We start from the raw sequence: 57,064 nt of genomic DNA, 5'->3' as shown, positions 1-57,064 counted from the left end.
ACGTGGTGCAGCAAGGCGTTCAGCAGGGTGCCATCGGCATGACCGGCCGCCGGGTGCACCACCAGGCCCGCGGGCTTGTTGATCACCAGGATGTCGTCATCTTCATAGACGATGTCGAGGGCGATGTCTTGGGCGACCCATTCTCCCTGGGCCTCCTGCTCGGCGGTCAGCTCGAGGATGGCGCCGCCATGGACGATGTCGCGCGGACGGATGACCGCCCCGTCCACCGTCAGGCGGCCGTCCTTGATCCAGGCGGAAAGGCGCGAGCGCGAGTGCTCTGCGAAGAGTTGGGCGGCGACTTGATCGAGGCGTTGGCCGCCCAAATCGGACGGCACCTCTGCGCGAAGTTCTATTTTATCGGACATGCTCGGACTGGGCGTCGGCACAGCCTTTGGTTTCGGCTGCGCGCTTGTGGTTAAATACGGCGTCTTTTGCCCCGAGGCTTTTCAACGGGGCGCTCATCATAACAGGACGGCCCCGCCCAAGACAGCGGCCGTCATAGGGACGCAAGCCGCCATGCAAGTGAAACACCTGCTGCTGATCGCCATCCTCGCATTGACTGCTGCTTGCTCGTCGAAGGAAGTCGTAGACGAAAACCTGAGCGAAGTCGAACTGTACCAACAGGCGCAGAACGACCTGGACAACAACAGCTATACCAGCGCCACCGCCAAATTGAAGGCGCTGGAGTCGCGGTATCCGTTCGGTCGCTACGCCGACCAGGCGCAACTGGAGTTGATCTACGCCAACTACAAGAACGCCGAGCCGGAAGCGGCCAAGTCCGCCGCCGAGCGCTTCATTCGTCTGCACCCGCAGCACCCGAACGTCGATTACGCCTACTACCTCAAGGGCCTGACCTCCTTCGACCAGGACGTCGGCCTGCTGGCGCGCTTCCTGCCGCTGGACATGACCAAGCGTGACCCGGGCGCCGCGCGCGACTCCTACAACGAGTTCGCCCAGCTGACCAGCCGCTTCCCCAACAGCCGCTACTCGCCTGATGCCAAGCAGCGCATGATCTACCTGCGCAACCTGCTGGCTTCCTACGAAATCCACGTGGCCGACTACTACCTGACCCGCCAGGCCTACGTTGCCGCCGCCAACCGTGGCCGCTATGTGGTGGAAAACTTCCAGGAAACCCCATCGGTGGGCGACGGCCTGGCGGTGATGACCGAAGCCTACCAGCGCCTGCACCTGGATGAGCTCGCGGCCACCAGCCTGGAAACCCTGAAGCTGAACTATCCGGACCACCCTTCCCTGGTCGACGGCCAGTTCACGCCGCGCGTCGATGAGGCGGACAACCGTTCGTGGCTGAGCAAGGCGACCCTGGGCATGATCGAATCCCGTCCGCCGCTGCCGCCGGGCGAAACCCGCGCCAACCAGGACGTACAGCGCCAGTTCCAGGACGCCAAGGAAGCCATTCCGAACGAGCTCAAGCCAAAGGACGAAAACGGCGACGTGATCGAAGAACCGGAGCCTGAGAACGAGTCCGGCGACCGCTCCTGGTTCAGCTACATGACATTCGGCCTGTTCGACTGAGACTTGGCCTGACAAAAAAGGAGACCTGCGAGTCTCCTTTTTTGTGCCTGGGTTTTATTGCGCTGTGCGCCGTTCCAGTCCTTGGCTAAACTGCCTGATCTCTAGCCAAAAAGCCGCCCATCATGCTTCGTCTACTGTTCTGGATCGCCCTGATTGCCGCCGCGGTATGGTTCTGGCGCAAATTCAAGGCCAGCACTTCCGCGCCCAACGCAACCCGTGAACAGGACGCGCCGCCCATGGTTCGTTGCGCCCATTGCGGCGTGCACCTGCCACGGGATCGCGCATTGCCCCTCCAACAGCAATGGTATTGCAGCCAGGCTCACCTTGAGCAAGGCCCAGGCACTCGTGAGCGCTGAAGCCCCGCTCCCTCGCGTCAAACAGGCGCAGCGCCTGCTGCGTCTGTATCACCTGTACCGCCTCAGCATCGGCATCACCCTGGTGCTGCTGATTTCCAGCAACATGGATAACCGCCTGCTGGAGTTCGCCAACGACGATCTGCTGCGCAGCGGCAGCTGGTTATACCTGGTACTGAACATCCTGCTGGTGGTGTTCCTGGAAAACACCCGTCGTCCTGCCCAGTTGTTCGGCCTGGCCTTGACCGACGTCCTGTTGCTGTCGTGGCTGTTCTTCGTCGCGGGCGGCGCCCCCAGCGCCATTGGCAACCTGATCATCGTCTCGGTGGCGATCAGCAATACCTTGCTGCGCGGCCGGATCGGCCTGTTGATTGCCGCCGTCGCCACCCTGGGCATCGTTGGCTCGACGTTCGTGCTCGGTCTCAGCGATTCGAGCCGACCCAGCAGCTATCTGCAAGCAGGCACCCTGGGCGCCCTGTGCTTCGCCGCCGCGTTGCTGGTGCAACGCCTGACCCGACGACTGGAAGCCAGCGAAACCCTGGCCGAGCAAAAAGCCAGCGAAGTGCTCAGCCTCGAAGCCCTCAATGCGCTGATCCTGCAGCGCATGCGCACCGGCATCCTGGTCCTGGATCGCCAACGCAGAGTTCAGTTGGCCAACGAAAGCGCCTTGAACCTGCTGGGCATGCATGACCTGGTCGGCCAACGGATCGACGATTATTCCAGCGCCTTGGTCGAGCGATTGCAGGGGTGGTTGAACAACCCCAGCCTGCGCCCGCAAAGCCTGACCATCAGCAGCACGGGCCTGACCCTGCAACCCAGCTTCATCGCCCTCGGGGCAGAGGATCAGCAACAGATCCTGATATTTCTCGAAGACCTGGCCCAGGTGGCCCAACACGCCCAGCAATTGAAGCTGGCATCGTTGGGGCGTCTCACCGCCGGTATCGCCCATGAAATCCGCAATCCGCTGGGGGCAATCAGCCACGCCGCGCAATTGCTGCGCGAGTCCGAGGAACTGAACGACGCGGACCGGCGTCTGACGCAGATTATTCAAGATCACTCCCAACGAATGAATCGCGTCATCGAAAACGTCCTGCAACTGTCCCGTCGCCAGCAAACCGCCCCCCAACGCCTGGATCTGCGTAGCTGCCTCGAGCAATTCGTCCGGCAGGCCCGCGAAAGCGCGGAAGGACACCAACAACTGCACCTGAGCATCGACCCCGGCGACTACATCACGCTCATGGACCCCGACCAACTGACCCAAGTGCTCGACAACCTGTTGCGCAACGCCTGGCGCCACAGCGCGCTGGCCCATGACAAGGCCGAGGCCTGGTTGAAGCTGTTCATCGATCCCCATAGCCAACTGGCCACGCTGGACATCATCGACAACGGCCCTGGCGTAACGCCGGACCAGCAGGCGCACCTGTTCGAACCTTTTTTCACCACCAGCAGCCAAGGCACCGGCCTTGGGCTCTATCTGTCCCGTGAGCTGTGCGAAAGCAACCAGGCCCGCCTAGACTTCAAACCACGCCAAGGCGGCGGTTGCTTCCGCATCACCTTTGCTCACGGACGGAAACAGATTTGAATACACGCTCACGGCAACGAATCCTGATCGTCGATGACGAGCCGGACATCCGCGAACTCCTGGAGATCACCCTGGGCAGGATGAAACTCGACACCCGCAGCGCCAAGAATCTCAGCGAGGCCCAATCCCTGCTGGCGGCCGAAGCCTTCGACCTGTGCCTGACCGACATGCGCCTGCCCGATGGCACGGGCCTGGAGCTGGTCAAACATATCCAGCAACGGTATTCCCAACTGCCCGTGGCGATGATCACCGCCTATGGCAGCCTGGAAGTCGCCATCGATGCCCTCAAGGCAGGCGCCTTCGATTTCCTGACCAAGCCAGTCGATCTAGCTCGCCTGCGGGAATTGGTCGGCAGCGCCCTGCGCCTGTCACCGGGCACCACGCCCGGCGCGACCGTCGAACGCGTTCTACTGGGGGATTCGCCGCCGATGCGCGGCGTGCGCAAGCAAATCGAAAAACTGGCCCGAAGCCAGGCGCCGGTCTATATCAGCGGCGAGTCGGGCTGTGGCAAGGAATTGGTCGCCCGCCTGATCCATGAACAAGGGCCGCGCGCCAGCCAGCCTTTCGTGCCGGTCAACTGTGGGGCAATTCCCACTGAACTGATGGAAAGCGAGTTTTTCGGCCACCGCAAAGGCAGCTTCAGCGGCGCCATCGAAGACAAACCCGGGTTGTTCCAGGCCGCCCACGGCGGGACGCTGTTCCTCGACGAAGTGGCCGACCTGCCGCTGGCGATGCAGGTCAAGCTCTTGCGCGCCATCCAGGAAAAAGCCGTGCGCGCCGTCGGCGGCCAGCAGGAAGAAGTGATGGACGTGCGAATTCTCTGCGCCACTCACAAAGACCTCGACGCCGAAGTCGCGGCCGGGCGCTTTCGCCAGGATCTGTATTACCGACTGAACGTCATTGAACTGCGCGTCCCGCCCCTGCGCGAACGTCGTGAAGATATCGAGCCGCTGGCCAACTACATGCTCCAGCGCCTGGCCGCGAGCACCGGTAACCCGGCGGCGAAGCTGCATCCTGCGGCACTCGATGCCCTGCGCAATTACCGCTTCCCCGGCAACGTGCGGGAGCTGGAGAACATGCTGGAACGGGCCTATACCCTTTGCGAACACCATCAGATCGAGGCCGATGACCTGCGCCTTGCCGAGAGCAACGTGGCTGGCGATGTGGCTAACCCGGATCTGGTGCGGGTCGACAACCTGGAGGATTACCTGGAAGACGTCGAACGCAAGGTTATCCTCCAGGCGCTTGAAGAGACCCGCTGGAATCGCACGGCGGCGGCACAGCGGTTGAAGTTGTCGTTTCGGTCGATGCGGTATCGGTTGAAGAAGTTGGGGTTGGATTGAGTGATCATCGAGATTTAGCTCAATCAGAGCCGGAGCCGTACAAAACTTTGTGGCGAGGGGATTTATCCCCGCTGGGCTGCGAAGCGGCCCCCAAACTCACATATCGGTGCATCAGGTTGATCGAGTTGTTGCTTTTGGGGCTGCTGCGCAGCCCAGCGGGGATAAATCCCCTCGCCACGGAACAGTATTTCTACCCGACGATTTCTCTAGCCCACCGGCACCTGCTCATCCAGCACACGATTGGCGAGCAGTTCACCCAGTTCAATCAGTTGCTGTACGCCCAGGGCAATTTGTCGTCGTGAGCCTTCAAGGTCGAAGGCCAGGTCGCTGATGGTGGCGTTGGCTGAGGCCAGGGTTTCGCTGAGGTTGGTGAGGAGGGATTCGGTGTCAATGCCCTCCGCGACGGTGAATAGTTGGTTCGGAGCTGGTTTCTTTTGGGTTTCAGGTTTTGGATCAAGGTAAGAGTCAATGGTGCGTTTGGTGGCTTCATTGAGCTGGGGGTGGTCAGGATCGTTCTGTGTTGATGAATGATCTGTTTCGGGGGGATTGGGTGTAACTTTGACCATTTTGCATCTCCAAGTTTTTGGAGCTGTCACCGGTCGCCGCGACGCGATTGGAGGTGGCAGCTGTACGCAGGTTCGCGGACCGAGAACTTGAAAACCCGGCATACCCGAAGGTATCCCACGCACAGCCAGCCATGACACAACGACAGGTACCGGAGCACCGTCGTCGGCTGGAATTATGCACCAAGTTAGCGGGCCGCGACGCCCGGACGCTGAATTGGCAGCGACGGGGAAAGGTTAACGAGAGTTCTTCTCACACGGCAACCGCCAGAACTCGTCGGAAAATTCGGCTTGAGTCCGGGGGTTGTCCGACCATTCCCACAAAGGCTGGCTGGGAGGCGGTGTGTATATCCGTTTCTGCGGTAACGGCTGCTTAGGGTTCCGCTCTTACAGCGGGTCACTTTTGGAAGAGCGCCAAAAGTAACCAAAAGCGCTTTGCCCCACCACTCGGCACCTCGCCTAGGCTCGGTGTGCCCTCACTCCTGCATTGCTCCGTGGGCCCGCCGCGATGGGCCATCCATGGCCCTGCGCGGCTATCCCGGCATCCATGCCGGGATGCCCACTGCGCAATGCCTGCGTTCGGCCAGCGTGGTTTAACGGGGCGCCAAGATCAAGATCAAGATCAAGATCCAAAGCAAGAGCAAGAGCGCGGCGTCAGCCAGGATTTATTTAGCTGAACCACCGCTTTCGCGAGCAGGCTCGCTCCCACATGGTTTTGCAGATATTCACACATCTGCACACAACCCAAAAACCTGTGGGAGCGAGCTTGCTCGCGAAGAGGCCGGCACATTCAACATCTTCATCGATTGTGAGAATGCTTTCGCGAGCAAGCTCGCTCCCACAATTGGGTCTGAGTATAGGTGCAGTATCAAAACCGAACCTTACAACCGCCCCGCCGAGCGCATAAGGCACAGGGTCAATCACCGGCTCCCGCCCCAACATCACATCCACAAACAACCGACACGAAGCCGGCGCCAGCACCAGCCCATTGCGATAATGCCCACAGTTCAACCAAAGCCCCGCAAACCCCGGCACTTCGCCGATATAAGGAATCCCCTCCGGCGACCCGGGCCGCAACCCCGCCCAATGCCCTACCACCTCGGCATCGGCAAGCTCGGGAATAAGCGCCACCGCCGAAGCCTTGAGGCTTTCCAGCGCGACATCGGTCGGGGTCTTGTCAAAGCCCTCGCGCTCCAGCGTACTGCCGACCAGGATGTGCCCATCACGACGCGGGATCGCGTAGCGCCCCTTGGCCAGGACCATGCTCGACAGAAAATCCTCCGCGCATTTGTACAGGATCATCTGCCCTTTAACCGGCTCGACCGGCAGCTTCAAGCCCAGCGTCTTGAGCAGCTCGCCACTCCAGGCGCCAGCGGCCAATACCACTTGGTCGCCGCGAACCTCACCAGCAGAACTATTCACCCCCACCACACGCTCACCGTCGCGAATGAATCCGCTGACTTCACAGTGTTCGTGAAGCGTGACATTGGGCATCGCCAGCAAGGCCGCCTTGAGGGATTTCACCAGCCGGGGATTACGCACGTTAGCCACATCGGCCATGTAGATCGCCCGGGAAAATCCCGAACCCAGCACCGGGACCGCATCGTGGACCTCCGAGATATCCACAGCCCGCAGCGGGCGCCCTTCCCGTTTGGCCCAGGCCAGCGCTTCTTCCTGGTCGTCGAGGTCCAGCCAATACAGCCCGGTGACATGCACCTGCGGATCAATGCCCGTAGCGGCGAACAAGCGCTCGCCCAGTTGTGGATAAAAATCCTGCGACCAATGGGCCAACGCGGTAACCGCCGGGCTATAGCGCCAGGGATAAAGGGGCGAAACGATACCGCCACCCGCCCAGGAGGCCTCCTGACCGACGCCGGAGCGATCCAGCAGCACCACGCGCTGCCCTTCCGAAGCGAGGTTGAATGCGGTCAGCAGGCCAATGACTCCGCCGCCGACAATCACCATTTGCTGTTGCCTGGTCATGTTCTGTTTCGACTCATAAGACAATGGACGCAAACTACGTCCGGAAAAAATCAGCGGCCCCAGCAATCCTTGGCGGTCACGCCAGCGGCGGCGTTCTCCACATTTCGTACGCCGGTATTGGTGATCACGAAGTCACCACATTTGTCCGCCGCCATGGGCGAGCCGCCCTTGCGCACTGCCTTCAAGATGAAGCTCTGGTCCGTCAGCGTCGTCGGAGTAATGGTGTACGAATCATTACCGGCGCTCAGGCCAGTCGCGTTGGTGTAGGCGTTGTTCCTCGAGTAGTAGCGCTCGAGGATCTGCGCCTGCTCCGACAACAGCGAGGCGATCTCGGTGCGCCGGGCCTTTTTCATGTATTCGGTCAGGCTCGGATAGCCGACGGTGATCACAATACCGATGATCGCGATGACGATCATGATTTCGATCAAGGTGAAACCTCGGTTGGATTTGTGCATGCCTTACCTCACTGTATTTGCCGCCACATGATACGACGGCTGCCACCGACGGACTTGGTCAGCAGGTCTGTGATACCTCCACCGGAGTCATTCACGACCATGTTGGTTGCCCCATTGGCGCTGACGACGGCACTCAAGGTCGGTATCCCGCCCGTGAACACCACGCCAGCGGAAATCGTGTCGAGGGTATTGATCGAACCATCGTTATTGGTATCGAGCACCGCATAGTTGAGCATCTTACCGTTGAACGCATCCACTTCGATCAGCTTGCCGGTACCGAAGCTGGCGCACGGGTCGGTGGTATCAACGGCGGCGGTCGTGAAGACAACACGCCCGAGCACCAGGCTGGCTGGGTTGATGACCCGCTCCCCGGTCAAGGCGTTGTTGTACACCAGCGGCAAGTACCAGCCCTTCTTGGTGGGATAGGCGACATCGGTCTGACTGGTGGTCACGAACTGCCCCGTCGTCCCGGAAAAAATATTGGTGATCGATTGGGCCTGAAGGCTCGCCACGGTGATTTGCCCCCCGCCGCCGATCGCATCCCAGATCGAATAGAACCCTTGCAGGTCCTTGTTGAGCTTGTCGGCCGATTCGTTGAACTTGCCAGTGCCGAAAAATACCTGGATGCCGCCTTGGGGATTGTCCGCCAACAAAGGCTGCGCAGTGATCGGCTGGGTAGCCCCACCAGGGGCGGTAAACAATGGCTGGCCAGCAAACGCCAGGCCCCAGGTGGTCGGGGAGGTGCCACTGAGGTCGAACTTCCACATCCGCCCTTTCAAGTCACCGCCGTAGGCGGCTTGCACCACGTTCTGGGAATTGACCCGCAGCTTGACCGACGACAGGCCGTTATCGGTTTCGCTGCTGTTGACGACAATTTTGCGAATCAGCGAACCGTCGCGAATGTCCACCACGTACAACGCCGCCACGCCGCTATTGCTGCCATAGCCGTTGGAGATGAACGCGGCCCAGCGACCGTCCGCCAGGCGCGCCACTTCAGGCCGTGCGTAGGCGTAGCCCAGGTCGTTGAAGGGATGGCCCGTGTTGGCGATGGCTGGAGCGCTGACTTCCCAAAGTGCCCGGATCGCGTTACCCGCCGACGCATCGAACAATTGCACCGCATAAAACGCCCGGCCACCGGCACCGGTGCCGCCCAGGGCGAGGGTTTTCCAGACGCTGCCCAGTTGCGCATCGAATACACCGACCTGCCCGTCCACCAAAAACTTGTGGCTCACGCCATTGATATAGGTGGGATCAGCGATCATCTCCAGCGAAGGCAGCACGCTCGACGGCATGTAGGCGTAGCGCCGGGTTCCATTCGTGCTGTTGATCACGCTGAAGAAACCGTCATTGCCGTTCACCACCAGGCTGGCGCTCATGTTTGTCGCCTTGGTCGCCAGGTAGGTGCTGTAGCTGGTGTCGCCCACCAGGTCCGAGGCGGTCTGGTCGTTGGGTGAGGCCAGCACCAACGGTGAGTTGATGATGTCGCCGAGCAAGACGCTGCGTACTTTCAAGCCCGTCTTGTTGGTGCCCTTGCTCCACTCCACCAGGTCGTTGCCGGTGATACCGGTGGGCAAGCCTTGGCTCAGGCTGGTCTGCTGGGCCGGCGAGAAGTTGCCGTAGGCCAGCGTGATCGGCACGTTGGTGGCGGTGTTCCAGGACTGATAGATCGGCGCCGTGGCGCCGGGCACGATGGCCGTGTCGGTGGTCCATTGCATCGCCGCCGTGTTGACCGTACCGGTCGAGGTAAAGCCGAACGCCTTGATGGTGCCACGCCAATCCTTGGGGTCGTAGGTGGTCTGGTAGTAACTGGAGGTGCTGGACAGCGTCGCGCCATTGCTGGTGCCGCCGCCCCCCGAGCCGGCCTTGGAGGTGATGTCGCTCAAGGCGGATGACAACGCGGAGTTCAGGCCCTCGCTGTCGGTGGCCTGGTAATACTTGCCCGCACCGTAGCGGGCCGCGTCGGACAACATCTGGTTGGTGGCGGTGAATCCGACGGTGTAGGTGTTGAGGTATTGGCGTCGGAAGTCGGCCGATTCCCAGCTTTTTCCGGTGACGTCGGTGCCGGTGGTGCGCATGTCGATGTCGAAGGCGAATTTGGCGATGTCGTCCAGGTAAAGCGTGTCGCCTTCGCCGTCACCCGCAGGATCGGCACCATCGTTAGTGCTGATGCCATCCCAGTTCGGCAAACGACTACCGCCCAACGGGTCATTGGTGGGGAACGTTCGGTCGTAGGTGGGCAGGCCATCGGTAATGACCACACCGAAATTCTTCTGGCATCGATACTGGATCGGGCTGGTGTAGGTGCTGGGTGTACCGTTGTAAAACGGCGCCATGCCTCGGAAATAGCGGGTGACTTCATAGTAACTTTCGGCCAGCGGGGTATTGGCAACGGCCCCCAAGGCATTGATGGCGTTGATCAGGGCAGTGTAATTGGCGTTGGCCTGGGTCTGGGTGACACTGCCGCTGACTGGCGACAAGTCGCTGATGGCCCGGGCGATATAGCCACCTGGACCGGAGTTGCTACTGTTGGGCGGGTTGAAAGTGGCAAGGCCGATGCGCAGGGCGCGGTTGTTGGCGACAAGATCAGTCGAGACATCCCGTGCCACGTTGACTCGGTAGTCGTTCGGAATCGTGCCAGTGGTGAAGTCCCGGCTGGAGCCGTTGGCCAGGGTCACCAAATACGCCAGGTACCTCGCGGTGTAACGAGTATTGCCACCGCCCACTGGATCTGGCAGTCGCAGACAGACGCGCCCGATACTGGCTCGATAGAAACCGTACCAGCCAGACGAGCAACCGCCCCGCAAAAGACTCACCAACAGGATGTTCGAATCGTCCAGGTCCAGCTCATATCGGTCATTGCAACTGCTGCTGGAGTTGCATGCAAATGTGCGCGTTTGCGTCGCAGCCGGATCAAACCCCGCCGCCCAGATAATGTTATTCATGCTCCCCGAGTCATCGATCAGCAGCATCACGTTGGGCGTCACCGCCGCCGCGCTCAACAGTGGCGATTCCGAAGGCGTGAAGCCATAGACCGGCGCCGCCAGGTAAAGGCTGAGCAACGCCCCCCACACCGCGCCCAGCAGCGCCCTAATATTTCGCATAGATGCTCTCCACCACGCTGCGCTGGTTGTTGCCCACCACAGCCACCGCGGTGATCCGGTACAGCGTTGCCGAGGTATTGATCGGCACGTTGACCGCCGTAAGCGTCGTGCCGATGTTCTGCACGCCATAAAACCCACCGGCGGCGGCCACCCAGAGCACGCCCGACGCCGAGTTGCGCCCTGCCACCGTTACCGTCGCCGACTCCGCCGGTGGCGCACATTGGGCCGTGGTGGTACAGACCGGCAATGAATACGTCTCGACCTGCACGGCGCTTTCTCCCACCCGCAGCGCAGCCTCGGCCAGCTGGAATGACTGGTTGCGCTGCATGACGCTGCTGGTCATTTTTTCCTGGAGCGTGGCGCTCTGCATGGACGAAAGGCCGATCAACGTCAGCAGCAACAAAAAGACCAGGCTGACCAGCAATGCCATGCCGCGCTGGCCGTGTCGGTGCCCTATCGAAATCATCGATCGCCCCTTCATAGCAGCCGGTTCCGCAAAGCGGCGACCACATTGAAGGTCTGGTCGCGCACGGTGTTCCGCGGATCGAACAGCGTCAGGGTCAGGCGTACGCTGCGGATCAGCGCCGGGTCGCTCGGGTTGGCGCTGTAGCTGGTGGCAGCGGTGTCCGTCGCACTGCCGGCCATGCCGAATGTCACGTTGAATGCCCGTACATTGTCCACCAGCACCGCCATGGTCGGAGTGCCGGGGCCTGTGCCCAGCAGTAGCTGATTGTTGTTGAAGCCGTAGATCAGTCGGCGAATCGGGAAGGCCAACTGACCCGTCGCGGGCGCACGGGCGTTGGAATAGGCCGTTGCCGAGGTGCGGCAATCGGAGACCACGGTCCAGGTCGGTGCGTTACCGCCACTGCCAATGTCCGCCGTCACCAGGGTCAACCTGCGGTTCGCGTTGTCCCAGCGGATCGGCGTGATCTGGCTGGCCGCGAAACTGTTATCCGTGGAAGCATCGATGACGGTCGCCAGGCAACCGAACATGCCGACCATGCGAATCTCCTGAACCATCTTGCTCAAGGCAAACCGTGCGTCCTCCTGCATGACGGCGGCAGCGTTCTGGCTGACGTAGGTGTTCTTCGCCGCGATGAAAACCTGCACGACGCCCAACACCACGATGAGGCTGATGACCAGCGCGATCATCAATTCGATCAGGCCGAAGCCGCGGCTGCGTCCGTTCATGGCGTCGCCGCCACCGGATCGACGGCGACACGGCTGGTCAGCACGAAGCTGCGCCGCGCCTCGGCCGCGTTGGTCGTGTTGGCGGCCCGGGCATCGTCCCAGGAAATGGTGATGGTGTAGACCCGCTGGTTCAGTGCCACAGTGCCCGTGGCGGTGGCGCCGCCGAAGGCGACGATGTTGGTCTTGAAGTCGTACAGGTCCTGGTCCCGGGCCACGTTGAGGTTGGGGGAGCCGGGTGGAGCGATGGTGTAGTCGGCGCCAGAATTGGCGCGGATGCGGTCCAGCAGGTCATAGGCAATGAAACTGGCCTGGCTGGTCATGCGCGAGCTGTCGGTGTATTTGAGCGCATTGAGCTGGATCATCGCCGCGCCCAGCAAGCCCACCCCGAGAATCAGCACTGCCACCAGCACTTCGATCAGCGTCATGCCCTCCTGCGCCTTTTTGCTGCAACCCTTCATCCGCAATTTCCATTCAATACGATTCGTCCATTGAGGCAAACATTCAGCGTCCGGCTTTGCGCCCCCCTTACGTAATTGAAGCTCACCGGCACGGCCAGGCCCGATAATCCGCCGAGGTTGTTGAAATCGATACTGGTCACCTCTGAGGTTAGCGTCAGAGTCGCGCCGCTGCCCATCGCTGGAACAACCCGCAATACATTCGGGTTGGGCGGATTGCCAGTGTTGTCATACACGATCAGTTCGCCGTTCCAGGCACCACCCTGCGTGGTCGGGCGAACGCGCGTGGTGATGCCACGGTTGATCGCTTCCATTCGGGCGAAGTTCAAGGCCCGCTGCAGGTCACCGATTTCGGTATCGGCCTTGGTGCTTTGCAGCGAACCGGTGAACGACGGTACCGCCATGGTAATCAGCAGCAGCATCACGCCAAGGGCCACCAGCACCTCGATCAGCGTGAAACCTTTTGTACGAAGATCCATCGATGCCCTCCGTTGCCGTCGGCTATACCTGCCATTACACGCTAGAACAAACCACCGCCGTGTGGGTGGTTGTTTCAATCAGGACGCCAGGATCGCGTCGTTTTCGTACTCCAGGGAGGAGACGTCATGTATCAACAAGGCTTCAGCCTGATCGAACTGCTCATCGGACTGGCAATTGCCGCAATTGTTCTGCCGTTGGCCAGTACAAGCTACACCCAACTGATCGAATCCATCGAACGCGAGGACACCGCGCAGCTACTGCTCAGCGGATTGCGCAGCGCCCGCAGTGAAGCCATCACGCGTAACTGCCGGGTGTTGATACACGCAATAGATAACGATTGGAGCAAAGGCTGGCGGATCATGCTGGACGACAAGGAGAAGACCTTGTTGAAGGAGCGCAGGAGCAGCGCTCGGGTAGTTGGCAACTCGACGGTCAAGCGCAGGATCAGGTTCGGCAGCCAGGGAGAGGCCCTGCATTCCAATGGCTCATTCCAGGCCGGCACGCTGCATGTGTGCGCCAAACGCCGGCCGGTCAGCCATCACCAAGTGATATTGGCGCCGTCCGGCCGCGTCCGCCTGGAAAGTATCGAGGCCGAGCAGGCCCTGTGTGCAAAAGGACTCAAAGCAGGGAGCGGACGCGCAGTTCCTTCGGCATCGAGAACGTGATGTTTTCCTCGCGACCGGCCAGCTCGTCAGCCCCGGTTGCACCCCAGGCCTGCAATTGCTGGATCACACCGCGCACCAGGACTTCCGGGGCGGAGGCACCGGCGGTAATGCCGATCCGCTCGACGCCGTCGAACCAGCTGCGTTGCATGTCTTCGGCGCCGTCGATCAGGTAGGCCGGGGTGGACATGCGCTCGGCCAGCTCACGCAGGCGATTGGAATTGGAGCTGTTCGGGCTGCCGACGACCAGGACCACGTCGCATTCGTCGGCCAGTTGCTTGACCGCGTCCTGACGGTTCTGGGTCGCGTAGCAGATGTCGTCCTTGCGCGGTCCGCCAATGGCCGGGAAGCGCGAACGCAAGGCGTCGATGACGCGACTGGTGTCATCCATGGACAGGGTGGTCTGGGTGACGAAAGCGAGTTTTTCCGGGTTGCGCACCTGCAGGGCCGCCACGTCTTCCTCGTCCTCGACCAGGTAGATGGCGCCGCCGTTGCTGGCGTCGTACTGGCCCATGGTGCCTTCGACTTCCGGGTGGCCCTCGTGGCCGATCAGGATGCATTCGCGACCGTCGCGGCTGTAGCGTGCGACTTCGATATGGACCTTGGTGACCAGCGGGCAGGTGGCGTCGAAGACTTTCAGGCCTCGGCCGGCGGCTTCGGTACGCACCGCCTGGGAAACGCCGTGGGCGCTGAAGATCACGATGACGTCGTCCGGCACCTGGTCCAGTTCCTCGACGAAAATAGCCCCGCGGCTGCGCAGGTCCTCGACGACGAACTTGTTGTGCACCACTTCATGGCGCACGTAGATCGGCGGCCCGAACACTTCCAGGGCGCGGTTGACGATTTCGATCGCCCGGTCCACGCCGGCGCAGAAGCCACGGGGGTTGGCGAGTTTGATTTGCATGCTGTGCCTCGTGTCTTGCGCGCAAGAGATTGAATCAATGCAATCCAGTGTGGGAGCGAGCTTGCTCGCTCCCACAGTGAATCGGGTGGCAGCAGGAACTGCCTGTTAAATCCTAAACCGCCTTGACCTCAAGAATTTCCACTTCGAAATTCAAGGTCTTGCCCGCCAGTGGATGATTGAAATCAACGGTCACCTGGGCATCGTCAAATGCCTTAACCACACCCGGCAATTCGGTATTGGCCGCGTCATTGAAGATCACCAGCAAGCCCTCCGACAGTTCCATGTCCTGGAATTGCGAGCGTGGCATGGTCTGCACGTTTTGCGGGTTGGGCTGACCAAAGGCATTTTCCGGCGGAACGACCACGGTTCGCTTGTCGCCGGCCTTGAAACCGAAGATTGCCGCTTCGAAACCGGGCAGCAGGTTGCCGTCGCCGACCTTGAACACCGCCGGAGCCTTGTCGAAGGTGCTGTCAACGGTGTCGCCGTTTTCCAGGTGCAGGGCGAAGTGAAGCTTCACTTCGGTGTTTTGAGCGATACGCTGCTCAGTCATGGACGGCTTCTCCGGTTTTCTTGCTCTTGAACATATCCAGGGCGAGCATCACGGCGCCCACGCTGATGGCGCTGTCGGCAAAGTTGAACGCCGGGAAATACCAGCGGTTCTGCCAATGCACCAGGATGAAATCGATCACATGGCCCAAGGCAATCCGATCGTAGAGGTTGCCCAACGCGCCGCCGAGGACCAGCGCCAGCGCCACGGCCAGCCAGGTTTCGTCACGCCCCAGGCGCTTGAGCCAGACCACCAGCACGGCACTGACCACCACGGCAATCAGCGCGAACAGCCAGCGCTGCCAGCCCGAACTGTCGGCCAGGAAGCTGAACGCCGCGCCAGTGTTGTAGGCCAGGGTCCAACTGAAGTAGTCGGGAATGACCACGATCTGCTGGTACATGGTCAACGCGTTCTCGAAGTAGTACTTGCTGGCCTGGTCGATGACCAGCACCAGCAAGCTCAACCAGAGCCAGCCCAACCGACCGAAACGGCCCGCTGCATTAGGCATAGTGGCGAACCTCGCCGCTACCGCTGATGTTGTCGACGCAACGACCGCAGATTTCCGGATGCTCCGGGTTCACGCCGACGTCTTCACGGCAGTGCCAGCAACGGGCGCACTTGGTGTGGTTCGACTTGACGATCTTCAGCTTCAGGCCGCTGACTTCAGTGATCACCGCATCGGCCGGCGCCTGCACGAAAGGTGCAACGCTGGCGGTGGAGGTGATCAGCACGAAGCGCAGTTCGTTGCCCAGCTTGGCCAGGTCGGCGCTCAAGGCATCTTCGGCATAGAGGGTCACTTCGGCTTGCAGGTTGCCGCCGACGGCCTTGGCCGCCCGCTGGATCTCCATTTCCTTGTTGACCGCAGCCTTGACCGCCATCACGCGATCCCAATACGCACGGTCCAGCTCGAAGCCTTGCGGCAGTTCGGTCAGGCCTTCGTACCAGGTGTTGAGCATCACCGACTCGTTGCGCTCGCCCGGCAGGTATTCCCACAGTTCATCGGCGGTGAACGCCAGGATCGGTGCGATCCAGCGCACCAGCGCCTCGCTGATGTGGAACAGCGCGGTCTGGCAGGAGCGCCGGGCCTTGCTGTTGGCGCCGGTGGTGTACTGGCGATCCTTGATGATGTCGAGGTAGAAACCACCCAACTCCTGGACGCAGAAGTTGTGGATCTTGGAATACACGTTCCAGAAACGGTACTCGCCGTAGTGTTCTTGCAATTCGCGTTGCAGCAACAGGGTACGGTCCACGGCCCAACGGTCCAGCGCGAGCATGTCTTCGGCCGGCAGCAGGTCGGTGGCCGGGTTGAAGCCGGTCAGGTTCGAAAGCAGGAAGCGCGCGGTGTTGCGGATCCGCCGGTAGGCATCCGCGCTGCGTTGCAGGATCTGCTCGGAAACGGCCATCTCGCCGGAATAGTCGGTGGACGCCACCCACAGGCGCATGATGTCGGCGCCGAGGGTGTCGTTGACTTTCTGCGGCGCGATCACGTTGCCCAGGGACTTGGACATCTTGCGGCCGGACTCGTCGACGGTGAAGCCGTGGGTCAGCAGCTCGCGGTACGGCGCGTGGTTGTCGATGGCGCAACCGGTCAGCAAGGACGAGTGGAACCAGCCACGATGCTGGTCCGAACCTTCCAGGTACAGGTCGGCGCGCGGGCCGGTCTCATGACCCATCGGGTGCGAACCGCGCAGTACGTGCCAATGGGTGGTGCCGGAGTCGAACCAGACGTCCAGGGTGTCGCTGATCTTGTCGTACAGCGGTGCTTCGTCGCCCAGCAGCTCGGCGGCATCGAGCTTGAACCAGGCTTCGATGCCTTCGGCTTCGACGCGCTTGGCCACGATTTCCATCAGTTCGACGGTGCGCGGGTGCAACTCACCGCTTTCCTTGTTCAAGAAGAACGGGATCGGCACGCCCCAGTTACGCTGGCGGGAGATGCACCAGTCCGGACGGTTGGCGATCATCGAGTGCAGGCGCGCCTGGCCCCAGGCCGGCACGAACTGGGTTTCTTCGATGGCCTTGAGCGAACGCTGGCGCAGGGTGTCGCCGCTGGTGGGCTGCTTGTCCATGCCGATGAACCACTGCGCGGTGGCGCGGTAGATCAGCGGGGTCTTGTGGCGCCAGCAGTGCATGTAGCTGTGTTCGATGATGGTGGTGTGCAGCAACGCACCGACTTCGGTCAGCTTGTCGACGATGGCCGGGTTGGCTTTCCAGATGAACTGGCCGCCAAAGAACTCCAGCGACGGCACGTACACGCCATTGCTCTGCACCGGGTTGAGGATGTCGTCGTTGACCATGCCGTATTTCTTGCAAGTCACGAAGTCGTCGACGCCATAGGCCGGCGCGGAGTGGACCACGCCGGTGCCCGCGCCCAGTTCCACGTAGTCGGCCAGGTACACCGGCGACAAGCGGTCATAGAACGGATGGCGGAAATTGATCAGTTCCAGCGCCGACCCCGGAGCGGTGGCGATCACCGAACCTTCGAGGTTATAGCGGGCCAGGCAGGATTCGACCAGCTCTTCGGCCAGCACCAGTAGCTTGTCGCCAACGTCGACCAAGGCGTAGTTGAATTCCGGGTGGACGTTCAGCGCCTGGTTGGCCGGAATGGTCCACGGGGTGGTGGTCCAGATCACGATCGAGGCCGGCTTGGCCAGCTTGCCCAGGCCGAAAGCCGCGGCGAGCTTGTCTTCATCGGCGATAGGGAACGCGACGTCGATGGTCGAGGACTTCTTGTTCTCGTACTCGACTTCCGCCTCGGCCAGGGCCGAACCGCAATCGAAGCACCAGTTCACCGGCTTGAGGCCCTTGAACACGAAGCCGCCCTCGACGATTTTCGCCAGGGCACGGATTTCGCCGGCTTCGTTCTTGAAGTCCATGGTCTTGTATGGGTTGGCGAAGTCGCCCAGCACGCCGAGGCGGATGAATTCGGACTTCTGCCCTTCGATCTGCTCGGTGGCGTAGGCACGGCACAGCTCGCGGGTCTTGTCCGCGCCCAGGTTCTTGCCGTGGGTCACTTCGACCTTGTGTTCGATCGGCAGGCCATGGCAGTCCCAGCCCGGGACATACGGCGCGTCAAAACCCGACAGGGTCTTGGAGCGGATGATCATGTCCTTGAGAATCTTGTTCAGCGCGTGACCGATGTGGATGGTGCCGTTGGCGTACGGAGGGCCGTCGTGCAGGACGAACTTCGGACGATCCTTGCCAATCTCGCGCAACTTTCCGTACAGGCCAATGCTGTCCCAACGCTGCAGAATCTGTGGTTCGCGCTGAGGCAGGCCGGCCTTCATTGGGAAGGCGGTGTCCGGAAGGTTTAGCGTGGCTTTATAGTCGGTCATTTAAGGCTCTTCATTAGCGATTGGCGCTGGTTGCGACAAGGGCACGGGCGGCGGCGATATCTGCATGGATCGCCGTCTTGAGCGCCTCCAGAGAGGCAAAACGCTGCTCTTCACGCAGCTTCTGGTGGAAAACCACCGTCAAACGCCGGTCATACAGATCGCCGGCAAAATCCAGAATGTGTACTTCGAGATGGGCCTTGCCATCCCCCTGCACCGTAGGACGAACGCCAATGTTGGCGACGCCGGGCCAGGTCTTGCCGTCGATGTCGACACTCACCAGGAACACCCCGGTCAGCGGCACGCGACGGCGCTTGAGTTGCACGTTGGCCGTTGGCGTGCCCAATTGGCGCGCCAGCTTCTGCCCGTGCAGGATCCGCCCGGCAATCCGGTACGGCCGACCGAGCAAGCGCTCGGCCAATGCGAAGTCGGCAGCCGCCAGGGCGTTGCGGACCTGGGTGCTGCTGACGCGCAAACCATCCATCTCGACGGTCTGCGCCGCTTCGACGGTGAAGCCCCGGGCGACGCCGGTCTGTTGCAGGTAATCGAAATCGCCTGCCCGGTCGCAACCGAAACGGAAATCGTCACCGACTTCCAGATGCTTCACGTCGAGGCCATCCACCAGGATGGTATCGACGAATTCGGCGGCACTGAGCTGGCTCAGGCGCTGGTTGAAAGCCAGGCACAGGACCCGGTCGACGCCTTCGGCCGCAAGCAATTGCAGTTTGTCCCGCAACCGGGCCAGACGGGCCGGAGCGGTGTCCGGGGCGAAAAACTCCCGGGGCTGCGGCTCGAAGATCACCACGCAACTGGGCAGGCCCAATTCCAGCGCACGCTCGCGCAGCCGCGCCAGGATAGCCTGGTGGCCACGGTGAACACCGTCAAAGTTGCCAATAGTGGCGACACAGCCCCGATGCCGGGGACGCAGGTTGTGGAGGCCTCGAACCAGCTGCATAACGCGCTTCTTGCTCATAAAGTGGCCGATTATAACCACACCCGGCGGTCGGTGACAGGCAACACCGTAACCCAAAGTGATCGAACCGACAAAACCGCCGCCCGCCCCTGGATTATCAGGGGCAACCTGTCAGCTCAAGGCCTTGCGATTGAAGTCGCGCAAACGGAAGCCCATCAACAGCAACATGCCGAAATACGCCACCACGCCCGCCACGACCAGCACACCCAGGCGCAGGAAACGCTCGAGCATCACGCCTTCGCCCCAAGCCGGCATGAAATGCATCCCGACCAGCAGCACCGCCGACATCACCGCCACGGCGACCAGCAACTTGAGCCCGAACTTGCCCCAGCCCGGCATCGGTTGATACATCTTCTGCTTGCGCAGTTGATAGAACAGCAGCCCGGCGTTGAGACAGGCACCCGCGCTGATCGCCAGGGCCAGGCCGGCGTGGGCCAGCGGACCGATGAGCAGCAGGTTGAACAGTTGGGTCATGCACAGGGTAAAGATGGCGATTTTCACCGGCGTACGGATGTTCTGCTGGGCGTAGAAGCCCGGCGCGAGGACTTTGATCACGATGATCCCGAGCAGCCCCACCGAGTAGGCGATCAGCGCCCGTTGGGTCATCAGGGCATCGAATGCATTGAATTGACCGTACTGGAACAGCGAAACCGTCAGCGGCTCGGCCAGGATCCCCAGCGCCAGGGCACAAGGCAGGACCAGTACGAAACACAGGCGCAGGCCCCAATCGAGGATCCGCGAATACTCATGGCGATCCTGGCTGGCGTAGGTCTTGGCCAGGGTCGGCAGCAGGATCGTGCCCAGCGCCACGCCCAGCACGCCGGATGGCAATTCCATCAAGCGGTCGGCGTAATACATCCACGACACCGAGCCCGCCACCAGGAACGAGGCAAAAATGGTATTGATGATCAGGGAAATCTGGCTCACCGAGACGCCGAGGATGGCCGGCAGCATCTGCTTCATGACCCGCCACACGCCGCTGTCGCGCAAGTTCAGCCGCGGCAGCACCAGCATGCCGATCTTCTTCAGGTGCGGCAGTTGGTAGAGCAACTGCGCCAGGCCGCCCGCCAACACCGCCCAACCCAGCGCCATCACCGGCGGATCGAAGTACGGCGTCAGGAACACCGCGAAGATGATCATGCTGACGTTGAGCAGCGTCGGCACGAAGGCCGGCACGGAGAAACGGTTCCAAGTGTTGAGGATCGCGCCGGCCAGGGACGACAGGGAAATCAGCAATATATAAGGAAAGGTCACCCGCAACAGGTCAGAGGTGAGCTGGAATTTTTCCGGCGTGTCGGTGAAACCTGGTGCAGTGGCCCAGATCACCCAGGGCGCGGCGAGCATGCCGGCGGCCGTGACCAAGGCCAGCACCAGCGTCAGCAGACCGGTGACGTAGGCAATGAAGGTACGGGTCGCTTCGTCGCCCTTCTGGCTTTTATATTCCGCCAGGATCGGCACGAAGGCCTGGGAAAACGCCCCTTCGGCGAAGATCCGCCGCAACAGGTTGGGCAACTTGAACGCAATGAAGAAGGCGTCGGTGGCCATTCCGGCACCGAATATCCGGGCGATCAACGTATCGCGAACGAATCCCAGGATGCGGGAAAGCATCGTGATAGAGCTGACGGCAGCCAACGATTTGAGCAGGTTCATGAAAAGAGTTTTTGCCTGTCGATAAACAGCAGGCGAACAATGCGCCCACTTGTGCGATACTCCGCGCCGCTAAACAGCACAGCGCCAAAGCCCGCGAGTTTACAGGTCGCACGCCGGAAAGAAATCATTCGGTGCGCCGCACCTGCCATTCAGCGGAACGTGTCACCCGCCCTTGACAAGACCTCAACTCATCGGCATGATTCGCGGCCTATTTTGTTTGCTATTTCCTAAAAAGTCTTTCGAGGAGCTCGACGGTGGCCAACACACCTTCCGCCAAAAAACGTGCAAAACAGGCTGAGAAGCGTCGCAGCCACAACGCCAGCCTGCGTTCCATGGTCCGTACCTACATCAAGAACGTAGTCAAGGCCATCGACGCAAAAGACGCTGAAAAAGCACAAGCTGCTTACGTTCTGGCTGTGCCAGTTATCGACCGCATGGCCGATAAAGGCATCATCCACAAGAACAAGGCTGCTCGCCATAAGAGCCGCCTGAATGGCCACGTAAAGGCCTTGAACGTTGCCGCTGCTGCCTAAGCGACGCGCTCATTAAAAAACCGACCTCAGGGTCGGTTTTTTATTGCCTGGGATTTACCAGCCGCACCTCAAATTAAAACTGTGGGAGCGAGCCTGCTCGCGAATGCGATCTGCCAGTGACATTGATGCCAGCTGACACACCGTATTCGCGAGCAGGCTCACTCCCACACAGGGGCATTTAGCGCAGGTTATTGAGCCCGAGCCCAAGGCAAGATCGGAATAGCGGTCACCGCATTTTGCGGACTGCCCTCGATCACCCGGTCGCTGTAGACCAGGTAAACCAGGGTATTGCGCTTCTTGTCGAGGAACCGCACCACTTGCATGGTCTTGAACACCAGCGAAGTGCGCTCGCGGAACACCTCCTCGCCATCCTTGAGCTCACCCTTGAAGCTGATGGGCCCAACCTGGCGACAGGCGATGGACGCCTCGGCGCGATCCTCGGCCAGGCCCAGGCCGCCTTTTACACCCCCAGTCTTGGCTCGCGACAGGTAGCAGGTCACGCCATCGACCTTAGGGTCGTCGAACGCCTCGACCACGATCCGATCGTTCGGCCCGACAAACTTGAACACGGTCGAGACCTGACCGATTTCTTCGGCCGAAGCCAGCAGCGGCACTGCCAACAGCAAGCCGATCAATCCTTTTGCCAAACCCATGATTTTTCCTTAGACGAGGATCAGGTTGTCACGGTGAACCAGCTCGGGCTCCGCCATGTAACCCAACAAGCCGACAATCGCATCAGACGACTGACCGATGATTTTCTGCGCCTCCAGCGCGCTGTAGTTAGCCAGGCCACGGGCGATCTCGCGACCGTCCGGCGCCACGCACACGACCATTTCACCGCGGCGGAAACTGCCCTGGACGAGCTTCACACCTACCGGCAGCAGGCTTTTGTTGCCTTGGGACAAGGCCGACACGGCACCCGCGTCCAGCACCAACGTGCCACGGGTTTGCAGATGCCCAGCCAGCCATTGCTTGCGCGCCGCCAGCATGCCGCGCTCTGGCGAGAGCAAGGTGCCGATGCGCTCGCCTGACTTCAGGCGATCCAGCACCCGCTCCAAGCGCCCGCCGACAATGATGGTATGAGCACCGGAACGGGCCGCCAGACGCGCAGCGCGCAGCTTGGTCTGCATGCCACCGCGCCCCAGCGCCCCGCCCGTACCACCGGCAACCGCATCCAGCGCCGGGTCGTCGGCACGGGCTTCGTAGATCAGCCTGGCGTCAGGGTTGTTGCGCGGATCGGCATCGAACATGCCGTCGCGGTCCGTGAGAATCACCAGCAGGTCCGCCTCCACCAGGTTCGCCACCAATGCAGCCAGGGTGTCGTTGTCACCAAAACGGATCTCGTCGGTGACTACGGTGTCGTTCTCGTTGATCACCGGGATGACTTTCAGCTCCACCAGCGCTCGCAACGTACTGCGGGCATTGAGGTAGCGCTTGCGGTCGGACAGGTCGTCATGGGTCAGCAGGATCTGCGCCGTGTGGCGGCCATGCTCGGCAAAGCTCGACTCCCAGGCTTGGACCAGGCCCATCTGGCCGATGGCGGCAGCAGCCTGCAGCTCATGCATCGCGCTGGGTCGCGACGTCCAGCCCAGGCGACTCATACCGGCGGCCACGGCCCCGGACGAGACCAATACCAGTTCGACGCCAGCCTCATGCAAGGCCACCATCTGCTCGACCCACACCGCCATTGCCTGGCGATCCAGGCCTTTGCCATCCGCTGTCAGCAGTGCACTGCCGATCTTCACGACCCAGCGCTGCGCACCCGTCACCTTGCTCCGCATTTTCTTCAACCTTTGCCAGCGAACGGCGCGACCCAGCGCCGCCCATGGGATTATTCGTATTTGCGTTCTACAGATACCAAAACGCCGCTCGATTGAGCGGCGCCTTGGAAACCGGCTGGTTACGATGATAACACCGCACCGAAACACTTGAACCTGTGGGAGCGATGGTGCGGCAATCCGACTTGCTCGCGATTGCAGGGGTCAGCAATATTGATACCGGCTGTCACACCGCTATCGCGAGCAAGCTCGCTCCCACAGGCCTTGGTTTCAACTGAGTAGCATCAGTCGCGGACGTAGATAATTTCCGGACCGTCCTCGTCATCCACATCTTCTTCGTCCCAATCGTCGTCGCCGATGTCATGGACCGACTTGACGCCACTGCGGCGCAACGCACGCTGGTCGTCCAGCGCCTGCAACTGCGCGCGAGCCTCGTCTTCGATGCGCTGGTCGAGCTCTGCCAGCTCTTCCTTGTAGGCCGGGTCGTTGGCCAGGCGGTCGGCGCGATCTTCCAGGTAACGCATGATGTCGTGGCACAGGCGCTCGGTGTTTTCCTTGGCAATGGCCGAGATCACATAGACCGGACCTTCCCACTCCAGGCGATCAACGATTTCCTTGACCCGCTCCTCGTGCTCTTCTTCGAGGATCTGGTCGCACTTGTTCAGCACCAGCCAACGGTCGCGCTCGGCCAGGGCCGGGCTGAACTTGGTCAGCTCGTTGACGATGACTTCGGCAGCATCGGCAGCACTGGTTTCATCCAGCGGTGCCATGTCGACGAGGTGCAGCAACAGGCGGGTACGAGACAAATGCTTGAGGAAGCGAATCCCCAGGCCCGCACCTTCGGAAGCCCCTTCGATCAACCCCGGGATGTCGGCGATCACGAAGCTCTTCCAGCGGTCAACGCTGACCACACCCAGGTTCGGCACCAGGGTCGTGAACGGGTAATCGGCGACTTTCGGCTTGGCTGCAGAGACCGAACGGATGAAGGTACTTTTACCGGCGTTCGGCAAGCCCAGCAGGCCCACGTCGGCCAACACCTTCATTTCCAGCTTCAGGTCGCGCTGCTCGCCGGGCTTGCCTGGCGTAGTCTGGCGCGGCGCACGGTTGGTGCTGGATTTGAAACGGGTGTTGCCCAGGCCGTGCCAACCGCCATGGGCGACCAGCAGACGCTGACCGGCCTTGGTCAGGTCGCCGATGACTTCCTGGGTGGCGGAGTCGATCACCGTGGTGCCAACCGGCACGCGCAGGATCAGGTCTTCACCTTTCTTGCCGGTGCAGTCGGTGCTGCCGCCGTTGGAGCCACGCTCGGCATCGAAGTGCCGGGTGTAACGGTAGTCCACCAGGGTGTTGAGGTTTTCGTCGGCGAGCATGTAGATCGAGCCGCCATCACCCCCGTCACCACCGTTCGGACCACCATTTTCAATGAATTTTTCCCGACGGAAACTCATGCAGCCATTGCCGCCGTCGCCAGCCTTTACTCGAATCGATACTTCATCAACAAACTTCATGACACACGCCTCTCGCCGTACGGACGAGCCGAAAAAAACAAGACATAAGACTCTTGCAAAAATGAGCGCAGCGACCTCAAAACACGCCCAACCGCAGCGCCGACAGCCCATACAAACAGTTTTGCAAGAGACTCACCCCACAAACGAAAAAGCCCCGTCGCAAGACAGGGCTTTTCCAGCGGTCTCGCAATTAAGCTGCGATAACGCTTACGTAACGACGACCGAAGGCGCCTTTCACTTCGAACTTGATCACGCCTTCGACTTTAGCGAAGAGGGTGTGATCTTTACCCATGCCCACGCCGTAGCCAGCGTGGAATTGGGTGCCGCGCTGACGCACGATGATGTTGCCTGCTTTGATAGCCTGGCCGCCATACATCTTCACGCCAAGGCGTTTGGCTTCTGAGTCGCGACCGTTACGGGTACTACCACCAGCTTTTTTGTGTGCCATGAGTTCAATTCTCCTAGTGAGGAATTAGGCTGAAATTAAGCCTGAATACCGGTGATTTTGATCTCGGTGTACCACTGGCGGTGGCCCATACGCTTCATGTGGTGCTTACGGCGACGGAACTTGATGATGCGGACTTTATCGTGACGACCTTGGGAGATCACTTCAGCCACAACGGTAGCGCCAGCAACGACTGGAGCGCCGATATTCACGTCATCGCCATTGGCGACCAACAGAACGCGATCAAAAGTCACGGATTCGCCAGTAGCGATTTCCAGTTTTTCGATCTTCAGGTATTCACCTGGGGCGACCTTGTATTGCTTGCCACCAGTAACAATTACTGCGTACGACATGGTATTTCTCCGATAATCCTGCTCACCCAGCGCTTTATAAGAAGAGGTATTGGCTGGCATGGCTGCATGGGCTGGAAGGCCCGGATGCAATTGCGTAAGGCAGGTGCTGCCCAGGAAGTTCAGGGTGCGCGATTGTACGCAAGCTGACCGAGCCTTGCAAGTAGCCGCCCCGCACTGCAGAAGCATGCGCCTTGACAGGCCAGGACGTGGGTCCTAGCATGCCGCGCAACCCTTCTGGAGCGCCTGTCGCTGATGCAACCCCAAGCTTTCTACCGCGCAGTGGCGGACGATTTTAGTGCCGTCGACGGTATCATCAAGAAGCAGCTGACTTCCCGCGTGCCGCTGGTATCGAAAATCGGCGACTACATCACTTCGGCTGGCGGCAAGCGCCTGCGTCCTTTATTGGTGCTGCTGTGCGGCAAGGCCCTGGGTCGCGAAGGCGACGACATGCGCCTGCTGGCCGCCACCATCGAGTTCCTGCACACCGCGACGCTGCTGCATGACGACGTCGTCGACATGTCCGGCATGCGCCGTGGCCGCTCGACCGCCAACGCCATGTGGGGCAACGCCCCAAGCGTGCTGGTGGGCGACTTCCTGTACTCGCGCTCGTTCGAAATGATGGTCGAGCTAGGTTCGATGCCGGTGATGAAGATCCTGTCCCAGGCCACGCGCATCATCGCCGAGGGCGAAGTGCTGCAGCTGTCCAAGGTGCGCGATGCCAGCACCACCGAAGAAACCTACATGGAAGTCATTCGCGGCAAGACCGCGATGCTTTTCGAAGCCTCGACCCACAGCGCCGCAGCCCTGGCAGGCGCCACCGCCGAGCAGAGCGAAGCCCTGCGCACCTTCGGCGATCACCTGGGCGTTGCGTTCCAACTGGTAGACGACCTGCTGGACTACAAGGGCGATGCCGAGACCTTGGGCAAGAATGTCGGTGACGACCTGGCCGAAGGCAAGCCGACCCTGCCGCTGATCTACACCATGCGCGAAGGCACGCCGGAACAAGCAGCGCTGGTGCGCCAGGCGATCCAGAAAGGCGGGATCGAAGACCTGGAGCGTATCCGTGCCGCGGTCGAAGCCTCCGGCTCGCTGGAATACACCGCGACACTGGCCCGGGACTATGTCGCCCGCGCGATCAAGTGCCTCGATGCGCTGCCGGCCAGCGAGTATCGCGATGCACTGGTGGAACTGAGCGAGTTTGCGGTCGCCCGTACTCACTGACACACCGGCCTTTTTTGTGGCGAGGGGATTTATCCCCGCTGGGCTGCGAAGCAGCCCTAAAAGCTACATTCCGGTGTTCCAGGTAGATTGGTTTGAGCTCTCTTGGGGCTGCTGCGCAGCCCAGCGGGGATAAATCCCCTCGCCACAGGTTCTCCGAACGCAGTACCCCCCTCTTTCGCGACAAAACCCTATACAATGTGCGCCCTTTTGCCCTCCTGATACTCAAGGAACCCTAGTGAGCACGTTGCCTCCCTGCCCTAAATGCAATTCCGAATACACCTACGAAGACGGCACCCAGCTGGTCTGCCCGGAGTGCGCCCACGAATGGTCCGCCAGCGGCGAAGCTGAAGCGCCTTCCGACGACACCGTGAAGAAAGATTCGGTCGGCAACGTCCTGCAGGACGGCGACACCATCACCGTGATCAAGGACCTCAAGGTCAAGGGCACATCGCTGGTGGTCAAAGTCGGCACCAAGGTGAAGAACATCCGCCTGTGCGATGGCGACCACGACATCGACTGCAAGATCGACGGCATCGGCCCGATGAAGCTGAAATCCGAGTTCGTCAGAAAAGTCTGATCCTGCTGTAATCCCATCCCGCGCCCCGCGTGGGATGGCTCCCCCCTTCTCGCTTAAAGCCCTATCTTGCGCAAGCTTGGCCAATCCGCGCCAATTCGCGCTATCACGACCCATCGTCAGAAAAACAATCGCCACGCCAATAGAGACTTGCTATTTAGCGAATAAGAATTATTCTCATCAAACCCATCAAGGAGATGAGAACCATGACTTATTTGATCGATGCCTGGCTGGACCGCCCACATCCCTACCTGAGGATCCTGCATCGGGAAACCGGGGAAGTCTGCGCGGTACTGGAAGAAGAAGCCTTGAATGAGCTGCAGGACCAGGGAGACCTGGACCTCAACAGCCTCAACTCCAGCGAACCGCTGGTGCTCAAGGAGTTGGTGCGAAACCTGTTCCTGTTCTGCTACGCCCGGGCGTTGCGCCCGACGGGTGATTTCAGCGGCAGGTTCCACGGATGAAGCACCTGACCCTGTGGGAGCGAGCTTGCTCGCGAAGCGGTGTGTCATTCAACATCGATATCGATTGACTGACCGCCATCGCGAGCAAGCTCGCTCCCACAGTTTTTTGTCCGGCTGTAAAAACCGGACAGGGTCTTACAGTACGTCCAGCAGCTCGACGTCAAACACCAGCACGCTGTGCGGCGGGATGCTGCCAACGCCTTGAGCGCCGTAGGCCAGCTCGCTCGGCACGTACAGGCGCCATTTGCTGCCGGCGTTCATCAGTTGCAGCGCTTCGGTCCAGCCTGGGATCACGCCGCCTACCGGGAACTCGGCTGGCTGGCCACGATCGTAGGAGCTGTCGAACACAGTGCCGTCGATCAGGGTGCCGTGGTAATGGGTGCGCACCTGGTCTTCACGGGTCGGCTTGGCGCCTTCACCCTGGGTCAGCACTTCGAATTGCAGGCCGGAAGCCAAGGTGGTGATGCCTTCGCGCTTGGCGTTTTCAGCCAGGAACGCACGGCCTTCGCCCGCAGCGGCTTCTGCCTTGGCGGCGGCTTCGGCCTGCATGATTTCACGAATGACCTTGAAGCTGGCGGACATCTCGTCCTGGCCCACACGGCTAGGCTTGCCGGCGAACGCGTCGGTCAGGCCAGCCAGGATCGCGTCCAGGCTCACACCCGGTGGCGGGTTGTCGCGCAGTTGGTCGCCCAACTGACGGCCAATGCCGTAGCTGACGCGGGTTTCGTCGGTGGACAGGTTAACTTCGGACATGATGCTGCTCCGCTGTGCGGACGGCTCGAGAATTGCCGTGAATGACACAGCGCCTCCCGGAGCGCCCGGAACCAAAAGGGCGAGCAGACTAGCACAGATGCCATGGCGCGGACGAACCGCTCACGCGCCCTCCCCTCCAAACGACAACGCCCGCCTGTTTCTCGACAGGCGGGCGCTGCGTCGGCACTGAGGATGGCTCAGTGCTTGGTCAGTTTGTCCAGGTAGCCCATGGCAAACGCCGACACCACGAAGGTCATGTGGATGATCACGTACCACATCAGGTGTTCGGGATCGACGTTTTTGGCGTCCATGAAGATACGCAGCAAGTGGATCGAGGAAATGGCCACGATCGACGCGGCGACTTTCATCTTCAGCGAAGACGAGTCCATGGTGCCCAGCCAGTTGAGCTTTTCCTTGTCGTCGCCAATATCCAGTTGCGAGACGAAGTTCTCGTAGCCGGAAATCATCACCATCACCAGCAGGCCGCCCACCAGCGCCATGTCGATGAGCGACAACAGCACGAGGATCAGGTCCGACTCGGCCATGGAAAAGACGTTGGGAATGACATGAAAGACTTCCTGGAAGAATTTCAGCGCCAGGGCCAGCAAGCCCAGGGACAGCCCGAAGTAGATCGGCGCCAGCAGCCAACGGGAGGCATACATTGCATTTTCGATAAAGCGTTCCATTGAATCTCATACCAGGGCTGAAAAATCGCGGCGAGTATATCAGCCACGATCCGCCCCACAAACGCCGCCCCCTCACTCGGGATCCGGCGCTTGTGTCAATTTTTTACTGCCCAGGCATGCGTCACTGAAGCGGACGGTACTCGAAGCCGCCGACGTTGCGACAACGGCCTCCGTTGATTTCCCGCAGTTGTGCCTGCATATGCAGGGACCAGATCTGCGGATCATCCGCCAGCTCATAGCCATGGGTCGTCAGGCTCTGGACGATGGTATCGAGGATGGTTTCAGCGGCTGTCGGACCGGGGAACGGCCCTTGGGCCTTGATGGCGGAGGGTTGCTCACCGGCCATTCCGGCGGCGAAGAGCACGGTCCACATGCCGGTGTCGCCGGCAAGGGGGCGCACGGCGCATTCGATGCGGGTGACAAGCCCGAGGCATTGACGAGTAAGGCAAAGGTTGCGCGACATGGCGGCGCCCCTCGGTAGATCCGGTATTCAGCCCGGGAGGGGCTGTTTCGATCCAATGATGGCTCTCGTTATCCTTGAACTGAGGATAGGAGAAAAGTTCCGGCACCGAAGGATTTCGAGACCAGAATACGCCGAGCGGTCACAGTGTGAATATTGACGCCAAAGTGGTGACACTTTTTAAGGAAGCCACAAGAACTGTGGGAGCGGGCTTGCTCGCGAAAGCGGTGTGTCAGCCAACGACAATGTCGACTGACAATCCGCTTTCGCGAGCAAGCCCGCTCCCACAATTAGATCGCCATCAGAACATCAAGCCGGCTTGGCTTCCACCAGCGCCTGCTGCGCCATTTCCTTTTCCGCTTCCTTGATATCGTCTTCGCTGATCATTTCCGCGATGACCCGCAGTCGTTCCACCACGCGGGCATTGACGCTGCCCTCCGGGAACTCGCCGTTCTCGTCCGGTTCGCCAGCGGGCTCGCCCACCAGCAGGCTCAGGGCTTCGTCGGCCTGGCGCACGGCATAGACATGGAACTGCCCGGCGCGCACGGCCGCCAGCACTTTCTCGTCGAGCATCAGGGTCGCGACGTTGGCCTGGGGAATGATCGCCCCTTGCTCGCCCGTTAGCCCGCGGGCTTCGCAGAGGCGGAAGAAGCCTTCGATCTTCTCGTTGACCCCGCCCACCGCCTGCACTTCACCGAACTGGTTGATCGAGCCGGTGATGGCGAAGCATTGCTTCAACGGGGTCTTCGACAAGGCCGAGATCAGTGTGCAAGCCTCCCCAAGGGACGCACTGTCGCCGTCCACATAACCGTAGGATTGCTCCAGGGCGATACTGGCTGAAATCGCCAGCGGGAACTCCTGGGCATACCGGCTGCCCAGGTATCCGGTCAGGATCATCACCCCCTTGGAGTGAATCGGCTGGCCTAGGTTGACCTCTCGTTCGATGTCGACGATACCGCTGCCGCCCGGGTACACCGTGGCGGAAATCCGCGCTGGCACGCCAAACGCCGAGTCGCCCACTTCCAGCACCGTCAACCCGTTGCACTTGCCCACGGCCGCGCCGTCGGTGTCGATGAGAATGATCCCCGCCAGCATGTCGTCGAGGATTCGCGCCGAAACGCGCCCGGTGCGGGTGGCCTTGGCCTTGAGCGCACGTTCGATGTGGCCGGCGTCGGTCATCTCGTCACCGGCCAGTTGGCGAATGAAATCCGCCTCGCTGACCAGCTGGAACAGATCGCCAATCCGCGCCGACAAGCGCCCCTGATGCTCGGCCAGGCGTGCACTGTAGGTGGCCAGGCGCGCCACCGCATCAGCGGTCAGCGGTGCCATGCCCTCTTCCGAGGTTCGGGTCTTGAGCAACTGGGCAAACTGCTCCAGGCTCTCGTCGCCCATCGGGATGTCTTCGTCGAAATCCACCAGCACGCGAAACATCTCCTGGAAATCCGAATCCAGGTCCTGCAAAGCGTAATAGAGCTGGCGCGCGCCGATGATCACGACCTTGACCTGCAACGGAATGTGTTGCGGCGTCAGGGTCACCGTGGCCAAGCGACCCAGCTCGCCCAGCGGCGATTCCATTTTCAGCTTGCGCGACTGCAGGGCGCGCTTGAGCGCATCCCACACGAACGGCTCGCCGAGCATTTTTTCCGCTTCGAGGATCAGGAAACCGCCGTTGGCACGGTGCAGGGCACCCGGACGCAACTGTCGATACGTGGTGTAGAGCGCACCTTGGTCGGTGCTGTACTCGATTCGGCCAAACAGGTTGTCGTAGGTCGGGTGCGGCTCGAACACCACCGGGGCGCCACCGCTCGCCGGATGGCCGACGACCAGGCTCGGCGCGTATTGCTCTTCCAGCAGCTTGCGGGCGACGGCGTCGGTCTTGCTGTCATCCACCAACTGCTCGACCACGGTCTTGAGCAGATAGACCTGCATGGCTTGCAGATAACCGCACACGGCGGCGTTCTCGGCGTATTTCTCCGACAACGGCGCCAGCAATGGTTGCAAGGCCAGGGTGATGGTTTCTTCGTTGAGGTGACGCAACTGGTTGTTGGACTCGCGTTTCCACTGCGGCAGGCTGGCGAGTTCTTCGTTCAGACGCTCCTCCAGGCCGGAAATATCCTCATGGAATCGCTCGCGCTCGGCCTCTGGCAACTGGGCGAACTCCGCCTCGTCCAGGGCCTTGCCCTCGCTCATCGGGGTGAAGGCGATGTTGCTGCTGTCACGGTACAGCGCGACATCTTTTTCCAGCGCCAGCCGCTCGATTACATCGAGGGCACGGTCGTAGCGCTGGTTGAAGGCGCGGTCGATGGCGCTTTTTTTCTGTTGATAGGACGGATGCTCGAACACCGCCGGAAACGTCGCCAGCAGGTTGTCGATCAGGCCATTGATATCGCCAATGAAGGTGCCGGCGGTGCCCGACGGCAGCTCCAGGGCGCGCGGCTCGCGGGGTTCATCGAAGTTATTGACATAGACCCAGTCCGACGGGGTCTGCATGCGCTTGCCTTCGGCCTTGAGGTAGCGTTTGACGAACGAGAACCGGCCGGTGCCGGGCTCCCCCATGACAAATACGTTGTAGCCGGGGCGTGGCATCGCCACACCGAACTGCAATGCTTCGACCGCACGTTCCTGGCCAAGCACACCGCGGAAGGGCTCCAGATCATTGGTGGTAGAGAAGCTGAACTGTTCAGCGGAAAACGGACGGGTCAGCGCTTCGGGCGCTAGACGCAAGCTGGCAGCAACAGGATCAGGCATCGGGCTTCCTTACATCAGGCGGGGCAGATAGCGGCATTCTGGCGCTGCCCGTACCTGACTGGCAAGGAGCGCCTGAGGCCAAAGCATAGTCGAGGGACCAACCCAGGGCAGAGCCCCGCAAGCAACGGGTTTGCAGTAATGTTTTTGCAAAATGCCACGGAACCCTCGGATCGTGCCTAAACTCCAAACTGCGCGGCTGGAACAATAACCGGCCCACTGGCTGCTGTAGGGGCCAGACCCTGTCCATTGGTATGCACATAAAGAGAACATAGCTATGAAACGGATTCTTCTCGGTACTCTCTTCACCGCTGTATCCATCAACGCCATGGCTCAGGCGCCGGGCGGCCCGGATTGCGGTTGGGGCAACATGCTGTTCGAAGGTCAGCGTGGCACTCCGGCCCACTTCCTCGCATCCACCACCAACGGCACTTCCGGCAACGCCACCTTCGGCATGACCTCCGGCACCAACGGCTGCTCGACCAACGCAGCGCTGACCTACGGTGGCAAGTCCTGGCTGGCCATGAATGGCATGATGAACGAGCTGTCCGAAGACATGGCCAAGGGTCAGGGCGAAGCGCTGACCACCTACGCCGTGGTACTGGGTGTGGCGCCGGAAGATCGCGCACACTTCTCCGCTGTGACCCACGAGCACTTCCAGCAGATCTTCAGCAAGGCTGACGTGACGGCAGAAGACGTGCATACCAATACCCTGGCCGTGCTGAAAAACGACCCTCGCCTGGCCAAGTACGCAACTCAAGCTTAAGCTCGACACCACTCGCTCCTTTCGGGGAGCGGGTTTTCTTTTTGGGGCCCCTCCGGTCTTTATTTTTCGACTTTCCAAGTAGCCGACTATGCTCAAACGCCTTGCCTGGCTGGCGCTCTGTGTGTGCGCCCCGCTGTCCGCCGCGCCTCATGTCGACCCTCAACGTTTGCAGCAACTGGCCAATGACCGCTTCTGGATTTCCCTGGGTCACTACGAAACCGCCAAGCTCGGTGGCTGGCGCAGTTACATCAGCGACAAGAAATTCTTCCTCGCACCCGACGGCAACGAACATCCCGACCGCGAGCTGACCGCCACGCTGCAAGCCCTGTACGGCCCGGCCAGCGCTGGCCAGCAACACGCCCAATGCGTGTACCCGGCGCGCACCCGCTGGCTGAAGGCGCAGCTCGGCCTGACGAACCTGCCTGCGGTCAACTGCAGCGATTACATCCAGTGGTTCAAGGACGTTTCGCCCCACAGCGCGGTGATGATCTTCCCCGCTGCCTACCTGAACAGCCCGTCCTCGATGTTCGGTCACACCTTATTGCGTATCGACCAGGCCGACGTGCAAAGCGACAAGACCGCGCTGCTCAGCTACGCGATCAACTTCGGCGCCTACATCGAAGGCTCGGACAACAGCATCCTTTACGCCTGGAAGGGTCTGATGGGCGGTTATCCCGGCCTGTTCGCCCTGGTGCCCTACCAGGAGAAACTCTCCGAATACCGTAGCCTGGAGAACCGCGACCTGTGGGAATACCGCCTCAACCTGAGCCAGGCGGAAACCGAACGCATGGTCGAGCATGTGTGGGAACTCAAGCAGATCCAGTTCGACTACTTCTTCTTCGACGAAAACTGCTCCTATCGCCTGCTTGAACTGCTGCAAGTCGCGCGCCCCAGCCTGCGCTTGACCGAACAGTTCCCGCTGACGGCGATTCCCACCGACACCGTCAAGGCAGTGAAAGAAGCCGGGCTGGTGGAAAGCATCCAGTATCGACCGTCCCGCGAACGAGAGCTGCTCAGCCGCGCCGAACCGCTCAGCGATGACGAACAACAATGGGTACTGCAGGTCAGCGCCGACCAGCAGCAGCTGCAACGACCTGAATTCAAGGCGCTGCCGCGCGATCGCCAGGCGCTGATCATCGACGCGGCCTACCGCCTGGAGCGTTATCGCGCCAACGGCCAGGAGCGTGATCCCCAGCGTGCCCAACGCAGCTTCGAACTGTTGCGGGCGATCAACCAGAACCCCGCGCCGGAACTGGACATCGCGCAACCGGGCCTGCCCGAAGACGGCCACGAATCGCGCACCTGGCAAGCAGGCCTGGGCACGCGGGGTGACCGGGCGTTTGGCGAGTATGGCCTGCGCATGGCCTATCACGACCTCAATGACAACGCAGAGAGTTTCCCGCTAGGGGCGCAGATCGAAATCCTCCAATTGAAACTGCGCCAATACGAGGGCAACGATTGGCAAGTGCAGCAATTGGACCTGGCGACCATTCGCTCCTTGACCCCACGCAACGAGCTGTTGCAGCCGTTGTCCTGGCAAGTCACTGGCGGCTTGGAACGCGTGCCAGGCAAGCACGACGATGAAACGCTGGTCAGTCACGTCAATGGTGGTGGCGGCGGCACTTGGGCGTTGGGGGAGGATGTGTTGGGCTTTGCCCTGGGCACCGTACGGGTCGAGCACAATAACGATTTCGCCCAGTTCATCGCCCCGGCCGCCGGATTCAACAGCGGGGTGCTGTGGAAAAACCCGCTGGGCAACCTGAGCCTGGAAGCCAAGGGCGATTATTTCTTCAACGGCGAAGTGCGCCGCAGCCTGAGCCTGAACCAACAATGGGAATTGTCCCGCAACCTCGGCCTGCGCCTGAGTGCCCAGCGCGAATTCAGCCAACTGGCTTCGCCGGAGAATGAGGTAATGCTTGAAGTGAAGTGGTATCACTACTGAGCGAACGGATTAATCACCGCGCTTTCACACCGTTCTGACGAATCCGCTTCTAGACTTCTGTCATGAGTGGATCGGGCAGGAACGCAAAACATGTGGCGCGCGGCGGTGGTACTGGGTGTGTTGGTGTTGCTCGGTGGCTGTGAAACCACCCATGAAGATTTGATCGCCCGAGGTTATCCGCCGGCCTTCGCCGACGGTTTCGACGATGGCTGCAGCAGCGGCCGACAAGCCGCCGGCGCGATCACCGGCCAGTTCAGGAAGGACGTGCCGCGTTATCTCAAGGACCCGCGCTACGCCGAGGGCTGGAGCGACGGCTTTCGCCAATGCCAGGCCATGCGCGAGAGTGAAGAACGTGACGCCTATCGCGAACGCCACTGGGACGACCGCGAACGTGCCTGGCAACAGGAAAAAGATCGCGACGCCGCCCGGGCTTATCGCTCGCAGTGAGTCGCTCAGAGACATTCGTCGAAACCAAAACCTTGCGACCATGGCCCAAACTCCAACAGAGGAGAACCCTATGAGTCGCGCTTTCGTCAACGAAGACAACGCCGCCGCCCAGGCCGATCAACCGGTCGAACGCCAGATCAGTGCGCAACCCAACTACGTCACACCCACCGGGCTTGTCCAGCTCCAGGCCCGGGTCGCTGAGTTGCAGGCCTTGCACAGCCAGCAGGCGATCCAAGGGGATCTGGCGGACAAGCAGCGGATCGCCGACCTTGAACGGGATCTGCGCTATTTCAAGCAGCGCCTGCAAAGCGCCCAGGTCGTTGCGCCGACTTCGTCCGAACAAGTGCGAATCGGGCACTGGGTGACCTTTGTCGATGAACAGGATCACGAACAGCGAGTGCAGTTAGTGGGTGAAGACCAGGCCGATGCGGCCAAAGGATTGATCAATTGGGGCTCGCCACTGGGGCGGGCGTTGCTGGGGGCCAAGGTGGGGGATGAGGTGGTGTGGAAGCGGCCAGCGGGGGATGTGGCGATCGAGGTGGTGGCGATTGAATTGGAGTAAAACCCGAGGCGTTCGTGGCGAGGGAGCTTGCTCCCGCTGGGTGGCACAGCCGCCCTCGCTTTTTTGCGGTTGCTGCGCAACCGAGCGGGAGCAAGCTCCCTCGCCACGGTCTTCGCTTCGATAAGCTGTTCCATGAAAAACGGAGCCCCGAAGGCTCCGTTGTTCATGCAACCGACCCAATCAGGCCAGTTTTTTGTGCCGTACGCGATGCGGCTGGGCAGCGGCTTCGCCGAGACGCTTCTTGCGGTCGGCTTCGTACTCGGTGTAGTTGCCTTCGAAGAACACCGCTTGCGAGTCGTCTTCGTACGCCAGGATGTGAGTCGCCACACGATCGAGGAACCACCGATCGTGGGAGATCACAATGGCGGCGCCAGGGAAGTCCAGCAAGGCTTCTTCCAGGGAGCGCAGGGTTTCGACGTCGAGGTCGTTGGACGGTTCGTCGAGCAGCAGGACGTTGCCGCCCTCCTTCAGCGTCAACGCCAGGTGCAAGCGACCACGCTCACCACCGGAGAGGTCCTTGACGAACTTCTGCTGGTCGCCACCCTTGAAGTTGAAGCGACCGACATAAGTGCGCGACGGGATTTCATAGTTGCCGATGCGGATCTGGTCGGAACCGTCGGAGATCTGCTGGAACACGGTCTTGCTGCCGTCCAGGTCCTCACGGCTCTGGTCGACGCAGGCCAGTTGCACGGTTTCACCGATCTCGATGCTGCCCGAATCCGGGGTTTCCTTGCCCATCAGCATGCGGAACAGCGTGGATTTACCTGCGCCGTTACCACCGATCACACCGACGATGGCGCCTTTGGGCATGGAGAACGACAGGTTGTCGATCAACACGCGATCGCCGTAGCCCTTGGTGACGTTCTTGAACTCGATGACCTTGTCACCCAGGCGCGGACCGGCCGGGATGTAGATCTCGTTGGTTTCACTGCGCTTCTGGAATTCCTGGGACTGCATTTCCTCGAAGCGCTGCAGGCGAGCCTTGGATTTGGACTGGCGGGCCTTGGCGCCTTTGCGCACCCACTCCAGTTCTTCCTTCATGGCTTTTTCATGGGCCGATTGCTGCTTGGATTCCTGGGCCAGACGATCGGACTTGGCTTCCAGCCAGCCCGAATAGTTGCCCTCGTATGGAATGCCCGCGCCGCGGTCGAGTTCCAGGATCCAGCCGGCGACGTTGTCCAGGAAGTACCGGTCGTGCGTGATCGCAACCACGGTGCCCGGGAAGTCGTGCAGGAAGTGTTCGAGCCAGGCAACGGAATCGGCGTCCAGGTGGTTGGTCGGTTCGTCGAGCAGCAGCATGTCCGGGGCCGACAGCAGCAGGCGACACAGGGCCACGCGGCGCTTCTCACCACCGGAGAGATGTTCGACCTTCGCGTCCCAGGCTGGCAGGCGCAGCGCATCGGCGGCGACTTCCAGTTGGCGGTCCAGGTTGTGACCGTCGCTGGCCTGCAGGATCGCTTCGAGCTTGGCCTGCTCGGCGGCCAGCTTGTCGAAGTCGGCATCCGGGTCGGCGTAGGCGGCATAGACCTCGTCCAGGCGCGCCTGGGCGTCCTTGATGACGCTGACCGCTTCCTCGACCACTTCACGGACGGTCTTGGTCGGATCCAGCTGAGGCTCTTGCGGCAGGTAGCCGATGTTCAGGTCTGGCATCGGACGGGCTTCGCCGTCGAATTCGTTATCGACGCCGGCCATGATCTTCAACAGGGTGGATTTACCCGAGCCGTTGAGACCCAGTACGCCGATCTTGGCGCCGGGGAAAAAAGACAAGGAGATGTTTTTCAAGATTTCCCGCTTCGGCGGAACAACTTTGCTCAGCCGATGCATGGTGAAGACGTATTGAGCCATGGTGAACCTAGCGTCAGTGACAGGTGAAAAGAACGAGCCAGGCCATGCGCGGCACCGGCACTTGATGCTATCAATGCCTGCGGGCGGATGGCGCCTGGGAAGCTGGAGCTGGAACGCTCTTGTTTGACCGGCAAAGCTACCTCAACCGTCGGTCCAGGTCCAGCCGCCAAGGGCTGGCACTTTGCCACAAGTCAAGGCATGCTAGCCGCCCTTCGGGCGTCCGGCTTATAGTGCCCGTCGCGCCAGTCCAGCAAACCGCAGGATTACAGCTTGTCCAATGTCACGCCGCCTCCGTCCCCACGCGCACCGACAGCTGTGCCTGGCCTCCCCCTGCGCGGAACATTGAAGGGCGCGCTGGCCTCGCTGGTCCTGTTATTGCTGGGCCTGCTCTTCTGGCAGTTGCTTGATCAGCTGCGTGAAACCCAGCAGCAACAACGTCAATACACCATCGACTACACCGCCGACCTGGCCGCGCAAGTCAGCCTGAACATGGCCTTGAACGCGCAAATCGCCCTTAACCTGCTACCGATCGTCGAACAACCGCAAACCGCCGACGAACAGCAGGCCCTGCTGCGCAAGCTTCAGCAATCATTGCCCCAATTGCGCAGCCTGGCGTTGCTGAGCCCATCGGGCAGGGTGCTCAGTGACAGCGATGCCGACAGCCAGGACGCCGACTACCTGGCCGAGCTGGTACGACGTAGCCGTGCCCAGGCGCACTACTTCAGCAATGCCGAAGATGGCTCCGTGGTGCACCTGTTGCTGCACCAGGCCAGCGGCAGCAGTCGTGGTTACTGGGCGCTGCGCCTGACGCCGAGCTTCTTCTCGACGTTGACCAAACAGGCCGACACGGGCCTGCGACCGTTGTGGCTGGTGGAGAACCGTCTCAACCAGCAAATCATCAGCCGCGACGAAAGCCGGCCCTCGACCACCCCGACCCAACTGACCTCCCAAGACCTGAGCGACACCGTGCTGACCGTGCCCCTGAGCAGCAGCGACTGGCAACTGCGCGGGTTGTTCGATCGGCGCCAGGTGCTTGAACAACTGCTCCCGGCCTTCATCGGCAAATGCCTGCTGGGCCTGGCGTTCTCGATGCTCCCGGTGATCGCCCTGCTGAACATGCGACGACGCCAGCGGCAATTGCACGAAGGCCGCCGTCGCTACCAGGACATTTTCGAGGGCACCGGCGTGGCCCTCTGCGTGCTCGACCTGTCCGGCCTGAAGGCATTCTTCACCCGGACCGGCCTGCAGGACGGCGAACAGTTGCGCGCCTGGCTGCAGGACCCGCAGCACCTCGGACAGTTGCAGCAGCAGGTGCACGTCACCGAAGTCAACCAGATGGCCTTGAAGCTGCTCAATGTCGATTCCTGCGAACAAGCCTGGCAACTGCTGGTCGGCAACGGCCCGAGGGACAACAATCCCATCGGTTCGAAACTGCTCGAAGCACTGCTCGACGAGCACAAGCAGCTGGAACTGGAAATCAAGTTGCAGGACGCCCATGGTCGAGACCAGCATTTATGGCTGGTCCTGCGCTTGCCGGAAACACAGCGCGACTATAACGCCGTCATCCTGAGCATCAACGACATCACCAGCCGCAAGCTGGTCGAACTCTCGCTGCTCGAACGCGAAGGTTTCTGGTCCGATGTGGTACGCACCGTTCCGGATCATCTTTATGTACAGGACGTCATCAGCCAGCGGATGATCTTCAGCAACCACCACCTGGGGCAGACGCTCGGCTACGACCGCACCGAGTTGCACCAGATGGGCGAGTACTTCTGGGAAATCCTGCTGCACAGCGACGACGCCGACCAGTACCACTTTCTGCGCCAGCAACAGCGACGCGGCGGCTATACGCAACTGTTGCAATGCCAATTGCGCTTCCGCCATCGCAACGGCAAATGGCGACGCTTCGAGGTTCGTGAGCAAGCCCTGGCCCGGGACCGCTACGACCAGGTGACACGCATCATCGGTGTGGCAAAAGACATCACCGAGCAGATCGAGGCCAGCGAATCCCTGCGCGACAGCGAGCAACGCTACCGGATGCTCGCCGAAAGCATCAGCGACGTGATTTTCTCCACCGACAGCAAGCTCTCGCTCAACTATGTCAGCCCGTCGGTCCAGGCGGTGCTGGGCTACACCTCCGATTGGATTTTCCAGAACGGCTGGCAGTCGACCATCGCCAATCCGCAGCAGCTGACGGGCATCTATAGCCTGATGGACCGGGTCAGCAAGGCCCTCGACAAGCCCGACCAACTGGCCGAACTGCGCAACCAGATGCAGACCCAACTGTTTTTGTTCGACTGCCTGCGCGCCGATGGGCGCAAGATTCCAATCGAACTGCGGCTGGTGCTGGTGTGGGACGACCATGGCGCGTTCGAAGGCGTGCTCGGCGTCGGCCGCGACATCAGCCAACAGCGTCGAGCCGAAAAAGACCTGCGCATGGCCGCCACCGTATTCGAACATTCGACCTCGGCGATCCTGATCACCGACCCTGCCGGCTATATCGTCCAGGCCAACGAGGCTTTCAGCCGCGTCAGCGGTTATGCCGTCTCGCAGGTCCTGGACCAGTTGCCCAACATGCTCACCGTCGACGACCAGCAGGAAGCCCATTTGCGCTACGTGCTCAAGCAACTGCAACAGCACAGCACCTGGGAAGGCGAAGTCTGGCTCAAGCGCCGTAATGGCGAACATTATCCGGCCTGGGTCGGCATCACGGCGGTGCTGGACGACGAAGGCGACCTGGCCAGTTACGTGTGCTTCTTCAGCGACATCAGCGAGCGCAAGGCCAGCGAGCAGCGCATTCATCGCCTGGCCTATTATGACGCCCTGACCCACCTGCCCAACCGCACGCTGTTCCAGGATCGCCTGCACACCGCGCTGCAATCGGCGGAGCGGCAGAAGACCTGGGTCGTGCTGATGTTCCTCGACCTGGACCGCTTCAAGCCGATCAACGACTCCCTCGGCCACGCCGCCTAGGCGACCGCATGCTCAAGGAAATGGCCACGCGCCTGCTCGGCTGCGTGGCCGACGACGACACCGTGGCGCGCATGGGCGGCGACGAGTTCACGCTGCTGCTGCAACCGCGCGCCAGCCGCGAAATGGCCTTGAACCGGGCCATCACCGTGGCCGAGCAGATCCTCGCCAGCCTGGTCCGGCCATTCGTGCTGGAAGGCCGGGAATTCTTCGTCACCGCCAGTATCGGCATCGCCCTGAGTCCCCAGGACGGCAACGAACTGAGCCAGTTGATGAAGAACGCCGACACGGCCATGTACCACGCCAAGGAACGCGGCAAGAACAACTTCCAGTTCTACCAGGCCGACATGAACGCCAGCGCCCTGGAGCGCCTGGAATTGGAAAGCGACCTGCGCCATGCCCTGGAGCAGAACGAGTTCGTGCTGTATTACCAACCGCAGTTCAGCGGCGATGGCAAACGCCTGACCGGTGCCGAGGCCCTGCTGCGCTGGCGCCATCCGCGACGCGGGCTGGTGCCGCCGGGGGACTTCATTCCCGTACTCGAGGAACTCGGGCTGGTGGTGGACGTCGGCGACTGGGTCATCACCGAAGCCTGTCGGCAACTCAGGACCTGGCACCAGGCCAAGGTCCGGGTGCCGAAAGTCTCGGTCAACATTTCCGCCCGGCAGTTCTCCGACGGCCAGTTGGGCACGCGCATCGCCACTATCCTGCGCAACACCGGCCTGCCGCCGGCCTGCCTGGAGCTGGAACTCACGGAAAGTATCCTGATGCGCGAAGTCAGCGAGGCAATGCAGATCCTTGCCGGGCTGAAAAACCTCGGCCTTAGCATCGCCGTCGATGATTTCGGCACCGGTTATTCGTCGCTCAACTACCTCAAGCAATTCCCCATCGACGTGCTGAAGATCGACCGCACCTTCGTCGACGGCCTGCCGTCCGGCGAGCAGGACGCACAGATCGCCCGGGCAATCATCGCCATGGCCCACAGCCTCAACCTCGCGGTGATCGCCGAGGGCGTCGAAACCCACGAGCAACTGGACTTCCTGCGCGAGCACGGCTGCGACGAGGTCCAGGGCTACCTGTTCGGCCGCCCGATGCCGGCGAATCGGTTCGAAGCGCAGTTCAGCAATGATGCGTTGTTCATGATTGATTGAGGCAGCTGCGAGCTTCAAGCGGCAAGCTTCAAGCTAACGCGAATCTGCTTCTGCTTGTAGCTCGTCGCTTGCAGCTTGAAGCTGAATTCCTTTCATATGCCTTCCAAAACCGGTTGAGGTAGAATGCCCCCCTTTTCTGCCCCGATCCTTGAGGACCGCCATGTTCAGCCGTGATTTGACTATTGCCAAGTACGACGCCGATCTCTTTGCCGCCATGGAGCAAGAAGCTCAGCGCCAGGAAGAGCACATTGAGCTGATCGCTTCGGAAAACTACACCAGCCCCGCGGTGATGGAAGCTCAAGGCTCGGTACTGACCAACAAGTACGCCGAAGGCTACCCAGGCAAGCGCTACTACGGTGGTTGCGAGTATGTCGATGTGGTCGAGCAACTGGCCATTGACCGCGCCAAGGAGCTGTTCGGCGCCGACTACGCCAACGTCCAGCCACACGCTGGTTCCCAAGCCAACGCCGCCGTGTACCTGGCGCTGCTGTCGGCCGGCGACACCATCCTGGGCATGAGCCTGGCCCACGGCGGTCACCTGACCCACGGCGCCAGCGTTTCCTCCTCCGGCAAGCTGTACAACGCCGTCCAGTACGGTATCGACGGCAATGGCCTGATCGACTATGACGAAGTCGAGCGCCTGGCCCTCGAGCACAAGCCGAAAATGATCGTGGCCGGTTTCTCCGCCTACTCCCAGGTCCTCGACTTCCCGCGCTTCCGCGAAATCGCCGACAAGGTCGGTGCCTACCTGTTCGTCGACATGGCCCACGTTGCCGGCCTCGTCGCCGCTGGCGTGTACCCGAACCCGGTGCCGTTCGCCGACGTGGTGACCACCACCACCCACAAGACCCTGCGCGGTCCACGTGGCGGCCTGATCCTGGCTCGCGCCAACGCCGACATCGAGAAGAAGCTGAACTCCGCTGTCTTCCCGGGCGCCCAGGGTGGCCCGCTGGAGCACGTGATCGCCGCCAAGGCAATCTGCTTCAAGGAAGCCCTGCAACCTGAGTTCAAGGCGTACCAGCAGCAAGTCGTCAAGAACGCCAAGGCCATGGCCGGTGTGTTCATCGAACGCGGCTTCGACGTAGTGTCCGGCGGCACCGAGAACCACCTGTTCCTGCTGTCGCTGATCAAGCAGGAAATCTCCGGCAAAGACGCTGACGCAGCGCTGGGCAAAGCGTTCATCACCGTCAACAAGAACTCGGTACCCAACGATCCACGCTCCCCGTTCGTCACCTCGGGCCTGCGCTTCGGCACCCCGGCCGTGACCACTCGTGGCTTCAAGGAAGCCGAGTGCAAGGAACTGGCCGGCTGGATCTGCGACATCCTGGCGGACCTGAACAACGAAGCGGTGATCGACGCCGTGCGTGAGAAGGTCAAGGCCATCTGCAAGAAGCTGCCGGTGTACGGCGCTTAACAGCAGCTGCGACAAAAAAACCGGCCCCAGTGGCCGGTTTTTTTGTCGTTGGAAAACGAATGCCGCAGGCGCTGGCTTTCAGCGGAGCGCGGCTTCGAAGCCGGCGCGGATCTTTTCTTCAGGCAGTTCGTCGGCGATGAACACCATCACGCTTTCCCGGGTTTCGCCCGGCGCCCATTCGGTGTCCCAATCAAAACCGTACAGTTTGAGCACACCCTGGAACACCAATCGACGGGGCTCGCCCTCAATGTTCAACACACCTTTGTAGCGCAGCAGTTGCTTGCCGTGCTCTTCGAGCAACTGGTTCATGAACTCGCTGAGCTTTTCGATATCCAGCGCCCTGTCAGTACGCAGCACCAGGCTGCTGATGCGATCGCCCGTGGTTGCCTTGCCGACCGGTCGCAAGCTGAACCCGGTACCCAAGTCCGCATTGAGATTGAATCCACGAATGTCGAGCAACTCGGCCAGATCGATCTTGCCATGCTCGACCACCCGGATCGGTGCCCGCCGGTTGATTCGAGCCAGGCGCTCACCGAGTGCCTCGACCTGGCTTGAGTCCACCAGATCGGTTTTGCTCAGTAACAGACGGTCGGCGAATCCGACCTGGGCCTGGGCGATGGTTTGGGTCAGGTGGACATCAGCGTGGGCGGCATCCACCAAGGTCAGGATTCCGTCGAGGATGTAACGCTCGCGCAGGTCTTCGTCGATGAAAAATGTCTGGGCCACCGGGGCCGGATCGGCCAGGCCGGTGCATTCGATCACCAAACGATCGAAGTGGATCTCGCCGCTGTCCAGCCGTTCGAGCAACAGGTAAAGGGCTTTGGTCAGGTCGGTGTGAATGGTGCAGCACACGCAGCCGTTGGCCAGCGTCATGACTTGCACCGGCTCGTCACCCAGCAGTTGGGTGTCGATGCCGGCATCGCTGAATTCATTCTCGATCACTGCGATTTTCAAGCCGTGCTCGGCCTTGAGCAGATGACGCAGCAATGTGGTCTTGCCCGCACCGAGGAAGCCGCTGAGGATCGTGACCGGGATGGGAGAGGACAAACTGGATCTCCTTTGATACCTGAAAAGAAAGCTGATCCTGTGGGAGCGAGCCTGCTTGTGAAAGCGGTGGATCAGTCAAATCATCGCTAACTGACCCACCGCTTTCGCAAGCAAGCTCGCTCCCACAGGGGAATCGGTGTGCACGCAAATCTCGAAACCACCCAAAAACAACTGTGAGAGCGGGCTTGCTCGCGATGGCGTCAGGTCAGCCGAATTATCGTTGACTGACACTCCGCTTTCGCGAGCAAGCTCGCTCCCACAGGGGAACGGTGGTGTACACAAATCTTGAGACCAGCCCAAAACAACTGTGGGATAGACTCAGTTCAACAGCACTTCGGCCCACCCTTGCCGCCGTAACGGGCCTCCTGGCGTTCGCGGAAGAACGCCTCGTAGTCCATCATCGGCTTGTCCGGGTGCTTGGTTTGCATGTGCTCGACGTAGTTGTCGTAGTCGGGCATGCCGACCATCAGGCGGGCGGCCTGACCGAGGTATTTACCGAGGCGACTCAAGTCATTGAACATCGTTGCAATCCCCTATCAAGCGTCCGGCACGGCCTGGAATGGCGCTTCTTTGTCCGTGCGTTCTTTCGTGCCCCAGGCGGCGATGCCGACCTTGAGCGCGTAGAACAGGATGCTGAAGACCACGAACAGGAACAACACCGTCAGCGTTGCGTTGGTGTAGGCGTTGAACACCACGTGCTGCATCTGCTCGATGCTCTTGGCCGGGGCCAGGATCTGGCCGGCGGCCAGGGCATCGTTGTATTTGCGCGCCAGGGCCAGGAAGCCGATCGCCGGGTTGGCGTCGAACAGCTTGATCAGGCCCGCGGTGGTGGTGCAGATCAGCAGCCAGCTCGCCGGCAGCAGCGTGACCCAGACGTAGCGCTGGCGCTTCATCTTGATCAGCACCACGGTGGCGAGCATCAGCGCGATACCGGCCAGCATCTGGTTGGAGATGCCGAACAGCGGCCACAAGGTGTTGATGCCGCCCAGCGGGTCGATCACGCCCTGGTACAGCAAGTAGCCCCACAGCGCGACGCAGCCGGCGGTGGCGATCAGGTTGGCGGGCCAGGATTCGGTGCGCTTGAGCGAAGGCACGAACGAGCCGAGCAGGTCCTGGAGCATGAAGCGCCCGGCACGGGTGCCGGCGTCCACCGCGGTGAGGATGAACAGCGCTTCGAACAGGATCGCGAAGTGGTACCAGAACGCCATGGTGTTTTCACCCGGCAGCACCGAGTGCAGGATCTGCGCGATCCCGACCGCCAGGGTCGGCGCACCGCCGGCACGGGCCAGCACGGTGGTCTCGCCGATGTCCTTGGCCACCGCTTGCAGCGCGTCGGGGGTGATTGCGAAACCCCAGCTGCTGACGGTCTGGGCCACGGCCACCACGTCACCGCCGACGATCGCCGCCGGGCTGTTCATGGCGAAGTACACGCCCGGTTCGATCACCGAGGCAGCAACCATCGCCATGATGGCCACGAAGGATTCCATCAGCATGCCGCCGTAACCGATGTAGCGAGCGTTGGTTTCGTTATCCAGCAGCTTGGGCGTGGTGCCCGAGGAGATCAGCGCGTGGAAGCCCGAGACCGCGCCACAGGCGATGGTGATGAACAGGAACGGGAACAGGCCGCCCTTCCACACCGGCCCGGTGCCGTCGGTGAACTGGGTCAGCGCCGGCATTTTCAGCTCGGGCATGGTCACCAGGATGCCGATCGCCAGGGCGACGATGGTGCCGATCTTCAGGAAGGTCGACAGGTAGTCCCGTGGCGCGAGGATCAGCCACACCGGCAGCACCGCCGCGACAAAACCGTAGCCGATCAGCATCCAGGTGATCTGGATCCCGGTGAAGGTGAAGGCCTTGGCCCAGACCGGGTCGGCGGCGATTTGCCCGCCCAGCCAGATCGAACCCAGCAGCAACAGCACGCCGATGACCGAGATTTCACCGATGCGGCCCGGGCGGATGTAGCGCATGTAGATGCCCATGAACATCGCGATCGGGATGGTCGCCATCACCGTGAAGATCCCCCACGGGCTCTCGGCCAGGGCCTTGACCACGATCAGCGCCAGCACCGCGAGGATGATGATCATGATCAGGAAGCAGCCGAACAGCGCGATGGTGCCGGGAATGCGGCCCATTTCCTCGCGCACCATGTCGCCCAGGGAGCGCCCGTTGCGCCGGGTGGAGAGGAACAGGACCATGAAGTCCTGCACCGCACCGGCCAGCACCACGCCGGCGATCAGCCAGAGCGTGCCGGGCAAATAGCCCATCTGCGCCGCCAGCACCGGCCCGACCAGCGGCCCCGCGCCAGCAATGGCCGCGAAGTGGTGGCCGAAAAGAATGTGTTTGTTGGTCGGGACGTAGTCCAGGCCATCGTTGTTGAGCACGGCAGGCGTGGCCCGGCGCGCATCGAGTTGCATCACGTTGTTGGCGATGAAGAGGCTGTAGTAGCGGTAGGCGACCAGGTAGATGGCGACTGCCGCGACGACGATCCAGAGGGCGTTGATCGGCTCTCCGCGGCGCAAGGCCACGACGCCCAAGGCGCACGCTCCTAAGACGGCCAGCAGTAGCCAGGGCAGATGGCGTAGCAGGCTATTATTGTTTTTCATTTTTATATTCCGGCCAGGGTGGACAAGAAAGACAGCCACTGGAGTTTAGCGCTAACCCGCGCAAAGGCCATACCCCGACATTTGTCGGCCACTGACCGAACGGCAACGACGGCGCGCCAGTTGGGTCTATAGTCAGTGGATCATCAGGGGGAATGAGTAATGAGCGAACGCCGCCGCTTCGTACGAATTGAATTCCATGCCAAGACCGAGCTGAGCCAGGGGCCGTTCATCTGGCCGGTGAAGTTGCTGGATCTGTCCCTCAAGGGGCTACTGATCGAAAAGCCCCAGCCTTGGCTCGGAGATCCGGAGGAGCCGTTCATGGCGGACATCCACCTGAGCCCCGAGGCGGAGGTCAAGATGGAAGTCAGGTTGACTCATGATGACCATGGTCACCTGGGCTTCGTCTGCGAGCACATCGACTTGGATTCCATCGCCCACCTGCGTCGATTGGTAGAACTGAACCTGGCCGATCATGATGAACTGGAGCGGGAACTGGCGGCGCTGATCCAGATTTGAATACGCCGCGGCCCTCCTGTGGCGAGGGGATTTATCCCCGTTGGGCTGCGCAGCAGCCCCTCAGAAAAGCAACTCCAATCTAACTGACCCACCGAGTTGTCAGGTTCAGGGCTGCTCCGCAGCCCAGCGGGGATAAATCCCCTCGCCACAGATAAAATTCCATCACAGAGGCCTGCATCCGTCTCGACATTATTCGAACAGCGCATCCAACGCCTGCTCCAGGCGTGTCACCGCAATAATCTGCAACCCCGCCGGTGCTTCCTTCGGCGCGTTGCCCTTGGGCACGATGGCGCGCTTGAAGCCGTGCTTGGCCGCCTCCTTGAGCCGCTCCTGCCCACTGGGCACCGGCCGCACTTCGCCCGAAAGCCCCACTTCGCCAAACACCAACAGATCATGGGGCAGCGGTCGATTGCGCAGGCTGGACATGACGGCCGCCATCAATGCCAGGTCGGACGCGGTCTCCAGCACCTTGACCCCGCCCACCACGTTGAGGAATACGTCCTGGTCATGCGTAGGAATCCCGCCGTGCCGGTGCAGGACAGCCAACAGCATGGCCAGCCGGTTCTGATCCAGCCCCAAGGTGACCCGGCGCGGGTTCGCCAGGTGGCTGTCATCCACCAACGCCTGCACTTCCACCAGCATCGGGCGGGTGCCTTCCCAGGTGGCCATGACCACGCTGCCTGGCACTTCCTCCTGGGCTCGCGTCAGAAAAATCGCCGAAGGGTTGGATACTTCCTTCAGGCCCCGGTCAGTCATGCCGAAAACGCCCAACTCGTTGACGGCGCCAAAACGGTTCTTCACCGCCCTCAGCAAACGCAGGCGCCCATCGGATTCGCCTTCGAAATACAACACCGTGTCCACCATGTGCTCCAGCACGCGCGGCCCCGCCAGCGCGCCTTCCTTGGTGACGTGGCCTACCAGGAAGATCGCCGTGCCGCTCTGCTTGGCGTAGCGCACCAGCAACGCCGCGCTCTCGCGTACCTGAGACACGCCGCCCGGAGCCGATTGCAGTTGTTCGGTGAAAATGGTCTGGATCGAGTCGATCACCATGACCTTGGGTTTTTCCAGGCGCGCCGTGGCGATGATCGTTTCGATACAAGTCTCGGTCATCACCCGCAGTTGATCCTGGGGCAAGCCCAAACGCCGGGCGCGCATGGCGACTTGTTGCTGGGATTCTTCGCCGGTCACGTAAAGGGCGGGCATGCGCGTGGCGAGGTTGCACAGGGTTTGCAGCAGGATGGTGGATTTGCCTATGCCAGGGTCGCCGCCAATCAACACCACCGAACCGTCCACCAGGCCGCCGCCCAGCACACGGTCCAGCTCGCCGGACGCGGTAGAGAAGCGCGGGATTTCCTCGACGCTGACTTCGGCCAGGGTCTTGATCTGCGCTTGTTGGCCGGCCCACCCGGTGCGGCCGGTAGGCGCCGCCGCCCCGCCGCTCTCCACCATGGTTTCGGTCAGGGTGTTCCAGGCCCCACATTCGCTGCATTGGCCAGCCCATTTGGGAAAGGTCGAGCCGCACTCGGTGCAGCCGTACATGCGCTTTGCCTTGGCCATCTGAACTCCGGGTAAAAACCGCGATGATAACAGCCGGGCTTTACTGCGGGGCCGGCATTCTGATTTCACCCTTTGCCAGGCCAGCCGCGGTATTGCCCAGCGGATCCCTGGCATCCAGGTCGGCGCCCTTGGCCTTCAGGGCGTCGAGCAACTCATCGCGCTTGAACAGGCCGGCATACATCGCCGCAGTCTGTCCGGCACCGTTGCGTTGGTCGGGGCTGCAGTCGGTCGACAATAAACGCCGCGCGATCTGCACTTCGCCCTTGAAAATGGCGCCCATCAGCGCCGTGTTGCCACGTTTGTCCTGGGCGCAGGCATCCGCCCCGGCAGCCAGCAGCCGTTCCACCGCCGGCCCGTGGCCGTGATAAGCCGCCAGGATCAGCGCGGTGTAGCCCTTTTCGTCGCGAGTATCGAGCGAGTAGCCGGCCTCTATGAACGTATTGAGCATCGGCACATCGCCCCGGCGGGCGGCGTCGAAATAATAGTCTTGCAACTGTTCCCGCACCCCGGCCGTGTCGGCGGGCGGAACCTGATCAGCCAGCACAGCCCATGACCCAGTGGCGAATATCAGTAAAAGGAATTTACGCATCGTGGCCTCTCCATACGATTCCAGACAGGGGGAGCCGACCAGCTCGTCTCCCCCCGGTGGATCAGTCGTTCAGCTTCTCGGCCAACGCCTTGACCCGCGCCAGATCGCCCTTGGCGACACGGGCCACGCCGGTGCCGTATTCAGGGTCAGCCTTGTAGAGGAACGACAGGATGATGTGCTTGCTCTCATCGTCGGTGGTCGCCAATGACCCGCCGAAACTTTCGATCAGGTCATCACGCTCTTTCTTGCCGAACGAACGGTACAGATCACCGGCCTGCTTGAAATTCTGCTCACGCTGGATTTTCGCCTGCTGGGTACTGCCGGTCAGCTCGGTCTGGCTATAGCGCGCAGCGGACTGCTCTTCACGTGGCAGCAGCCGGCTCGGCTGATAATTCACGCCGGTACTGCTGCTGCCAGCATTCATCGCGCCGTCCTGGTTACCGTTATTGACGGCGACCTTGGGGGCGTTGATGGGCAATTGCAACGCGTTCGGCCCGACCCGGTACATTTGCGTATCGGCATAAGAAAACACCCGGCCCTGCAACAGGCGATCTTCCGAAGGTTCAATGCCCGGCACCAGGTTGGCGGGCGCCATCGCCACTTGTTCGGTTTCCTGGAATACATTTGCCGGGTTGCGATTCAAGACCATTTGTCCAACTTTTCGCTCAGGCACATCCGGCCAGATCTTGGTGGCGTCCAGTGGGTCGAAGTCGAACGTGGACAAGTCCTGCGGCTTGAGTACCTGGACGTACAAGTCCCACTTGGGAAAGTTGCCCTTGTTGATATGACTGACCAAGTCATTGGTCATGTGGCTGTAATCCTGCCCCTGTACTTTCACGACTTCTTTCGGGTCGAGATTCTTCAGCCCCTGCAAACTTTTCCAATGAAACTTCACATAACTGATCTCGCCCTTGGCATTGATCAGTTTGTAAGCATGCACGCCGTTACCGTCCATTTCACGATAACTGGCTGGCGTGCCGGAGTTGGAATACAGCTCTGTCAGCGTGCGAGTCGCTTCCGGGACATGGGAAAAGAAATCGAAACGACGGGAGTCATCGTCCAGGTTAGTTCGCGGGTCAGGTTTGAACGCGTGCACCATGTCGGGAAACTTGATGGCGTCGCGAATGAAGAATGTCGGGAAGTTATTACCCACCAGATCCCAGTTGCCATCGGCGGTATAGAACTTGGTGGCAAAGCCACGAGGGTCGCGCAACGTCTCCGGCGAATGATTGCCGTGCACCACGGCGGAAAAGCGCACGAACACCGGCGTGACTTGCCCAGCGGCGAAGACCTTCGCCTTGGTCAAGTCGCTCAGGTCATTGGAGACAGTAAATTCGCCATGGGCCCCGGTACCACGGGCATGCACGACACGCTCGGGGATGCGCTCACGGTCAAAACGCTGGAGCTTCTGGATAAGTTGCACATCCTGCAGCAAGGTCGGGCCATTGGGGCCTGCGGTTTGCGAGTTCTGGTTGTCGCCTACCGCCGCGCCATTGTCGCGGGTCAAGGTGGCGGCATTGACGGACAGGGAAAACAGGCTGGCGGTGAGCACAACAAGTGAGCGACGACCGGACATGGCGCCGAGGCCTGGGGAAATGTTCATTGGCGTTTCCTCTGATTTTATAGAGCGCATCCATGTGCGCCTTTCAGAGGCTAGTGCCCGAAAATCCAAAACCTAAATAGAAATGCCATACCGCATTGATAGAAAAAACGGTGTAGGGAATCGGGCTGAAACCGCGTATCACGCGCGATTGGTGGCACTTTGTAAACTTTTCACAGGCTGCCGAGTCGATAAACAGGCCAGCAAATGTAAGCAGGCATGTCGAGCGATCCACGTTTGGCTGGCTTACACTGCGGGTACCTACTTATCTGTCACAAGGAATAACTCATGGGCGTGCTAAGCGAGTTCAAGGCCTTCGCGGTCAAAGGCAATGTCGTCGACATGGCCGTCGGGATTATCATCGGTGCCGCTTTTGGCAAGATTGTTTCGTCATTCGTGGGTGACGTGGTCATGCCTCCGATCGGCCTTTTGATCGGCGGGGTGGACTTCAGCGACCTGGCCATCACACTCAAGGCCGCCCAAGGCGATACGCCGGCCGTCGTGCTGGCCTACGGCAAGTTCATCCAGAGCATGGTGGACTTCATCATCGTCGCGTTCGCCATTTTCATGGGCGTCAAGGCCATCAACCGCCTCAAGCGCGAAGAGGCCGTTGCCCCGAGCGCGCCCCCCGTCCCCACCAAGGAAGAACAATTGCTGAGCGAAATTCGCGACCTGCTCAAGGCCCAAAACGAACGGCCCTGAGCATTCACGCAAATAAAAAATGGCGTCCACTGGACGCCATTTTCCTTACCAGTAGTTTTCCACCGCCACCTGCCCAGGCCGGCGAGTGAGGCTCAGTTGCAGGCCCTTGGCCTTGAGCAGCTTGCGTGTGTCGTCGATCATTTGCGGATTGCCGCACAGCATGACGCGCGAGTGCTCCGGCGTCAGCGTGACATTGGCGGCTCGCTCCAATTCGCCATTTTCAATCAGCGTGGTGATTCGCCCATTCAACGCGGCCGGATGCTGGTCGCGGGTGACCGTTGGAATGAACCGAAACTTATGGGCGTATTCGGCAAGATAATCACGCTGGGTCAACCCTTCGATCAACGCCTGATAGGCCAGCTCCCGTCCTTCGCGAACGCTATAGACCAGGATGATTCGCTCGAATTTTTCCCAGACCTCGAAGTCCTGGAGGATTGAGAGAAACGGCGCAACGCCGGTGCCCGTGGACAAAAGCCACAAGTCCCGTCCATCCACGAAACGGTCCAGGGTCAGGTAACCAAAGGCCTGGCGTTCGACCAATAGACAATCACCGGGCTTGAGGCGGCTGAGCTCGCTGGTGAACTCTCCGTCCGGGACGACGATGGAAAAAAACTCGAGGAATTCGTCAAAGGGTGACGACACCATGGAATAGGCGCGCCACACGGTCGTACCGTCCGCCTTGACGACCCCAAGCCGGGCGAACTGGCCTGCCCGAAAGCGAAAGCCGCGATCTCGGGTGGTACGCAATGTAAACAGATGAGGCGTCAGGGGTTGCACGTCGATCAGCGTCTGGCGGGTAAACTTTTCTGCGCTGTCAGTCATGGGCGACTCCAATGGGACAAGACTCTAGTGTCCCGCAAAGTCGCCACGTTAACCACCGAGAAGAAGGATAGCATTAAGCTATCAACTCAGGTCCTGCCGGGAAAAATCTTCTAGCAGAGTTATACAGAACTAAAATCATGTATCGAAAAAACGAAATAGCCGTGAGTTATTTAGTAGCAACAAGTACAAGTGAAAAGAAAAAATTCTAACTAGAGCGTAGGATAAGTCCTACACTCTTTCTCGCATCACCGATTGGATCCGCTTCGCGGTATGTCACCCCAGGAGAATGCGATGGACGAATGGAAAGATTTGCAACTAAGAAAACTATCGTGTGAACAGGACTTGCAAAAAGCCTATCGCCTGGTCATGAATTTCTTTAATAATCAGGGCTTTGAATACTGTGCCTTTACAGCTTATTCAGGACTGCCAGGTCGATGTGCCAGCAAGATAAACCTCAATAATTATCCTTATGGATGGGACAGGCTCTATGAACAAAATGGTTACGCTGCTAACGATCCACTAGTGGCGCACTGCAATCAATCCGCTCTGCCTATTCTATGGGACGAACATGTTTTTTCCGAAGCCCCCAAGTTGCGGGAGGACTTAGTTCGACAGGGCCTCAGGTATGGCTGGACCCAAGCTGTCCATGATGAAAAGAGTTCTTGCTACAGCTTGTTCAGCCTCGCCAGGACTCATTGCCGTATTGACGCAGAAGAGCATTATGGGAACCTCGGCTACGCCATTTTTGCCAGCCAGAAGCTGCATACGCTGGCGAGCAAAAAATTGGCCAGGCTGCCTTCGCCAAAGACATGTCCTCTCTCGCCTCGCGAAATTGAAGTATTGAGATGGTCCGCCGAAGGCAAGACCGCCTCGGAAGTCGGCAGGATCCTTTGCCTTTCCGAACGCACCGTGAACTTCCATGTGTGTAGCTGCATGCGCAAATTGAACGTGACCAATAAAATCTCGGCGGTGGCCAAGGCGGCCCATACTCACGTGATTTGAACAGCGGGTCAGGTTGCGAACCTGAAAACCCGCGAGTAATGCCTTGCGAAAAAACGTAACATTCGCGGCTCCACTTGAATGATGACGCGCCTACCACGCGACGCAGTTCATTCAGGCGGCCCCGCTGACACACCTGCCACCAGGCAGCGGGACATTCGTTGATTTGCCAGAGTCCCAGCCATGCCTTTGCTTGACAGTCCCTTCGCCAAACTCGACCTGATCCGCCAGCCCGAACAGCAGAACGAACCGCTGCAGGCTTTCGACGCGGCCGACGAATACCTGCTTGCGTACCTGGCCGAGCAACAACCGTGCGCCGGTACCCACGTGTTGGTACTCAATGACAGCTTCGGCGCCCTGGCTGCCAGCCTTACCGGCAAAGTGCAGGTCACCAGCAGCGGGGACTCGTTCCTGGCCTTCCAGGCATTGGAGAAAAACCTGGTACGCAACGGCCTGCCCTTCGATGCGGTGCCGACCGTGCCCGCCAGTGAACCGGTGGCCGGCCCCTTCGACCGAGTGCTGGTGAAAGTCCCCAAGACCCTGGCCCTGCTGGAGGAACAACTGATCCGGCTGCAAGGCCAACTGGCGCCAGGTTCGCAAGTCATTGCCGCGGCGATGGTCAAGCATCTGCCCCGGGCCGCCGGTGAGTTGCTGGAACGTTACATCGGCCCCGTCCAGGCCTCGCTGGCGGTCAAGAAGGCTCGCCTGTTGATTGCCACGCCACAAGCCAAGCCACCGGCCACCTCCCCTTATCCCACGCGTTATGGCTTGGACGAGCCGAAAATCGAGCTGCTCAACCACGCCAACGTGTTCTGTCGCGAAGGGCTGGACATCGGCACCCGTGCCTTCCTGCCGCACCTGCCAAAAAACCTGGGCTCGGCGCGGGTCGCGGACCTGGGTTGCGGCAACGGCGTGCTGGCCATCGCCAGCGCCCTGGCAAACCCGGACGCTCGCTACACCCTGGTGGACGAGTCATACATGGCCGTGCAATCGGCCGCCGAAAACTGGCGGGCCGCCCTGGGTGAGCGCGAAGTTGTCGTGAGGGCGGGAGACGGCTTGGCCGGGCAAGAAGCGCAGTCCCTGGATGTGGTGCTGTGCAACCCGCCCTTCCACCAGCAGCAAGTGGTGGGCGACTTCCTCGCCTGGCGCATGTTCCAGCAAGCCCGCGAAGCGCTGGTGGTCGGCGGCGCCCTGTACATCGTCGGCAACCGGCACCTGGGCTACCACAGCAAGCTGGCGCGCCTGTTTCGGGGCGTCGAGCAAGTGGCCGCCACGCCGAAGTTCGTGATTCTCAAGGCTCGCAAATAGGCTGGATCAGTGAGTCGTCAGCCCCGCTGCGTTCATGAACATCCGCATCAGGCTGGCGACCACAAACAGCGCCAGCACACTGCCAGCCCAAATCACCGCCAGCCAACCGAGCCGCTGCCATAACGGTTTTTTCTCAGCGGCCTCGATGTCCTTCAAGTCAGGCTTGGCCATGCTCGGCACCTCGCAGGTCGATCAATGGTAGCCGTCGTCATGGGTCACCTTGCCGCGGAACACGTAGTAGCTCCAGAAGGTGTACACCAGGATCAACGGAATGATGAACAACGTGCCGACCAGCATGAAGCCCTGGCTCTGTGGCGGTGACGCGGCGTCCCAGATCGAAATGGACGGCGGCACGATGTTCGGCCACAGGCTGATGCCCAGGCCGCTGTAGCCGAGGAAAATCAGTACCAGCGTCAGGATGAATGGCGTGTAGTTGGCATTGCGGGCCACGGCGCGGAACAACCCGTACATGGTCACGAGCACCAGGATCGGTACCGGCAGGAACCAGAACAGGTTCGGCAGGGTAAACCAGCGGGCCGCGATATCGGCGTGGGCCAGCGGCGTCCAGATACTGACGATGCCGATCACCGCCAGTACCACGAAGGCCAGCGGCCTCGCCAGATCGTGCATCTGTTCCTGCAATTTGCCTTCGGTCTTCATGATCAGCCAGGTACAGCCGAGCAAGGCGTAGGCGGCAATCAGCGCCAGGCCACAGAACATCGTGAATGGCGTGAACCAGTCCAGGGAGCCGCCAGCGTATTGGCGATTGACCACCTCGAAGCCGTCGATGAACGCCCCCAGCGCAACGCCCTGGAAGAACGTCGCCGTCAGCGAACCACCGATGAACGCCTTGTCCCACAAGTGCCGCTTCTCGGCCCTGGCCTTGAAGCGAAACTCGAACGCCACGCCCCGGAAGATCAGGCCGATGAGCATCAGGATCAGCGGCAGGTACAACGCCGAGAGCACCACCGAATAGGCCAGCGGGAACGCCCCGAACAGCCCGGCGCCGCCCAGCACCAGCCAGGTTTCGTTACCGTCCCAGACCGGCGCGACGGTGTTCATCATCACGTCGCGGTCGCGCTCGCCCTTGACGAAGGGGAAGAGAATGCCGATGCCCAGGTCGAAGCCGTCCATGATTACGTACATCATGATGCCGAAGATGATGACCACGGCCCAGATCAGCGGAAGATCAATACCCATGACTCAATTCCCCTTGTGCGAGCTGTCGTTGTGGTCCACTTCGTCGTCGCCTTCGTTGGCCGCCGACAATGGACGGGCCGGGGTGCGTTTCTGGCCAGGGCCACCATCGGTCGGCTCGGCTTCGTGGGCCACCGGGCCCTTGCGCACCAGGCGCATCATGTAGCTCAGGCCCGCGCCAAACAGGGCGAAATACACCACCACGAACATGACCAGGGTGAAACTCATTTGCGCAAAGCTATGGCCGGACGAAGCATCGGCGGTGCGCATCAAGCCGTAGACCACCCACGGCTGACGCCCGATCTCCGTAGTGAACCAGCCCGCCAGAATCGCAATAAGTCCGGACGGCCCCATCCACAGCACCAAATGCAGGAAGGGTCTGGACTGATAGAGCCGGTGACCG

General features: G+C 60.9%; 52 protein-coding genes and 2 pseudogenes (2 of these 54 running past the window's edge). 19 read left to right on the top strand and 35 right to left on the bottom strand.

Features of this window, described 5'->3' with window-relative positions:
• Positions 1-365, bottom strand: the beginning of a protein-coding gene (gene rluD / locus AB4N42_RS07635; RefSeq protein ID WP_030140267.1) for a 23S rRNA pseudouridine(1911/1915/1917) synthase RluD. The gene continues 598 nt to the left of window position 1, outside the view; the window shows 365 of its 963 coding nt (coding positions 1-365); the start codon lies at positions 363-365; its stop codon lies beyond the left edge, outside the window.
• Positions 366-516: 151 nt separating this feature from the next.
• Between rluD and AB4N42_RS07630 the strand changes: the two genes are divergently transcribed.
• The 4 genes from AB4N42_RS07630 to AB4N42_RS07615 all read left to right on the top strand — a co-directional run bounded on the left by AB4N42_RS07630 (position 517) and on the right by AB4N42_RS07615 (position 4,811).
• Entirely contained in the window at positions 517-1,533 is a 1,017-nt protein-coding gene (locus AB4N42_RS07630) for an outer membrane protein assembly factor BamD (RefSeq protein WP_030140268.1), read from the top strand.
• Positions 1,534-1,655: 122 nt separating this feature from the next.
• Complete coding sequence (locus AB4N42_RS07625; RefSeq protein WP_030140269.1) at positions 1,656-1,889, top strand: PP0621 family protein; 234 nt, start codon at positions 1,656-1,658, stop codon at positions 1,887-1,889.
• On the top strand, positions 1,879-3,468 hold the full coding sequence (locus tag AB4N42_RS07620; protein WP_198798123.1) for a two-component system sensor histidine kinase NtrB: 1,590 nt from the start codon (positions 1,879-1,881) through the stop codon (positions 3,466-3,468). Before AB4N42_RS07625 ends, AB4N42_RS07620 begins: the two co-directional genes overlap by 11 nt.
• Positions 3,465-4,811, top strand: a complete 1,347-nt coding sequence (locus AB4N42_RS07615) for a sigma-54-dependent transcriptional regulator (protein WP_030140271.1) — start codon at positions 3,465-3,467, stop codon at positions 4,809-4,811. The genes AB4N42_RS07620 and AB4N42_RS07615 overlap by 4 nt, the downstream gene beginning before the upstream one ends.
• 206 nt (positions 4,812-5,017) lie before the next feature.
• Here AB4N42_RS07615 and AB4N42_RS07610 read toward each other — a convergent pair whose 3' ends face one another.
• The 8 genes and pseudogenes from AB4N42_RS07610 to AB4N42_RS07575 form a co-directional block, all read right to left on the bottom strand.
• A complete protein-coding gene (locus tag AB4N42_RS07610) occupies positions 5,018-5,377 on the bottom strand; it encodes a DUF6124 family protein (protein ID WP_407684294.1) in 360 nt (119 codons plus the stop codon).
• An 882-nt stretch (positions 5,378-6,259) separates the two neighbouring features.
• Positions 6,260-7,357, bottom strand: a pseudogene (thiO, locus tag AB4N42_RS07605) (glycine oxidase ThiO); the annotation flags it as partial.
• A gap of 50 nt (positions 7,358-7,407) precedes the next feature.
• Complete coding sequence (locus tag AB4N42_RS07600) at positions 7,408-7,812, bottom strand: type IV pilin protein (protein WP_198798121.1); 405 nt, start codon at positions 7,810-7,812, stop codon at positions 7,408-7,410.
• 8 nt (positions 7,813-7,820) lie between these two features.
• Positions 7,821-10,913, bottom strand: coding sequence for a pilus assembly protein (locus AB4N42_RS07595; RefSeq protein ID WP_460116041.1), 3,093 nt, complete (start codon positions 10,911-10,913; stop codon positions 7,821-7,823).
• Positions 10,900-11,379 carry a pilus assembly PilX family protein gene (locus AB4N42_RS07590; RefSeq protein ID WP_198798119.1) on the bottom strand — a complete coding sequence of 160 codons (480 nt, stop codon included), beginning with the start codon at positions 11,377-11,379 and terminating at the stop codon, positions 10,900-10,902. The genes AB4N42_RS07595 and AB4N42_RS07590 overlap by 14 nt, the downstream gene beginning before the upstream one ends.
• Before the next feature lie 11 nt (positions 11,380-11,390).
• Positions 11,391-12,104 (bottom strand): PilW family protein, encoded by a 714-nt coding sequence (locus AB4N42_RS07585; protein WP_217860370.1) that lies wholly within the window; start codon positions 12,102-12,104, stop codon positions 11,391-11,393.
• Positions 12,101-12,562: a type IV pilus modification protein PilV gene (pilV, locus tag AB4N42_RS07580; RefSeq protein WP_217860371.1), complete on the bottom strand. Its 462-nt coding sequence runs from the start codon at positions 12,560-12,562 to the stop codon at positions 12,101-12,103. The genes AB4N42_RS07585 and pilV overlap by 4 nt, the downstream gene beginning before the upstream one ends.
• On the bottom strand, positions 12,559-13,038 hold the full coding sequence (locus AB4N42_RS07575) for a GspH/FimT family pseudopilin (RefSeq protein ID WP_431144474.1): 480 nt from the start codon (positions 13,036-13,038) through the stop codon (positions 12,559-12,561). The genes pilV and AB4N42_RS07575 overlap by 4 nt, the downstream gene beginning before the upstream one ends.
• Before the next feature lie 126 nt (positions 13,039-13,164).
• On the opposite strand from AB4N42_RS07575, the gene AB4N42_RS07570 reads away from it, so the two are divergent.
• Positions 13,165-13,704 (top strand): GspH/FimT family pseudopilin, encoded by a 540-nt coding sequence (locus AB4N42_RS07570; protein WP_030140279.1) that lies wholly within the window; start codon positions 13,165-13,167, stop codon positions 13,702-13,704.
• Here the strand turns inward: AB4N42_RS07570 and ispH are convergent.
• From ispH to murJ, 6 genes are all read right to left on the bottom strand, one after another.
• Complete coding sequence (gene ispH / locus AB4N42_RS07565; RefSeq protein WP_030140280.1) at positions 13,658-14,605, bottom strand: 4-hydroxy-3-methylbut-2-enyl diphosphate reductase; 948 nt, start codon at positions 14,603-14,605, stop codon at positions 13,658-13,660. The two genes, AB4N42_RS07570 and ispH, sit on opposite strands and share 47 nt — an antisense overlap.
• A gap of 112 nt (positions 14,606-14,717) precedes the next feature.
• Complete coding sequence (fkpB, locus tag AB4N42_RS07560) at positions 14,718-15,155, bottom strand: FKBP-type peptidyl-prolyl cis-trans isomerase (protein WP_030140281.1); 438 nt, start codon at positions 15,153-15,155, stop codon at positions 14,718-14,720.
• On the bottom strand, positions 15,148-15,660 hold the full coding sequence (gene lspA / locus AB4N42_RS07555) for a signal peptidase II (RefSeq protein ID WP_198798117.1): 513 nt from the start codon (positions 15,658-15,660) through the stop codon (positions 15,148-15,150). The genes fkpB and lspA overlap by 8 nt, the downstream gene beginning before the upstream one ends.
• A complete protein-coding gene (ileS, locus tag AB4N42_RS07550; RefSeq protein WP_460116040.1) occupies positions 15,653-18,484 on the bottom strand; it encodes an isoleucine--tRNA ligase in 2,832 nt (943 codons plus the stop codon). Before ileS ends, lspA begins: the two co-directional genes overlap by 8 nt.
• A 13-nt stretch (positions 18,485-18,497) precedes the next feature.
• A complete protein-coding gene (gene ribF, locus AB4N42_RS07545) occupies positions 18,498-19,436 on the bottom strand; it encodes a bifunctional riboflavin kinase/FAD synthetase (protein WP_198798115.1) in 939 nt (312 codons plus the stop codon).
• Between the two features lie 129 nt (positions 19,437-19,565).
• On the bottom strand, positions 19,566-21,104 hold the full coding sequence (murJ, locus tag AB4N42_RS07540; RefSeq protein ID WP_030140285.1) for a murein biosynthesis integral membrane protein MurJ: 1,539 nt from the start codon (positions 21,102-21,104) through the stop codon (positions 19,566-19,568).
• A 254-nt stretch (positions 21,105-21,358) separates the two neighbouring features.
• On the opposite strand from murJ, the gene rpsT reads away from it, so the two are divergent.
• The gene (gene rpsT / locus AB4N42_RS07535) at positions 21,359-21,637 is read left to right on the top strand and encodes a 30S ribosomal protein S20 (RefSeq protein WP_003185593.1); all 279 of its coding nucleotides are present in this window, start codon (positions 21,359-21,361) and stop codon (positions 21,635-21,637) included.
• 188 nt (positions 21,638-21,825) lie between these two features.
• On the opposite strand, the gene AB4N42_RS07530 is transcribed toward rpsT, so the two are convergent.
• The 5 genes from AB4N42_RS07530 to rplU all read right to left on the bottom strand — a co-directional run bounded on the left by AB4N42_RS07530 (position 21,826) and on the right by rplU (position 25,721).
• Complete coding sequence (locus AB4N42_RS07530; RefSeq protein ID WP_030140286.1) at positions 21,826-22,290, bottom strand: CreA family protein; 465 nt, start codon at positions 22,288-22,290, stop codon at positions 21,826-21,828.
• Positions 22,291-22,299: 9 nt separating this feature from the next.
• The gene (gene proB / locus AB4N42_RS07525; RefSeq protein ID WP_198798113.1) at positions 22,300-23,418 is read right to left on the bottom strand and encodes a glutamate 5-kinase; all 1,119 of its coding nucleotides are present in this window, start codon (positions 23,416-23,418) and stop codon (positions 22,300-22,302) included.
• 281 nt (positions 23,419-23,699) lie between these two features.
• A complete protein-coding gene (gene cgtA, locus AB4N42_RS07520; protein ID WP_039593902.1) occupies positions 23,700-24,923 on the bottom strand; it encodes an Obg family GTPase CgtA in 1,224 nt (407 codons plus the stop codon).
• A gap of 190 nt (positions 24,924-25,113) precedes the next feature.
• Positions 25,114-25,371 (bottom strand): 50S ribosomal protein L27, encoded by a 258-nt coding sequence (gene rpmA / locus AB4N42_RS07515; protein WP_003205738.1) that lies wholly within the window; start codon positions 25,369-25,371, stop codon positions 25,114-25,116.
• Positions 25,372-25,406: 35 nt separating this feature from the next.
• The gene (rplU, locus tag AB4N42_RS07510; RefSeq protein ID WP_003176051.1) at positions 25,407-25,721 is read right to left on the bottom strand and encodes a 50S ribosomal protein L21; all 315 of its coding nucleotides are present in this window, start codon (positions 25,719-25,721) and stop codon (positions 25,407-25,409) included.
• Between the two features lie 252 nt (positions 25,722-25,973).
• Between rplU and AB4N42_RS07505 the strand changes: the two genes are divergently transcribed.
• From AB4N42_RS07505 to AB4N42_RS07495, 3 genes are all read left to right on the top strand, one after another.
• Complete coding sequence (locus tag AB4N42_RS07505; protein ID WP_030140289.1) at positions 25,974-26,942, top strand: polyprenyl synthetase family protein; 969 nt, start codon at positions 25,974-25,976, stop codon at positions 26,940-26,942.
• Positions 26,943-27,177: 235 nt separating this feature from the next.
• On the top strand, positions 27,178-27,519 hold the full coding sequence (locus tag AB4N42_RS07500; protein WP_030140290.1) for a zinc ribbon domain-containing protein YjdM: 342 nt from the start codon (positions 27,178-27,180) through the stop codon (positions 27,517-27,519).
• Between the two features lie 203 nt (positions 27,520-27,722).
• The gene (locus AB4N42_RS07495; protein WP_003205743.1) at positions 27,723-27,980 is read left to right on the top strand and encodes a PA4570 family protein; all 258 of its coding nucleotides are present in this window, start codon (positions 27,723-27,725) and stop codon (positions 27,978-27,980) included.
• A gap of 135 nt (positions 27,981-28,115) precedes the next feature.
• Here AB4N42_RS07495 and AB4N42_RS07490 read toward each other — a convergent pair whose 3' ends face one another.
• From AB4N42_RS07490 to AB4N42_RS07475, 4 genes are all read right to left on the bottom strand, one after another.
• Positions 28,116-28,733 carry an FKBP-type peptidyl-prolyl cis-trans isomerase gene (locus AB4N42_RS07490; RefSeq protein WP_003205746.1) on the bottom strand — a complete coding sequence of 206 codons (618 nt, stop codon included), beginning with the start codon at positions 28,731-28,733 and terminating at the stop codon, positions 28,116-28,118.
• A 197-nt stretch (positions 28,734-28,930) separates the two neighbouring features.
• The gene (locus tag AB4N42_RS07485) at positions 28,931-29,419 is read right to left on the bottom strand and encodes a TIGR00645 family protein (protein WP_003205748.1); all 489 of its coding nucleotides are present in this window, start codon (positions 29,417-29,419) and stop codon (positions 28,931-28,933) included.
• A gap of 121 nt (positions 29,420-29,540) precedes the next feature.
• Positions 29,541-29,882 carry a PA4575 family protein gene (locus AB4N42_RS07480; RefSeq protein ID WP_030140291.1) on the bottom strand — a complete coding sequence of 114 codons (342 nt, stop codon included), beginning with the start codon at positions 29,880-29,882 and terminating at the stop codon, positions 29,541-29,543.
• Between the two features lie 306 nt (positions 29,883-30,188).
• Positions 30,189-32,627, bottom strand: coding sequence for a Lon protease family protein (locus AB4N42_RS07475; protein ID WP_202334965.1), 2,439 nt, complete (start codon positions 32,625-32,627; stop codon positions 30,189-30,191).
• 274 nt (positions 32,628-32,901) lie between these two features.
• Here AB4N42_RS07475 and AB4N42_RS07470 point away from each other — a divergent pair, with 274 nt between their 5' ends.
• The 4 genes from AB4N42_RS07470 (at position 32,902) to AB4N42_RS07455 (ending at position 36,341) form a co-directional block, all read left to right on the top strand.
• Positions 32,902-33,390, top strand: coding sequence for a DUF3015 domain-containing protein (locus AB4N42_RS07470; protein ID WP_030140293.1), 489 nt, complete (start codon positions 32,902-32,904; stop codon positions 33,388-33,390).
• Between the two features lie 88 nt (positions 33,391-33,478).
• Positions 33,479-35,332, top strand: coding sequence for an Lnb N-terminal periplasmic domain-containing protein (locus tag AB4N42_RS07465; protein WP_407684288.1), 1,854 nt, complete (start codon positions 33,479-33,481; stop codon positions 35,330-35,332).
• 90 nt (positions 35,333-35,422) lie between these two features.
• Positions 35,423-35,779, top strand: a complete 357-nt coding sequence (locus tag AB4N42_RS07460) for a hypothetical protein (protein ID WP_407684287.1) — start codon at positions 35,423-35,425, stop codon at positions 35,777-35,779.
• A 70-nt stretch (positions 35,780-35,849) separates the two neighbouring features.
• On the top strand, positions 35,850-36,341 hold the full coding sequence (locus tag AB4N42_RS07455) for a GreA/GreB family elongation factor (RefSeq protein WP_030140296.1): 492 nt from the start codon (positions 35,850-35,852) through the stop codon (positions 36,339-36,341).
• 180 nt (positions 36,342-36,521) lie between these two features.
• Here the strand turns inward: AB4N42_RS07455 and ettA are convergent, their stop codons facing one another.
• Positions 36,522-38,186 (bottom strand): energy-dependent translational throttle protein EttA, encoded by a 1,665-nt coding sequence (ettA, locus tag AB4N42_RS07450; protein WP_030140297.1) that lies wholly within the window; start codon positions 38,184-38,186, stop codon positions 36,522-36,524.
• A 270-nt stretch (positions 38,187-38,456) separates the two neighbouring features.
• Between ettA and AB4N42_RS07445 the strand changes: the two are divergent.
• Both AB4N42_RS07445 and glyA read left to right on the top strand, forming a co-directional pair.
• A pseudogene (locus tag AB4N42_RS07445) lies at positions 38,457-42,307 on the top strand (sensor domain-containing protein).
• A 160-nt stretch (positions 42,308-42,467) separates the two neighbouring features.
• A complete protein-coding gene (gene glyA, locus AB4N42_RS07440) occupies positions 42,468-43,721 on the top strand; it encodes a serine hydroxymethyltransferase (protein WP_030140299.1) in 1,254 nt (417 codons plus the stop codon).
• A 78-nt stretch (positions 43,722-43,799) separates the two neighbouring features.
• Here glyA and yjiA read toward each other — a convergent pair whose 3' ends face one another.
• The 3 genes from yjiA to AB4N42_RS07425 form a co-directional block, all read right to left on the bottom strand.
• A complete protein-coding gene (gene yjiA / locus AB4N42_RS07435) occupies positions 43,800-44,768 on the bottom strand; it encodes a GTPase (RefSeq protein ID WP_460116038.1) in 969 nt (322 codons plus the stop codon).
• 323 nt (positions 44,769-45,091) lie between these two features.
• A complete protein-coding gene (locus AB4N42_RS07430; protein WP_003182142.1) occupies positions 45,092-45,289 on the bottom strand; it encodes a YbdD/YjiX family protein in 198 nt (65 codons plus the stop codon).
• 15 nt (positions 45,290-45,304) lie between these two features.
• Positions 45,305-47,371 (bottom strand): carbon starvation CstA family protein, encoded by a 2,067-nt coding sequence (locus tag AB4N42_RS07425; protein WP_431144464.1) that lies wholly within the window; start codon positions 47,369-47,371, stop codon positions 45,305-45,307.
• Positions 47,372-47,530: 159 nt separating this feature from the next.
• Here AB4N42_RS07425 and AB4N42_RS07420 point away from each other — a divergent pair, with 159 nt between their 5' ends.
• A complete protein-coding gene (locus AB4N42_RS07420) occupies positions 47,531-47,887 on the top strand; it encodes a PilZ domain-containing protein (protein WP_217860379.1) in 357 nt (118 codons plus the stop codon).
• Positions 47,888-48,076: 189 nt separating this feature from the next.
• Here the strand turns inward: AB4N42_RS07420 and radA are convergent, their stop codons facing one another.
• From radA to katB, 3 genes are all read right to left on the bottom strand, one after another.
• Positions 48,077-49,444 carry a DNA repair protein RadA gene (gene radA / locus AB4N42_RS07415; RefSeq protein ID WP_030140305.1) on the bottom strand — a complete coding sequence of 456 codons (1,368 nt, stop codon included), beginning with the start codon at positions 49,442-49,444 and terminating at the stop codon, positions 48,077-48,079.
• 40 nt (positions 49,445-49,484) lie between these two features.
• Entirely contained in the window at positions 49,485-50,033 is a 549-nt protein-coding gene (locus tag AB4N42_RS07410) for an ankyrin repeat domain-containing protein (protein WP_030140306.1), read from the bottom strand.
• A 61-nt stretch (positions 50,034-50,094) separates the two neighbouring features.
• Positions 50,095-51,609 (bottom strand): catalase KatB, encoded by a 1,515-nt coding sequence (gene katB, locus AB4N42_RS07405; protein WP_410002290.1) that lies wholly within the window; start codon positions 51,607-51,609, stop codon positions 50,095-50,097.
• Positions 51,610-51,921: 312 nt separating this feature from the next.
• Between katB and mscL the strand changes: the two genes are divergently transcribed.
• Positions 51,922-52,335: a large-conductance mechanosensitive channel protein MscL gene (gene mscL, locus AB4N42_RS07400; protein ID WP_181289472.1), complete on the top strand. Its 414-nt coding sequence runs from the start codon at positions 51,922-51,924 to the stop codon at positions 52,333-52,335.
• A gap of 45 nt (positions 52,336-52,380) precedes the next feature.
• Here the strand turns inward: mscL and AB4N42_RS07395 are convergent, their stop codons facing one another.
• Entirely contained in the window at positions 52,381-53,157 is a 777-nt protein-coding gene (locus AB4N42_RS07395; protein ID WP_460116037.1) for a ferredoxin--NADP reductase, read from the bottom strand.
• A gap of 291 nt (positions 53,158-53,448) precedes the next feature.
• On the opposite strand from AB4N42_RS07395, the gene AB4N42_RS07390 reads away from it, so the two are divergent.
• Together AB4N42_RS07390 and AB4N42_RS07385 are read left to right on the top strand one after the other, a co-directional pair.
• The gene (locus AB4N42_RS07390) at positions 53,449-54,159 is read left to right on the top strand and encodes an autoinducer binding domain-containing protein (protein WP_460116036.1); all 711 of its coding nucleotides are present in this window, start codon (positions 53,449-53,451) and stop codon (positions 54,157-54,159) included.
• 180 nt (positions 54,160-54,339) lie between these two features.
• On the top strand, positions 54,340-55,464 hold the full coding sequence (locus AB4N42_RS07385) for a methyltransferase (RefSeq protein WP_460116035.1): 1,125 nt from the start codon (positions 54,340-54,342) through the stop codon (positions 55,462-55,464).
• Between the two features lie 6 nt (positions 55,465-55,470).
• Here AB4N42_RS07385 and AB4N42_RS07380 read toward each other — a convergent pair whose 3' ends face one another.
• The 3 genes in view from AB4N42_RS07380 to AB4N42_RS07370 are tightly spaced (at most 21 nt apart) and all read right to left on the bottom strand, a layout consistent with a single transcriptional unit that may run on beyond the window.
• Entirely contained in the window at positions 55,471-55,635 is a 165-nt protein-coding gene (locus tag AB4N42_RS07380) for a DUF2474 domain-containing protein (protein ID WP_080628560.1), read from the bottom strand.
• A 21-nt stretch (positions 55,636-55,656) separates the two neighbouring features.
• Positions 55,657-56,664 (bottom strand): cytochrome d ubiquinol oxidase subunit II, encoded by a 1,008-nt coding sequence (gene cydB, locus AB4N42_RS07375; protein ID WP_030140312.1) that lies wholly within the window; start codon positions 56,662-56,664, stop codon positions 55,657-55,659.
• A 3-nt stretch (positions 56,665-56,667) separates the two neighbouring features.
• Positions 56,668-57,064, bottom strand: partial view of a cytochrome ubiquinol oxidase subunit I gene (locus AB4N42_RS07370; protein ID WP_030140313.1) — the 3' portion only. The gene runs 1,043 nt beyond the window's last position; only the last 397 of its 1,440 coding nucleotides appear in the window; its start codon lies beyond the right edge, outside the window — the gene reads right to left on this strand; it ends in the stop codon at positions 56,668-56,670.

The organism is Pseudomonas sp. H2_D02 (assembly GCF_054677635.1).
Note: the sequence above shows the minus strand (reverse complement) of the source record. Positions and strands in the feature narration are given on the sequence as shown.

Coding starts and splice junctions, on each gene's coding strand:
- AB4N42_RS07630 (WP_030140268.1), top strand. CDS start 517: ATGCAAGTGAAACACCTGCTGCTGATCGCCATCCTCGCATTGACTGCT.
- AB4N42_RS07625 (WP_030140269.1), top strand. CDS start 1,656: ATGCTTCGTCTACTGTTCTGGATCGCCCTGATTGCCGCCGCGGTATGG.
- AB4N42_RS07610 (WP_407684294.1), bottom strand. CDS start 5,377: ATGGTCAAAGTTACACCCAATCCCCCCGAAACAGATCATTCATCAACA.
- AB4N42_RS07600 (WP_198798121.1), bottom strand. CDS start 7,812: ATGCACAAATCCAACCGAGGTTTCACCTTGATCGAAATCATGATCGTC.
- AB4N42_RS07595 (WP_460116041.1), bottom strand. CDS start 10,913: ATGCGAAATATTAGGGCGCTGCTGGGCGCGGTGTGGGGGGCGTTGCTC.
- AB4N42_RS07590 (WP_198798119.1), bottom strand. CDS start 11,379: ATGATTTCGATAGGGCACCGACACGGCCAGCGCGGCATGGCATTGCTG.
- AB4N42_RS07585 (WP_217860370.1), bottom strand. CDS start 12,104: ATGAACGGACGCAGCCGCGGCTTCGGCCTGATCGAATTGATGATCGCG.
- pilV (WP_217860371.1), bottom strand. CDS start 12,562: ATGAAGGGTTGCAGCAAAAAGGCGCAGGAGGGCATGACGCTGATCGAA.
- AB4N42_RS07575 (WP_431144474.1), bottom strand. CDS start 13,038: ATGGATCTTCGTACAAAAGGTTTCACGCTGATCGAGGTGCTGGTGGCC.
- AB4N42_RS07570 (WP_030140279.1), top strand. CDS start 13,165: ATGTATCAACAAGGCTTCAGCCTGATCGAACTGCTCATCGGACTGGCA.
- ispH (WP_030140280.1), bottom strand. CDS start 14,605: ATGCAAATCAAACTCGCCAACCCCCGTGGCTTCTGCGCCGGCGTGGAC.
- fkpB (WP_030140281.1), bottom strand. CDS start 15,155: ATGACTGAGCAGCGTATCGCTCAAAACACCGAAGTGAAGCTTCACTTC.
- lspA (WP_198798117.1), bottom strand. CDS start 15,660: ATGCCTAATGCAGCGGGCCGTTTCGGTCGGTTGGGCTGGCTCTGGTTG.
- ileS (WP_460116040.1), bottom strand. CDS start 18,484: ATGACCGACTATAAAGCCACGCTAAACCTTCCGGACACCGCCTTCCCA.
- ribF (WP_198798115.1), bottom strand. CDS start 19,436: ATGCAGCTGGTTCGAGGCCTCCACAACCTGCGTCCCCGGCATCGGGGC.
- murJ (WP_030140285.1), bottom strand. CDS start 21,104: ATGAACCTGCTCAAATCGTTGGCTGCCGTCAGCTCTATCACGATGCTT.
- AB4N42_RS07530 (WP_030140286.1), bottom strand. CDS start 22,290: ATGGGTTTGGCAAAAGGATTGATCGGCTTGCTGTTGGCAGTGCCGCTG.
- proB (WP_198798113.1), bottom strand. CDS start 23,418: ATGCGGAGCAAGGTGACGGGTGCGCAGCGCTGGGTCGTGAAGATCGGC.
- cgtA (WP_039593902.1), bottom strand. CDS start 24,923: ATGAAGTTTGTTGATGAAGTATCGATTCGAGTAAAGGCTGGCGACGGC.
- rpmA (WP_003205738.1), bottom strand. CDS start 25,371: ATGGCACACAAAAAAGCTGGTGGTAGTACCCGTAACGGTCGCGACTCA.
- rplU (WP_003176051.1), bottom strand. CDS start 25,721: ATGTCGTACGCAGTAATTGTTACTGGTGGCAAGCAATACAAGGTCGCC.
- AB4N42_RS07505 (WP_030140289.1), top strand. CDS start 25,974: ATGCAACCCCAAGCTTTCTACCGCGCAGTGGCGGACGATTTTAGTGCC.
- AB4N42_RS07495 (WP_003205743.1), top strand. CDS start 27,723: ATGACTTATTTGATCGATGCCTGGCTGGACCGCCCACATCCCTACCTG.
- AB4N42_RS07490 (WP_003205746.1), bottom strand. CDS start 28,733: ATGTCCGAAGTTAACCTGTCCACCGACGAAACCCGCGTCAGCTACGGC.
- AB4N42_RS07485 (WP_003205748.1), bottom strand. CDS start 29,419: ATGGAACGCTTTATCGAAAATGCAATGTATGCCTCCCGTTGGCTGCTG.
- AB4N42_RS07480 (WP_030140291.1), bottom strand. CDS start 29,882: ATGTCGCGCAACCTTTGCCTTACTCGTCAATGCCTCGGGCTTGTCACC.
- AB4N42_RS07475 (WP_202334965.1), bottom strand. CDS start 32,627: ATGCCTGATCCTGTTGCTGCCAGCTTGCGTCTAGCGCCCGAAGCGCTG.
- AB4N42_RS07470 (WP_030140293.1), top strand. CDS start 32,902: ATGAAACGGATTCTTCTCGGTACTCTCTTCACCGCTGTATCCATCAAC.
- AB4N42_RS07465 (WP_407684288.1), top strand. CDS start 33,479: ATGCTCAAACGCCTTGCCTGGCTGGCGCTCTGTGTGTGCGCCCCGCTG.
- AB4N42_RS07460 (WP_407684287.1), top strand. CDS start 35,423: ATGTGGCGCGCGGCGGTGGTACTGGGTGTGTTGGTGTTGCTCGGTGGC.
- AB4N42_RS07455 (WP_030140296.1), top strand. CDS start 35,850: ATGAGTCGCGCTTTCGTCAACGAAGACAACGCCGCCGCCCAGGCCGAT.
- ettA (WP_030140297.1), bottom strand. CDS start 38,186: ATGGCTCAATACGTCTTCACCATGCATCGGCTGAGCAAAGTTGTTCCG.
- glyA (WP_030140299.1), top strand. CDS start 42,468: ATGTTCAGCCGTGATTTGACTATTGCCAAGTACGACGCCGATCTCTTT.
- AB4N42_RS07430 (WP_003182142.1), bottom strand. CDS start 45,289: ATGTTCAATGACTTGAGTCGCCTCGGTAAATACCTCGGTCAGGCCGCC.
- AB4N42_RS07425 (WP_431144464.1), bottom strand. CDS start 47,371: ATGAAAAACAATAATAGCCTGCTACGCCATCTGCCCTGGCTACTGCTG.
- AB4N42_RS07420 (WP_217860379.1), top strand. CDS start 47,531: ATGAGCGAACGCCGCCGCTTCGTACGAATTGAATTCCATGCCAAGACC.
- radA (WP_030140305.1), bottom strand. CDS start 49,444: ATGGCCAAGGCAAAGCGCATGTACGGCTGCACCGAGTGCGGCTCGACC.
- AB4N42_RS07410 (WP_030140306.1), bottom strand. CDS start 50,033: ATGCGTAAATTCCTTTTACTGATATTCGCCACTGGGTCATGGGCTGTG.
- katB (WP_410002290.1), bottom strand. CDS start 51,609: ATGTCCGGTCGTCGCTCACTTGTTGTGCTCACCGCCAGCCTGTTTTCC.
- mscL (WP_181289472.1), top strand. CDS start 51,922: ATGGGCGTGCTAAGCGAGTTCAAGGCCTTCGCGGTCAAAGGCAATGTC.
- AB4N42_RS07395 (WP_460116037.1), bottom strand. CDS start 53,157: ATGACTGACAGCGCAGAAAAGTTTACCCGCCAGACGCTGATCGACGTG.
- AB4N42_RS07390 (WP_460116036.1), top strand. CDS start 53,449: ATGGACGAATGGAAAGATTTGCAACTAAGAAAACTATCGTGTGAACAG.
- AB4N42_RS07385 (WP_460116035.1), top strand. CDS start 54,340: ATGCCTTTGCTTGACAGTCCCTTCGCCAAACTCGACCTGATCCGCCAG.
- AB4N42_RS07380 (WP_080628560.1), bottom strand. CDS start 55,635: ATGGCCAAGCCTGACTTGAAGGACATCGAGGCCGCTGAGAAAAAACCG.
- cydB (WP_030140312.1), bottom strand. CDS start 56,664: ATGGGTATTGATCTTCCGCTGATCTGGGCCGTGGTCATCATCTTCGGC.